Source organism: Shewanella sp. SR44-3, from assembly GCF_014163735.1.
Taxonomy (GTDB): domain Bacteria; phylum Pseudomonadota; class Gammaproteobacteria; order Enterobacterales; family Shewanellaceae; genus Shewanella.
The window spans coordinates 1-57,671 of the sequence record NZ_JACJDV010000016.1; the positions used below are offsets into that span (position 1 = coordinate 1).

Genomic DNA, 57,671 nt, shown 5'->3' on the forward strand with positions numbered 1-57,671 from the left:
GCCTGTGAGATTTTTACCCGCTTGAAGATCTTTAAGGGCTTGTTCAAAGTTAAAAGGTTGAGTCATGTGTCATTCCTGTTTTTGTACAGTTTACTGAAATGACACAGAATTATGAACGCTACCGAATGCTCCAAATTCAACAATCCTAATTATTATCAGCTTATATTTACCTTTGAATGAAAATGAATCCTCAGTCTCTGATATTTCGATGTAACGATTTAAACGTCCAAATTGTTCAATATATTTATAAGCATTAGGTGTATTTATAAACCATTTCACTTCTTTTAAAGTTAAATTCTTTGAGGTTAAACAGCTTAGTATAACATTTATTTCGGCTAAATTATTATTCGGATGATTGACAGAAGATAGTGTCTTTAAACTTTTATAAAGTTCATAAGTTTTTACACTTCTGTTTAACCTGTGTAAAAACAATGTATTAAAAGCGATTGCTATTCCTATAATTCCGCCTAAAGCAGTAATTATTTTAATTATAATTTCCATTTTACAACCCCATTATACGTTACGCTATCAGACAAGCCTTAGCAGGTTAACACCAACTCAGATTTTTAATATCTGAAGTGCTGTGTCGAAAGTGATGATTACTTAAATAGACAACACCTTAATAAGTGATTGGCTCTAGAAGCTATCCAGACTACTTGTTTATAACCACTCTCAGCTTTATACCACTGACCTCGTCAATGTAGGCGGCAGTCGCGCCTAAAACGGCTAGTTGATCATCTGACATTTTAATTTTAGAGATAGCAGGTTGAACAATTACAATACCTAACTTAAAAGAGGAAAATCTAGCAACCTTAGCAAAATGTATTAAATCCTCATATCTACCTTTATCGATTCTTGATGCTTTTCCTTGACTTAATCTTTTCCGTTCACGCTCCATCATTCGTAAAATAAGCTTTTCTTTATCACCAAACCACTTAACACTTTTTTCAGCCTGACCAGCAACCTGATAAACATCATCTACTCGTGCACCTGGCTTTGCAACACCATCACTAGCTGATTTCGAGCAATATTTGCAATGGAAAAAGTCAATTATCAACTCTTTATCGTCCAAGTTTTTAATCGCAACTATATCAGCTACTTCGCCAGAGCCATCATCATCAAATACTACATCGTAATCATTGAGTATTTTTTGAACGGTATAATATTGAATCGAATTTTGTATTCTTTGCTCTCTTTGAGATTCAACTGATATATCTACGCCTGTCCAGTCCCAATCTTCGGTGTTATTTTTATCGTAGAGATATGTATACGATTCATTTGGGTAATACCTCAGCCCGCCATCGATTACTGATGTATCGGCCAAGAATAATGTTGGTGGATGTTCATCAAAAAAATCAGAGATAAGGAATATCTGTTCTCCGATCTTTATATCCAAACTATCTATTGAATTGAAGATTATTTCACCTTGCCTAGGTATTATTGCTGTAATTAAGCTAATACAATGCGGCGTTTTAATCTCAATGTTAAGAGTATTCTTATTATTGTCTTGAGTTTGTGAATAGAACAATTCACAATTTAATAAGCTTTCCTCCCATTTCCCCGAAGAAATAGTAATTTTTGATTCGTTTTTCCGAAGTAGTTCAACTGGCCACTCAACAGATAAAGGGGGGATTGCGGGAAACTCTACAAGTTCCTCAGTTTGCATAGCGGTTTTCATGATTTTATTAGTGTCAATAGAGCTATCAAGAACCTTTTTTCCGACTGCATTACACCAAATTACCCATTTATCCAAGGAGTCACTGTCCATAGCCCAAACTTTACCTTTGTGCGAACACCCTATACTAACGAGATCACCGTTTTCGTATCCCTTGCCAAAAATGTTAGATTTAGTTGCTCGGTTAGCCTCTATATCTGGTATTTGATCATTTATCTCAGTTCCCGTATGCATAGAATACCGAAGCCCTTTTTTGTTTTTATTAAGGCCTACGTTTTGGAGTTTCAATCGCTTTAGCCCCGAAAGCGAACGGAATATATGCTCGCCCTGAACTAATAAAGCATTCTCTGCAACTAATTTAACTAATCTTTTAACTAAACCATCTTTGGCTGAGGAGTGAATGAATAAAAGATTTTCTTTTCGATCATAATATGCAATATATAAATCCCACAACTCGTCAAAGAGCTCCTTTGAACTAGTCCAACCTACAGACAAAGATGACTTAACAGAGAAAATCAACATGTTTTTCTCGTCATTTATAATGGAGTCGATAATTTGAAACTGCTTACTTTCAAATAGCTGGAACCTTTCTGGTTTCCATATTGCAAGATCCATTCTATAAATCGTTGTACTAATACTAGGAGTGAGCCCTAAATCGAGAAGTTTACTTGGATTTAAAAACTCTGATCGGAACTCCTGATACTTCTTTTCATCTTTAATTTTACTGGAGCTTATGTCGCTAATTACGCTGTTCCAATCAGAATCTTCCTTATAAAGCTCTTCAAGGCTTACATTCACATTGGGATTAGCTATATTTGCTATGAACTTTGCATCGCCAACATTCTCAGTAGTGCGGGTAAAACGGCCAGTAAACTGAAGCATAATGTTTATACTTTTATGAGGGTCATGTATTGCTGATATTTTTAACTGAGGAAGATCAAACCCTTCGCCTAACATATCGACGCAAATGATTATTTTGTGCTTCCTTTTTTTAATGGCTTCCAAAACCTCTGATTTATTTTTTATACTGCTATTAATCAGTACTGGATTAAACTCTTTTGCTTTTGCATAGATATCAAAAATTACTTTAGCTCTAGCAATAGTATTGGCTCTTGCCATTACAATATGATCTAAACCCGCATTCAGGTCAGCTCTAAGTAGCTCAATGGCTTTCTCTGCTATTGCTTTGTCTGAGTTTTCTTCGACAAACTCTCTAACTGGGTGAAACTCAATTGCCTTAAAGTACCCATCTTGTTGTGCCTTTTTTAAAGGGTAATTAAATATAATCTTCCCGCCTATCCTTGAGCAGTCCGACCTGAATGGTGTAGCTGTGAATTGAAAAATTGGTTTATCTTTAAAATGAGACTTTACTCTAGCCCAAGTTGTCGCTGTAATATGGTGAGCTTCATCGACAATAAGATGTGAGCAACCTATTGTTAAATTAGACAAAAAGTCATTTGAAAACTTGGCAAGGGCTGAAGCAGAAGAAATAATGACGTTAGACTTTAATATACTTTGTAAGTCAGCTTCATTATCAATACCGTGTTTAATAGTAGCTACTATTGGGTTTAACACACTCCCATCTATCAATCCAAGCTTTCTAAGTAAACCAAGCTGGATGAACTTCATTTTAGTTTGTTCGCGGAGGGCATCGGAAGGAACGACTACTAAAGTTCTTTTAAACTTGCCAGCTACGACGGCGGATAGGATGGTCTCTGTCTTACCCGTTCCTGTTGGCATCACAATGGTTGCCGCACTTTTATCATCAGACCGCTCAAAGCCCAAAGCAGCAAAAATCCCACCTATTTGGGGCGATCTAAGCCCTTCAACAGTATGATTCTCTTCCTTGAAGAGAAAATTAGCGCTACACCACGAATCAAATATATCTTCATGAGATTTATGTTCTTCATCAAGTGGAAGCCAGCTTAAAGTGCTTCTACCTATTTTACTTTCAGTATGTGGTTTCATAAGCAAGTCCATCGAATATCCTTATTTCGTATTCCATTAATTCCACAAATAGCTAACGAGTTGGCCTCTAGCAGCGCACTAACTAAAAAGTGGGTATTTGTTAACTAAAATATACTAAGTGGACACAAAGACCAATGGTGTTACAGCTAAGAAATTGTATTAATCTACATTGTGAATATTTTTGTATGGATGGCACCTTATTTTTGATCTCTTTGACGCTGGATACTCTTTATTGGAAGGAAGTAATAATTTAGAGTGTCGAAAACAGCCTGCTTCTCGTTATGTACTTTCGAGATAAATTATTAGACTTATTTTTCAATAACATAAATTGTTCTCTGGATAAAACCGAGCGTTTTTACTCTTCATCAAATTTACATAACGAGAAGCAAGGCCAAGCATTAACCGAACTCATTTTTAGACATAAACGGGATTGAACTCAAGCCAAAATTTAACAATGAGTAGCTCAATTAATGCCTGTTGATAAAAACTGAAAGGCAATACTGAAGCTAATGAGCGGGTGTTGGGCTAAATGGCTCGAGTGCGTGAGCAGCAGGGATGCTGCTCCCGAGCCCACAGGGACCTTTTTTACCGTTAAACTTTTTCAGTAAGAATGGGCATCACTCGGGACGTTAATCCAATGGCCGATACTCATTTGGCGATAGATGCGCTAGTCTATTGCCTAATGTATTAAGCACCAAGGAGCATAAAGGTCATGCAAACCTATATCATCTTATTAAGAGGGATCAATGTCGGCGGCAATAATCTGGTGCCCATGAAGGCCCTGACCCAAGTGTTAACGGACGCGGGCTTTAGCCAAATAAAGACCTACATACAGACAGGTAATATTTTGCTGCAAAGCCCGCATTCATCCCATGGATCCGATGGCGCTCAACTTGAACAGGATATTGCCAAACTTATTGACACTCACTTTGGTTTTATCCCCGATATCATGCAACTAAGTTTGAGTGAATTTAGCACTGCGGCGGCCAACAACCCCTATAAAGATAAACCCGGCAACACAGTGCATTGCTATTTTTGTCAGCAGCTGCCAAGCCCAGATGAAGCGCGCCTTAAAGAACTTACCACCAGCACAGAGGAATATCACATCCAAGGCAGAGTCTTATACTTACACGCCCCCGATGGCATAGGTCGCTCTAAGCTGGCTGCCAATATAGAAAAGTGCTTAAAGGTTTCAGCTACTGCCAGAAACCTAAATACAGTCAATAAATTACTTGGGATGGTGAGTGCCAGCGTTTGAGTATAAACACTGCTACGAACGCACTCTTTCACTCTTTCACTGCTGCATTAGCTTGTGGCCACAGCCTTGTCATGATGGGCTTTTAATTGCTGGAATAAGACATCTTTTAAGTTTGCTCGCTGCACTTTTAACTGGTGCATATGCTCATCATCCGTTGGACTACCGGCAACTTCTAACTGACGGATATCGTAATCCAATACGTGATATTGCTTGGACAGTGTCTGAAACGCTTCATCTTTGTAATTCAAATAAACGATGTCTTGTTTAAATTCTGGGAAGTCGAAAATAAGTGCATGATTCTCATTTAACATAGATAACCCCTGAATGGTGATTTGAAATGCTTGAATGGTAAAAACTATAGCATTAGTCAGTTTTATAAAGGATTACTTTGTCCATTTCAGCGATCGAGTTAACACTAAATCCTAGATCTCAGCTAGATCACACGCTAATTCAACGAAAGTCACTTTAATCCCTCAAAACAGCAGCCAGTACGAACCCCAATTACCAAAAAACAATTACCCAAAAAAATAGCCGACGTCAGCCGGCTATTTGAAAACGAAGATTATTCAAAACTCTGCTTTAACTGTGGCGCTTACCTTGATACAAAAAGCGGTACAGAGTGGGCAATACCAGCAAAGTTAAGGCGGTAGAGCTAAACAGCCCGCCTATGATAACTACGGCCAAGGGCTGTTGAATTTCACTGCCCACCCCAGATGACATTAAAATCGGGATGAGTCCCAAAGCCGAGGTGAGCGCCGTCATTAATACGGGGCGAAGGCGTCCAACTGTGCCTTCATAGACTGATTCATACAGGCTTTCGCCGCTTTGACGGCGCTGGTTTATCGAGTCCACCAATACCACGCCGTTAAGCACCGCCACCCCAAATAAGGTGATAAACCCTATGGAGCTGGGCACAGACAAGTAAGTGCCGCTGGCATAAAGGGCGATAACCCCGCCAAACAGGGCCAAGGGGACGTTTGCCATGATCAGCCCCACTTGCTTAAGCGAGCCAAAGGAGAAATACAGCAACAAGGCAATCAAACCAATAGACACTGGCACCACTAACATCAGCTTTTGCTGAGCGCGCTGCTGGTTCTCGTACTGACCGCCAATCACTACGGTATAACCCGCAGGCAACTGCGCCTGCGGAATAACCTTATAAATGTCGGCTACTACTGATCCCATATCACGACCTGCTACATTGGCCTGTACCACAACGCGGCGCTGCACATCGTCGCGGCGAATATTAGGCGGCGCCATTTCGACCTCGACGCTTGCCACATCCCCAAGACGTACTGTGGCGCCATTAGCCCCCACTAGCAGCAAGTCTTGCACCGCATCGGGCGTTTGCCTAAATGATTTAGCTAGGCGCACATTGATATCGTATCTGGCATTACCATCAATAACTTGTCCGGCACTCACCCCGCCGATTCCTTGGCTTACCAGGCTCATCACCTGATCGACACTGATACCATAACGGGCCAAACTGTCCCGCTTAGGGCGAATAACCAGCTGAGCTTCACCGCTGACTTGCTCTAAGGACACATCCACAGCACCTGGTATTTTAGCCACTAAGTCACTGAGTACCTGACCTTTAGTGGCCAGCACATCCAAAGAATCACCGAAGATTTTAATCGCCAGCTGCGCTTTTACGCCCGACAATAATTCATCCACTCGGGTGGCTATGGGTTGTGAGAAGGTGAACAACAAGCCTGGGAACACTTTGAGTTTGTCTTCCATCTCCCGTTGCAATGCCAGGCGTGAATCTGCCGTGGTCCAAGACTCGATGGGGTTTAAGCCTATGTAAATCTCGATATTACTCACAGGTTCTGGATCGCCGCCAAGCTCTGGCGCACCAATGCGGCTTAGGGCGTAGCTCACCTCAGGAAACTCAAGCAGCATGGCTTCAATCTTAGGCGCTACGGCAAGGGAAGTCTCAAGGCTTGCCGTGGGCGCTAAGGTTATTCTGAGGTTGATAGTGCCCTCTTCAAGCTCGGGCACAAATTCAGTGCCTAATTTTGGCACTAACAATAAGCTGCCAACAAATAGCCCCGCAGCGGCCAATATCACAAGCTTTGGCCGCGCTAGGGTAGCGGTTAATAGCTTTCGATAACCTGATTCCAGCGGCACTAATAGCGGGCTTTGGCGCAATACCACGCCTTTTTTAAATAGGAATACTGCTAAGGCCGGCACCACAATTAACGCCACCAACAAGGCCGCGAGCATCGCTAGAATAATACTCACCGCCATGGGCTGAAACAGCTTACCTTCCACCCCTTCTAGGGCAAATAAGGGCGCAAATACCACGATAATAATCGCAGTAGCAAAGAAGATGGGGCTACAGACTTCTTTAGCCGCCAGCATAATCCGCAGCGCCATAGTGGGCTCATGATTTTGGTTTTGATCCCTTTCTAGGCTTTGATCGTTTTCATCGAATCCGAACTCATGCTTACTGGCAGGCAAAGCGCCATCCTCATCACCATGATAAGGGTCAGTTTCGCCATCGGCCCTCATTTGCGCCACGTTAAGATGGCGCCTATCTGGCTGAGTTAAATGCTTAAAGATGTTTTCAACCATCACCACAGAGCCATCCACCAGCATGCCTATGGCGACGGCAAGGCCGCCTAATGACATCAAATTAGCCGACAGGCCAAAATAGGACATTACCATCAGAGCTAAACCAATCGAGACTGGAATAGATAATAAAACCAATAAGGTAGCGCGAAGGTTAACTAAAAACAGCGCCAAGATAATAATGATAAACACAAAGGCCATCAGCAGCGCATCACGCACTGTGGTGACGGCTTGGTCGACCAAATCGGCTTGATCGTAAAACACCTCAAATGACACCCCCTTAGGCAGGGCTTGCTCGATGAGTTTTACCCTCGCATTGATGTCATCTATGGTGGATTTAGTGTTGGCCCCCATGCGCTTAAGCACTACGCCGGCCACCACTTCACCGAGTTTTTCCGCGTCGCCATTAGCATCGCGGCGAGTCATGGTCACGGCGCCAACGCGGATTTCACTGCCAAAGGCCACCTTGGCAATGTCAGCCACCCGCACGGGTGTGCCTTTGACTTCCGTTAGCGGAATTTGCCCTATGGCCAATAAGCCTTCGTTTCCTGCTGGCAACATGCCGTAACCACGCACCACCAGTTGCTCTTGGCCTTGGTCCATAAACCAGCCGCCAGCATTGCGGTTATTACTCTCAAGGGCCGTGGTGACTTGGGTCATGGACAGGCCATAACTGATAAGCTTATTGGGGTCGAGTTGCACCTGGTATTGGCGCACATCGCCGCCAAAAGATAACACCTCAGTAACCCCAGAAACTGGCATTAAAATCAGCTTTATCAGGTAATCATTTAAGCTTCTAAGCTCAAAGGCACTAATGCCAGAATCAGGCTCCGCCTTAAGAATGTACTGATAAATTTGCCCAAGCCCTGAAGTATTAGGGCCAATTTCTGGCACGCCCACCCCCGCTGGGATAGCTTCTTTAGCCGCTTGCAACTGCTCGAACACTTGCTGGCGAGCAAAGTAAATATTTGTGCCCTCGGCAAACACCACGGTCACAATAGAAAGCCCAGTGCGGGACAAAGAGCGCACATCCGTCACCGAAGGCAGGGCATACATAGCCGACTCAACCGGATAACTGATGAGTTTTTCCACTTCTTCTGCCGCTAAGCCTTCGGCAGCGGTATTAATGGTCACCTGCACATTGGTCACATCGGGGAAAGCATCGAGATTTAACTTAGGCAAAGCCGCAAAGCTTGCCAATAGGGCGCACACTAGGGCAATCACCACTAACAGGCGATTGGCGACAGCGGCCTGAATTAATTGTTGTAACATAGACGTTCCTTAACGCAGCGCGTCGCTAATTAGTGGTTGTGGATATCAAAACCTGACTTTGCCAGCTCAGAGGCCAAGAAAAAGGCCCCTGACACCACCACTTTCGCATTCGCGCCAAGACCTGAAATCAGGCTTAAGCCGCGCTGACGCTCTAGCACTTGCACTTCTACCGCTTCAAAACCGTCTTCATCTTCCACAAATACTTGCCAATCCCCGTCACCACTGCGGGTTAGCGCCGCATCGGGCACGACTATGCCCATGGGGTTTGCGTTAGCGCCCGCGTTTGATGTGAGGTATAACTCGGCAAACTGACCCGCATGCAATTGATGCTCAGTATTGGCGATACGCAGCAAGACTTGCTCGGTGCGAGTGATGCTGTCTATTTCATGGGAGCGACCGATGATCTCCCCTTGCAGGGTGTTATCTTCCACTCGCACTAACGCTTGGCTGCCAATATCCACAGTGTCTGCTTGCGCGGGACTTAACTGAGCCTCAACCCAGAGTGAGGATTCATCGGTGAGCTGCATTAACGCCGTGCCCGCTGGCAATACTTGACCTAACATGGCGATATCTTGCTGCACTCGTCCTGCAAAAGGGGCCTGTAATTGATAACTTCCGATGGATGAGGGCGAAGAAGCCAAGGCACTGATCTGCCCCTTGCTCATTTTTAAGGATTGAAGAATCGCCCGCTTAAGCTCGGCGTTCACTTCGGCCTGCATGCGCTGGCTGTCACTAATGGCCCCATTGGATAGGCGCTTAACTCGGTTCCACTCGGACGCCGCATTAATATAATCAGCCTGAGCCTGAGCCACAGCTGCGCCGCCAAGCGTCAGTAAGGTCTGACCCGCTTCGACCCTTTGCCCTGGCACCACATGGCGAGCTAATATTTTCACTTCAAGTTGCGCCCCAAGGCTGGCGGTTTTATCTCTGTCTACCAGCAAGGTGGCGGTGGCAAAGGAGGCTAAATTAAAGTGCTGCGCCTGTAACTCGCTGACTTCTATGCCTGCAAGATTGCGCTGAACTTGAGTCAATTTAAGGGCTTCGTCGCCATGCTCCTCTTCCCCATGCGCTTGAGCCTCTTGTGATCCAGCCAAGGTATTGGCAACTAGCGGCTTTGCATTCACGCTCGCCTTAGGTGTTGCATCATGGCCATGACCTTCTCCAGCTTGGGCTTGAAACCCAAGGCCTGCTAAAGCGAGCAGGCTGAACGATAGCAGGCTAGAAAATAGCAGGCTAACGCCCACTGAGGATGTGGCTAAAAAAGCATTGTTCGTTTGATTTTTCATGTTAAATCCTAACATTGGTATTCACGCCAAAGCCTTGATTTCCCATCATAATAAATGGTTTCAAAGCATTGGCTTAGCCATGGGATACAATAACCCCATGAAAATAAATAAATTTAATGAATAAACGCAGGATTAAACGATTGGAGGGCGGTAACTGGGTAAACTTTCTGGGGGGAAATAAGCAAAAGCCAATAACACAGGGCTATCTGTGAATAATATGGGGGCTAAGGGGGTCAAACCACCAATCAAGCTTGCATGGCCGCCATGACACTGACAATCAAGGCAAATATCCACATCTTGAGTTTCAGTGCTAACAACTTGATGCTTGTCAGTATGTGACAGCTCCCCATGGTGAGCTGCACTAACATTAGCCGCACCATAATTAGCCACACCATGATAGTCAGCCAAGTCGTGTTCAGTACCACTTTCATTACTATGACCATGAGCATCACGATGCGCCTTGATGTCGCATTGGCTTAAAGTCGTCACTTGGGCGGTCAATTGCAGATGCGAGTGTTGTCCACCCTCTTCAATTTTAGTATCAGGATGCAATTGATGGGCACCGACATTGGCCCCAACAAGCTGCAACAACACTATGGCAATCAATAGCTTGACCGTTAACAGCTTGGTTTTAACAAAGGCGCTGAACCCTTTATGTGAAAGCCATGCATTTGACACATGAGCCTTTGAAACATGAGCTTTTGAAATGCGAGCCAAAGCAAAACCATCGGCAAAACGGCCGATTAAGTTTCTCAACGCTGGTGACGCAAATCTTAGCAAACGACATCCTTAAAGATAAATGGACAACACACTCTAGTGCACACTAGACCGACAGAGTAGCCGAAAGTTTCCCCAATGGCGAAATATTTACACTAGCGCATAAAAAAGTCGAACATCCCGTCTGATATGAAGGGACTCACCAATGCAGCGATGGCATGGTCAATGATGTTCCAGGCATCATAAAGACATTTCCCACTTCCATGCGGGTCAGATGCCAGAGAGCGGCCATGGAATGGACGCTCGTCTCGCAACATTCGTGGTGAACCTGCATGGTTCACCTTTTCAGCATTGGTGTAACCTAGCGGTTAAAGAATGGGGGCTTTATATGGCATTGCACCTAGGTAGTCTTTCTTACCCACTTCAACGCCATTGTGACGCAATATGGCGTAAGCAGTGGTGATGTGGAAATAAATGTTAGGGATAGCGTGCTGCACCGCAAACTCATAACCAGTTAAGTATTTACCTTCCCAGCGGGGCTGAGAAATATGAATCGTCGCCGCATTAGCAAAGTCTGCTTCGCTAAAACCTTCAAGGTAAGTCAGTACTGAGGCAATACGTTCGCGCAGCTCAGCTAACGTCGTTTCGCTGTCATCATGCTTTGGCATAGTCTCTAACTGGCCGGTTAAACGTGCAACCCCTACTTTGGCGGTATCACAGGCAATTTGCACCTGACGGATGAAATTAAATTGATCTGCGGCTAAGCGTGAGTTCAACAATACACTGGTATCGACTCGTTTAAGCGCTGCAAAGGCTTCTGCCTTATCAAAAATGGCATTCAAATTATTTAGCATCTTACTAAATTGCACAACGGTCAGATCAAAAAGCATGGCAGAGCCCTCTGTTATGGCGGTAAATCGCAGCACTCATTGCTGAGATTAAGGCTGATGTGAATGGGTGATAGCACCCTTTAAAAAACACTAAGGAGTGTAACCTAAATTAGCCCTCACACCCCGATAATCTCTCATCGGATGTGATTTCAGCGCATCAAGGTTCAAGATCTTTTTTGAGTTGCTCAATCTGCCTATCAATAGACTGCACCATAGTGTCAGCCTCTTGAGCGACCGCCAGTTGTTCTTGAGCTAGGCTTTGCTGCCAAGTCGCGCCGGCTAAATTGTTATTGGCATACTGGCGGCTATCACGCAGATTGCGCAAACGCTGATCTCGCTTTGCTATTATCCGTTTGCGATCGCTTTCAAGCTGGCTTATCTCGCGGCCAATGCGGCGCTTTTCAATGTAGCTAGTGATTTCTTTTTGCTTGTCAGAGGCCGCATTTGACACCGCGCTTGATTGAGATGTTCTTTCACTCCGTTGAATAACGCTGCCTACGCCGCTTAAGTCAACGGGTTGGCTATTTTCATCACAGGGATCGGCCTGATATTGACCATCTGCACACTTATAGACTTCGGCTGAAGTCGAAAATGACAAGGCTATGGCGAGTAGTATTAAAGCGTTTCTTTCCATAGAACACCTCATGCTTTAAGCATTAATACAATTACAATAACAAACCGAAATATAGCATCAATCCCGCATTCAGTTTCTCAATATCTGCGACCTATTCCATAACGGCGGACACCAAGCGTCAAATCGCACATTTAAAGTCAGTGTTTATTACTCTGGCATGCATGGGGGTCATTACACAAGCTTCATTGCTGAGTCTGCACGGCTGTCGGCTAGCCAATCACAGCCACAGGTTACAATTGGATACAGAGTCCGAATTACAACTGCAATATAGTGACCCCACTAACTACTCCACAGACGTAATAAGGATCCAAACAATGAAAACTCTTTGCATCGCGATTTCAGCAATTTTAATGTCAACTCACGCTATGGCTGATGACAACTCTTATATCCGTAACGGTAATATCTACAACAATCAAGGTCAGTATTTCGTTGGCGCAGGCGTTGCCACTGGCAGTAAGTTTTTTAAAGACCAAGAGGATCAGACTGGAGCCTATTTCAATGGGGGTTACCACGGTGAAGACTTTAACGCCGATTTAAACGGCATCAACTACCGTTTTTTCGGTAACAATGAAAGTGCTATTAATTTCAGTGCCTATGTGGTTGCAAACCCTGGGTTTGATAGCGACAGCGAAGATGTACTAAAAGGCATGAAAGAGCGTGATTACAGTGCTGACTTAGGCTTAAACGCCGATGTCCATTTAGGCCAAGGTACGCTTTCGGCTAAATTTCAGCACGATATCACAGGAGCTTATGATGGCTACCAAGCAGACATCACCTATTACCACCCGATGGATTTAGGCTTTGCAAGCTTAGTGCCTTATGCCGGCGCCCATTACTTCAGTAAAGAATTCGTTAACTATTACACCGGAGTTGCATCCTTTGAGGCTACATCAACGCGCCCAGCTTACCAAAGTAACGGTGCCTTAGCCTTCAAAGTGGGCTACGTCTTAGACATCCCAATTACTGAAAACCTAAGCCTTACCCAAGCCACAGCTTACACCCACCTTGGTTCTAACATGGCTGACTCACCCATTATCGACGCCAAGAACCAATGGTTAACCACCTTTGGCGTTAACTATAGTTTTTAATCAATAGCGAGATAACACCATGAATTCAGCACTTAAATCAGCATTCAAATCAAACATTAAATCATGCTTATGCGTTGGCATAGCACTGGCGTTAACCGCTTGCGCGACCTCTTATGATACTCAAAAGCAGTTCTGGTCTTTTGGTAAAGGCTTTGAAACCGTGCAAATTGCGCCTAATAGCTGGCAAATCAGCTTTGTGGGCAATACCAATACCGACAGAAGCCTAGCGCGCAAATACGTATTACGAAAATCGGCAGAACTTAGTCAGCAGGCAGGCTTCCCTTATTTCACCTTTACCAATGAGCACATGGATCGCGACGCGGTAGGTCAGTTCGGCGTCGGCTTTGAAGGCGGCCATGACACCTTATGGGGCAGCTCAAGTACCACTCAAGAAACCTCAGTATTGGTGGAGGTCACTGGCCTTAAAACCAAAGAGGAGCACCAAGGTTCTCGGGTGTATGACGCCAAATTCATCATGAATAATGTCGCTGTAGAAGACTAACCCTAGCATCTTATTCACTTTTAGTTCGCGCCTTGCCTAGCCAGTGCATGGGTACAGCTACTCATGCTAGGCACGAGCCCGCTTAACGCCAATATTTATATGTATTTATGAGGTTTTTATGAAAATAGCCGTCGTCTCATTGCTTGCCACCCTAGTTGTTTTACAAGCTTGTGGCAGCTCAGATAATAAAAAAGTCGCCGTTCAACCTAAGATCAATGAAGTTCACATGCTCCAACCTGATAACATTCCAAGCTATATTGAAAACTTTAAGCTGCAATATGAACAGCTAGATCTTCAAATTGACGGAGTACAATACACGCTTTCATTTGTCGATCGAGATGAAGCTGAAAAAGTACTCATAGCAAAATATGATAAGGGGCTGATTTACCTTGGTTTTGACTTTGAAAAAGAGCAACCCATCAACAACATAATGCTGCTCGAGGGCGACACCTCCGATCTTGAAAACTTCAAGGCTAGCGCAATCCTTAAAGGTATTAATATTGAGCTGAGCGAGCAAGAAGGCAATATGGTTTACCAAGGTTCAATTGAGGATGCTAATACAAAACAGCTCTACTCTATTAGGACTGTCATCAATGAATCACTGTTAGACGCTGGCGACTCTACATTAACCCTTGAAGCTAATGTTGCCACATTAAATGGCACCTTAGGCACCTCGACGTATATTCAAATGGATGAGTTAATCAAAACTAAATCCTTCGACACCCTTAAATTCGGCAGTGTGAATGGCTCAATCAATGATGCGATTAATATGCACACGGGCCGCCTTATTCGCGCCGCTAAGTTAACCACCTTAATGCCAACAGACGGCTTAGCCCACTCAGGTGGCGTGGATTTATTTGCTGCGGGCACTCAGAGAATTTTTCAAGATGGTGGTGAGTTAGGGGTTCATTCTTGGTGCTGCCTTGCTGGCAAAGATGCCGGTCAATTAAGTAAAACCGATCCCGCCCATGGCGCGCAGCTCACTTACTTTAGAGAAATGCTAGGTCTCGATAAAGGTCCAGAGTTTTATTTCTTTACCATTAATGCAGCGCCTGCCGCCAGTGTGCATAAGATGAACAGAGCCGAGATGGTAAAATACAGCCTAGTCACTGAATAGCTAGCGCTCAGTTAAAGTTGCAGTTGCACTAACTCACCTCAGGGCAAGGCCTGAAATTATACTCGCTCATCTCGCCGCTCAGCCTGAAATCGAGTGCGAGTCAAAACTCAGTGACTCAAAACTCAGTGGCTCAAAACTCAGTGATAGCCGGGCGCCGCCTAATTGCGGTGCTCGGCTAATATGAAGCTTAGATCCCATCCATAAACCAATGCGATCTACGATCGCAAGCCCCATACCGTGGCCCATATTGCCGCGGCTGTGCTTACCGCGCACGAAAGGCTTGACCACTTGCAGCGCTTCTAGCTCGTCTATGCCTTGGCCGTCATCATCCACATGTAGCCACAGCACTTCATCTTGAATAGTTAGGCTTACTTGCACTTTTGAGCGGCTAAAACGCAGCGCATTGCTGAGTAAGTTATTCATCTGCATAGACAAGTATTTGGGGTCAACATTTACCGTGACTTGGTGAGGCAAAGGCAAGAACTCAAGCTGATGTTCGCCGTCTTCACTATCTAATAATTTATCCTGCAACCAAGCATTTAACTCTATGTTCTGCCTGTCTAAGGGGATATCACCTTGGCCTAAGCGGGCATAACTTAGCAAGGTCATTACCAAGTCTTCCATGGTGTCTAAGTCACGATTCACGCGCTGGAAATACTTGATTTTAAGCTCGGGGTTTTGAGTTTCTTCCAAGGCTTCAATGCCAAATCTTAACCGTGCGATGGGGGTTTTTAAATCGTGAGACACGGCGCGGCTCAATAATTTATTGTCATCGAGTAACTGCTGAATGCGGTCTGCCATGCGATTAAACTCAGCTTCAATCGCGCCAATATAGGAGGTTTTACTCACAGCTATCCGCTGCTGTAACTCTCCCATGCCAAAAGCTTGGGTGACTTGGCTTAAATTGATCAAACGGCGAATTAAGGGTGACACCCACAGCAGTAGAATCAGCACCACACCAAGGTAAAACAGCATGGTATACAGCCTGTTGAGGTTCAAACCGCTATCGGCTTCTGTCACTAAAGGGGTATTAATATTGAGCACTTGGCCGGTAGCAGGCAATAAATAATGCAGCGATATGCCTTCGTCGGACTCTAGCATCAAAAACTTATCGGCATTAAATTGCGCTTTTAGTGGCAGCGGCAAGATAAATTCAGCACTGGCGATTAAAGACAGCTGCTCTATGTTGTGTTGATTCCAGTTGGCTAAAAAAGTTTGGCGTTGCAGCGGGTGATTATCTAAGGTTTTGGCTAAGCCGGTGCCCATTAAGGTCAGCGCGGCAAGTTGATTGGTCGGATTAACTTGCTTATCGTCTTTATCATGAAAACTGGCAAACTCACTGATAGACCAGCCAAGGCCAGCAATACTCACCAGCACCACAAGCACTAAAGAGACGATAAGTTTTTTCATGATGCGGGCGCTGCGTCATCGCGGCAAAACAAGTAGCCTTTGCCGCGAATGGTTTTAACTTTATAGGGCTGGTCTTGGGCTTCTTGAAGCTTTTTACGTAGCCGCGACACGCGAATATCCACAGAGCGGTCAAGGCCATCATATTCTATGCCCCTAAGCTGTGACACTAAATCGATGCGGCTCACCACAGTGCCCGCCTGCAATGCCAGTAGCCATAACACATCAAATTCATTGTCATTAAGCCCTACCGCTTGCTGATGAACCGTGACGGTTTTAGCGGTCGCATTAAGCACTAGCGCGCCAAATACCAGCTGCTGTTTAGGCTCTTCATCACTGGCGCGGCGCAGCAGTGCTTTAATCCTAGCCAGTAAGACTTGCGGGCGAATGGGTTTAGTGAGGTAATCATCGGCGCCCATTTCCAGCCCCTGAATTTCATCGCCATCTTCAACGCAGGCCGTCATAAATAAGATGGGCCCAGAATAGAACGCCCGCGCCTCTTTACAGACATCAAAACCATTTTTCACTGGGATCATCACATCAAGCAGCACTAAGTCTGGCAGCTCATCGGCGATCATTTCTAAGGCATAATCACCTTGGCTTGCCACCGTCACTTCATAGCCGTGATCCAGTAAATAATCGCTTATCCACTCAGCCAAAGAGATATCGTCTTCCACCACTAATATGTGTTTTTTGGCCACCATAGTTAGAACAATCTCCAGCCGGATTGGCTCTGTTTAGGCGCCTTATAAACCCAGGTCACCACCACTTTAACTCTGGCTAAAGGATCTGCCTTATCATCGGCAACCAAACTGAAAGAAGTGGTTTTATCCCCTTCAAAACTATAATGATATTCTTGTTGACTGGCACCATCCCAACAAGTTATCCGCCGGCCACTTTTACTCATCACCAGGCAATACTCGCCATAGCTCGGCGTTTGCCAGCGAAATAGCACCTCTTGATAGCATATTTGCCCTTTATGCAGAGCAACGCAGCGCTCAGGGGTGGCGGTGAAAGCGATAGCTTTATCCTGACCCCAAGCTGAAGTCGTAGTAAAAGTCATGGCAAATATAACAGTGTGAAACAAGGCTGTTAGCCAAGAAAATGCCAAGGAGAAATTAGATTTATTCATCGTATCCCCTAAAACACATAGCTGATAGAGGCGTTAAAAAACGACCCGTAATCGGCTTGATTAAAGGGACTTGCGGTGATTTCTTTAGAAAGCACATTGAGGCGATACACGGCGCGAAACACTAACTTTTCGCTCAGGGGGTAAGCCACGCCAAGCTCCATTCCATAAGTCACCGCGCTACTTGGGCGATACTCGGGGAAAAACTCAGTGGCTTCTTCACGACTTACGCCAAACAAGTTGCGGCTGAGCTTAGCCGATGCGTACTCGATACTGGCGAGGGCGTGAAAATTCCAATTGCGAACCTGCCAAGATTTGCCCAAGCGCGCTGAACTGGCAATACCTTGATCATCAAAGTAATCGCTCACTATGCGATACTGAAACACGTAATGATCGTCCCAATAGCGGGTCGCCCTAAAGCCTGCGCCAATGAAGACAGAATCCATCTCCATTAGGTATTCGTTACGCTCATCTTCATCTAGCTGACTGAGATCTGGGTGTTCACTGCGGCCGGTGGAGCTTTGCAGATTGGCCGCCAAAAAATCTAACGACCAATTCGGTGAACTCCACAGATTGAGACCTAAATTAACCCCATCTTGAGATTGGTGGATCATCTCCGCAAATAAGCCCTTGTACTGATACACAGCGCTGATAAGCAAAGCAGGCTGTATTGACTCATGCTCAGTTTGGCGGATATCCAATTGATTGGTGCCATAAACACTGGCCCCAAGCTCAAAGTAGCCGCCATCAGCAAGACGCTGCTCGCCGCCCTGAGTCACGCTAGCCGCTATGTCTGAAGCCATAGTTAAACTAGGCGTTAACAGCAGCCCTAATAACCAGCTTCTAAGTAAAATCACATTCATTTTATTCATATTTTTATCATGATATTAGTTTCATAATGCTAAGGAGTAATACGGTTTCTATCAGCTAAAACATCTGTTATTAATTTATCTGATCTAAGTTCAGCCTAACAAACTAGCGCTGCCACTAGTTTACCCTATTACACCCCGAAGCCAAATCAGCGACTTAGCATAGCGGCTTATTCACTAATTTCACGAATGCTTGGCTCAAAGAGAACCAAAATGTCGGCTGTTTAACAATAAAAAAGCAGTAGTGAATGAGTTCACTACTGCTTGATGGCTAGCTCGCTGTTAGATCTGTTAGCCACTAGCCTAAAGCTACGCTCGCCGCCCCTGAGCATGAGGTCAAACCAGCTCTTGGCATTAGCCTTTAGCGGACAGCAGCTTGGCGATTCGCTGGCCGTAATCTATATCTGCTTGGCTAAAGTGGGCCAACATTCTTTGCTGTACATCCTGGCTTGCTTGAGCCAATGAGCCAGCTATGGTCGCTACTAAGCGGGCTTTTTCATCTTCACTGAAGATGCGGTATAAATTGCCCGCTTGAGTGTAATCGTCTTGACCGTAACGGCTGTATCTTGCAGCTTCTCCTTCAAGCCTTAATGGCGGCTCTGCAAAAATGACATTTTCAACTAAAGGCGCTGAACTGTTAGGGCCATAATTAGCACTAGCATCACCACCGGTTTGTGAGCCTGAGAAGGGACAAGTTGTTCCTGCCATAGCGCCGCCCCGTTGATGATGATTTGCCGTGGTGCCGTGGGGGCAATTTACCGGTAATTGATTGTAATTGGCGCCAATGCGATAACGCTGGGCATCGGCATAGGCAAATAATCTCGCTTGAAGCATTTTGTCTGGCGATGCGCCAACCCCTGGCACTAAATTACTGGGCGATAATGCCACTTGCTCAACTTCGGCAAAATAGTTTTGTGGTAAACGATTAAGCTCTAAGGTGCCAATTTCCATTAGTGGATAATCTTTATGTGGCCACACTTTAGTTAAATCAAACGGGTTGATTTCATAGGTATTTGCATCAGCCTCTGGCATTAGTTGTACTTTAACGGCCCAGCGAGGGAAGTTACCATCAGCAATTGCCACCATCATGTCGCGTTGAGACGAGTCAGGGTCTATGCCTTTAAGCTTATCGGCTTGCTCGTTAGTGAGATTCACCACGCCTTGCAGCGATTTAAAATGAAACTTCACCCAAAAACGCTCACCTTTGGCATTCCACAATGAAAAAGTGTGGGAGCCATAACCGTGCATTTGACGATAATTAGCAGGAATACCGCGATCTGACATCAAGATAGTCACCTGATGCATGGCCTCTGGATTAAGCGACCAAAAATCCCACATGGCCTCTGGATCTTTTAAGTTGGTTTGTGGGTTGCGCTTTTGGGTATGAATAAAGTCAGGAAATTTAATCCCATCACGCAGGAAAAAGGTCGGGGTATTATTACCAACAATATCGTGATTACCACGGGCAGTATAAAAACGCAGTCCAAAACCGCGAGGATCGCGCTCGGCGTCCGCAGAACCCATTTCACCGCCTACGGTTGAGAAGCGCACAAAGGTTTCTGTCTGCTTGCCTACGCCATTAAAATGATCGGCTAAAGTAAAATCACTTAAATCTTTAGTTAAGGTAAAGGTGCCATAAACCCCAGTGCCTTTAGCGTGAACGATACGCTCAGGAATACGCTCGCGGTTAAAATGGGCTAATTTTTCAATTAGATGCCAATCTTGTAGTAATAGTGGCCCACGCTCACCTGCCGACAGTGAGTTTTGGTCATCGCTAATCGGTGCGCCACTTTGGCTGGTTAAATATGCATTTTTTGATTGATTACTCATTGGTTTTACCCTCTTGTTATATTGATTAATAATCGTTTTTTTCTAACCACTGCTCGATAATATCTACTATCGTTGCCATAACGACCTCGCGCCTCGTTTGAATGCAATAAGGATAGATCAAAACACAACCAAGGATAAAACGATTAAAAACGATTAATCTAATCTGAATTACAGGGTAAGCTAGAGTAAATTAGGTATAAAAAAGCTGAAGACAGGCTCCAGCTTTAATAGGCTTATACATGGTGTCCAACGACGTAGTTATTCCGTTGGCGGACTCTGTTCTGGTTCTTTATAAAGCTTGATTAGATAATAGATATCAATCAATACGATGAAGAAGTTGACTAATGCCACTGGGATAGCGTCAATGGCTAAGCCATAGGCGACAAACAGCGCGGCGCCAACAAGGTTCCACCAGCGTAGCTTCTTGATATTAGCCATCATCAGCGAAATTGCCACCACCACTGAGGCTAAATAGCCCACCCACTCCCAAATTACTGCGTTATCCATCATTATTCCTATTGCTCACTAAAGATATATACGCTGCAGTTTAGACTAAAAACAGCCTTTGCTCGACAATAGAAACAGGCCTGTGGGAGATACACCGCAATAATTCATAAATTGCGCTGTAATTACCAATTAATAACCAGTATATCCGAGCTATTAAATAAGAATTATGTTTCATATTAACGCTCAACGACTGCCGCCGTCATCCGAGAAATGCAGCACAATTCACCTGCACTATTATGAATAAGCACCTCCCATACTGAGCTACGTTTGCCTAAATGCACCGGCTTAGTGGTGGCGGTTAATACACCGTTACGGGAAGCTTTCAGGTGGTTGGCATTGATTTCTTGCCCAACACAGTAAAAGCGCTCAAAATCCACTGCAAAATTGGCGGCGTAACTGGCAACGGTTTCAGCAAGAGCGACATTGGCACCGCCATGGACAATCCCCAGAGGATTATGCACTGACGGAGTCGCGGGCATGGTGGCCTTCATGTAATCATCACCAATTTCGATAATCTTAATGCCCAGAGTCTGCATCAAGGTACCTTTACCATGCATACCTATATCTAAGCGCTCACAATCAGCTAGTGTCACAGTTCTAAACCAAATGCTCATTTCAGTATCCCTATAAAAAATGTCAGCTCAGTCTACTTAAGATCGCAGCTAAGGAGATAGTGAAAATGCAAAAAATATAAAAAAGAAGGGGCAGTTTCCCGCCCCTCCTTTAGTCTATAGCTTTGAATTTATTGTTAGTTCAAATTAGAACTGCGCAACAAATGGTTCAGAGCATAGGTTACCTGATGCTTCACACACTTGATAAGTCACTGATGTGCTTGTCGCTGTGAAACGATCACGGTAGTTACCATCGTTATCAGTGGTTGCCACCATCTCACCATCGCGCATTATGTTCACAGTTTCACCCATGGCGTCATCCCAGTTAAGGTCAACCATTGCACTACCACGGCGTGATAAACGGGTACGTGTTACACCTGCGCTAATGCTGCGCTCGAAGACTTCAACATCCATTGAAGAAGTGTCCATCAAGCCTTCGCTATCGGTTACCATTAACGATACTGTATACACACCAGCGGCTGCATAAGCGTGTGTTGGGCTCATTTCGGTTGACGTTGCATCATCACCAAAGCTCCAGCTGTAGCTGACAATATCATCGTTAATATCTGAGCTTGTGTTAGTAAAGCTTGCCATTAAGCCTTCGACTGCATAGTCAAACCCAGCAACAGGTGCTACAGGTGATACATCACCAAGGCCGCTAATAACGATACCCCAGTTATTAAGCGTACCCGCGTCTGAGGCAACGTTATCATCAATAGATAATGTCCAAGTGCCGGTCGCCATTTCACCGTTAAAGGCGCTTAAATCCCAAGATTTAACTATGTTATCTGCACCGCCGCCATCACGGTTATGCAATACAGCCGCTGTGCCCGACGGAGAGGTAAGCGTCACTTTAAGATCGCCAATCCAAGTGTGGCTAATATCCACATCGGCAGTTAAACCAAACACCTGCAAGGTATCACTCACTTCAATAGTGCTAGTGATCCCCGCTGGATTGTTATCAGGAATCGCCACTTGAGTGTCGTTACCATAAGGGAAATCGTTTAGCCCCGCAGGATACACAGACAATGAAACCACTTTAGATTTAACCGTTGCGCCGTCATCACCCGTTACTGTAATGGCATAATCACCCCAAGCGGCGCCAGATTCTGTAGCGACATTTAAAGTAAAGCTATCACCAGCACCTGCTGTTGCCGTTGATAAGCTAACGCCGTTAAGCGCAGGCTGAACATCTACGCTTAATGCAACATTACCGTTCCAACCAGCCACACTGCCAACACCAAAGTCATAGCTTACAGCGCTGCCCGCTTCAACACTTTGTGATGTAGGAGTCGCGGTGAAACGGTAACCTGGCGATGGATTAGCTTGCTCAAGAGCCGTTAGCACGTTTAAGCGCTTAGCCGACACCATTTTCCCGACTAATGCTGCATTATCATCGCCAGATGCCATTAATAGCTCTTTCATTTCAACTGGCGTTAAGTCTGGATTCAAAGACCACACTAGAGCTGCCGCGCCTGCAACATGGGGCGTTGCCATCGAAGTGCCTGAATAGGTGCTGTAGTTATTACCCGGTGTAGTAGACAAAATCGCCGAGCCTGGCGCCGCCATATCTACCGTTGTCAAACCATAACTTGAAGCGCCTGAAGTAAAGATAGACAGGGCGTCATTTCTATCGGTTGATGCGATAGAAAACACCACATCAGAATCATAATTTGATGGGTAATGCGGGCTTACATCATTATCCACACCATCATTACCGGCTGCAGCCACGAATAAAATTCCAGCTTCACCAGCTGTATCGATTGAATCTTTAAGCGCTTGGCTAAAACCACCGCCACCCCAAGAGTTGTTGGTGGCTTTAATATCAACCCCATGGTTAGTCTTAAGGTTGGTCATGTAATCAATACATGAAATCGCGCCAGCGGTTGAACCTGTGCCATCTGGGCCTAAGAATTGACAACCTATAATACTCACATCCCAGTTAACACCAGCAACACCAACACCATTATTACCTTTAGCGCCTATGGTACCCGACACATGGCTACCATGACCTTGGCCATCCATAGGATCGCCATTATTGTTAAAGGAACTGAAACCATGAATATCATCAATAACGCCGTTACCATCGTTATCTATGCCATCGCCAGCAATTTCACCAGGGTTAGTCCACATGTTCGCTTGTAGATCTGGGTGATTATAGTCAACACCCGTATCTATGACGCCGATAATAACGTCACTGCTACCTGTGGTGATATCCCATGCTTCAATCGCATCGATATCAGCATCAACAGTGCCGCCATTTTGGCCTGTGTTGTTCATGCCCCAAAGGCTAACAAAGTTAGTGTCATCAGGCACACCAATGGCTCTAACTATGTAGTTTGGTTCAGCATATTTTACTGCTGGATGCTTGCTTATCATCTTGATCGCAGCCTGAATGTCTGCGCCTTTTCTTAGGGAGATTTGCGCAAGCTTGCCCCCCATAAGATGCTTAAATTGATCATCGACACCGTCACGGTTTACGTCCCGTAAAGTACCGCCAACAATGCGCTGCGCTGATGAGCGCTCATAATTGGTCACATTATCTTTGTAGACAACTAAAATGCTGTCTTTTGCATAAGTTACAGCAGGTTTCGCCATAACTGGCGACACTGTTAATGCCATAGCACCGGCTATGGCCATTGCTACTGGAGTCTTTTTATTCAACATATACTGGCTTCCTATCGTCCTTTTTATTTCCAGAACCGGCACTACAACAGTCACTTCGCGAGCCTATTGCTATCGGCGAAATCATCATAAATCCGGCATTTTTTTACCTTTGAATTGTTGTCACAATGTTAAAGACAAAGGAAGCCTGCTTAGTTCAATTACAACTTAACTACTAGTCCCATTAGTCTATTAAAATCATAATCCATCAATAGCATGAAAATAAAACACCTTTAATAACAGATGATTACCATTGTTTTAAATAAAGTTTAAAACAATATCTTTATATCGACAAATAGCCATAGGTGTAATTGCGTCATCAGTCGACAACACGTAACTTGAGCGCTGAACTTGATTCATAAAAATAACCATTGGTTATTTAAACCAATGCAAAGGAGTGTTCAGTGCCAAGACAGATAATATGCTTTTTGGTCACTTGTCTCTTGCTGTGTAGCTTCACGCTTACTGCTGATGAATCAACAATTACAACCAGCGTTAATGAATTACCTATTACTTTGCAAGGACTGCTTGAAAGCAATGGAAGAGATAATGTCGTTAATCTCTTCCAGCAAGGCAGCTTCAATCAGGCCTCAATAAGTCAAATAGGCATAGCTAACAATGCTTATTTAATTCAGCAAGGTGAAGATAACCAAGCAAGCGTTAACCAAGTTGGCAGTAATAATGAACTGGAGCTGTTACAGCAAGGTAATTACAACCGCGCAGATGTTACTCAAATTGGTAATGATAATTTAATTCAAATCAATCAATTGGGCCGCGCAAATTTCGCTATTGAGCAAATTGCTGATAATGCAGCAATCACAATAACTCAGTATTAAAAACTATACACAGGGAGCGTCAAATGAATTCGCATACTAAAAAAACCTTAATCGCATTAGCTATCGCAACGACTTTTAGTGCACAAGCCTATGCAGAAGGCACTCGCCATAAAGCGACAGTATCTCAAGATGGTGTTGAGCAAGTGGCAACTATCACTCAAACTGATGATCGCAACATCACTCGCGTAACCCAAGCTGGTAATAATCAAGACGCTACAGTAACTCAAAATGGTTACTGGAATGAGTCTTATGTGACCTCTACAGGTGATGACAACACAGTCAACACCAACCAAACTGAAGATTGGCAGGTATCAACTATTACTATCGAAGGTGATAGTAATACTGTGACATCTACTCAAGCTGGTTATTGGAATAAAAGCGTGAATGACATTACAGGTGATAACAATACTGTTGACATCACTCAAGCTGGCGACACTAATGAATCAAATGTTGAGCTAATTGGCGGCACTAACAGCACTAGCGTTGATCAAACGGGTAATGACAACTTCAGTGTGTTCCGCGTTCAAGGTAACGGCAATGATGGGATTATTTCTCAAGAAGGTAACAATAACCAAGCTGGTATGATTTCCCTTGATTTAACCCCAAATGTTGGTAACAACAATGACGTGGTGTTAGGTCAAGTCGGTGATAGCAACCTAGCAGGTGTGCGTGGCGTTGCTGGAGATGACAACACAATCGAAATCATGCAGGAAGGTAATAACAATACAGGTTTTGTTTACGCCTTAACGGGTAATGATAACGAGTTGAGCATAGATCAAGACGGCAACGATAACAATGTTGTGCTGCAGTTTGCATCTGGCGATGATAACAATGTCGATATTATGCAAAATGGCAATGGAAACATGGTCGGTGATACTAAAGTTGCTGTCATCAATGGTAACAATAACTCTATTGATATCGATCAAAAGGGTGATACTAACCTTGCCGAGTTTGAAGTGACAAGCAACGATAACGATGTCGATTTAGAGCAAGATGGCAATAACAACTACGCCGTCTTTGGTGCTTATACTGGTAACGATAACGACTTTGATTTGTCTTCTGATGGTGACGACAACAAAATCTCTGCCTTTGCTGTTGGTGAGGATAACGACATTGAAATCAGCCAAGAAGGCGATGTTAACTTTGCCTACGTGGAAACTGTGGGTAATGACAATGAAATCGATGTCACACAAGACGGTGCTGGTGAAAATGAAGCAACTGTTTCAGTAATAGGTAACAACAACACTGACCTAGTCGTTGCTCAAGATGGCGATTTGAACTTAGTGGATTTAATCATCACAGGTGACGAAAACTTTGCAGATATCGCGCAAACTGGTTCTGGTAACTGGGTTGGCGGCATAAGTGGCGCAACATCATTCACTGTAACAGGTAATGAAAATAGCCTAACAGTAGTGCAAAATGGCAGTGATAACTTAGTTGAAGGTATGCAGATGGGTAGCAACAACACCATAGCGGCAACTCAAGTGGGTGACTTTAACACAGCGACAATCGTACAAAACTAATATAACTGAAACTAAATATCACTCTTAGTTCATCGTTTATTCGTTCATTGGCCTCATAAAGGTCACAAAAAAGGAGCCGAAAGGCTCCTTTTTTATTCTATATTAATCACATTAATTATCTGGACAATGAAAGCAAAAAATTAATGTAATTAGCGTTAATCTACCTTAGATTGAAACTCAAAGTGAGCATGGTAAGTTTGTGCCCAGCGTAATAACTCCACTCGGTTACGGGATTGTGTTTTACGGAATACTGAAGATAAGTGAGCTTTTACTGTATGCTCACTAATACATAATCGATGAGCAATCTCTTTATTTCTTGCACCGCTAGAAACTAATTGAATAATCGTCCTTTCACGATTGGTGAGCATTTGCAGCATAGCGATTGTGTCAGCAGGAATATCATTATTAGCATCAAGCTTTTGTACTAGACGACGAAAAATTCTACTAATCAAAGGTCTGTCATACCAAAGTTCATTAGCGACCATTTTTCTTAAGCCCGTTAGCATTAAATCCATACGCTGATCGGCATATAACAGCCCACGAACCCCTAGAAGCAGGGCTGATTCTTGATCCAGTGAACCACGCTCAACTTGATACAAAGCCACAGGTACATGATTCACCAAACGTGAGACCAATAAAGGAATCCCCTTATTATCTAACGCCGCTCCTTTTTGGGCTATCATATAGAAACTATTAGTTTTTTTCTCTTGTTCTAACTCTGAAGCCTGCCTGACTATACGGGTTTTAATCCCGATAGATTCAGCTAGTATAGCCAAATGACAAGGCGCTGCCACTTGATGTAAAAACACTAATTCATCGATATTTGAACTCATGCATCACTCCCTAAACGCGTCCATTTTTAGCGGGTATTACTTAGGCATGGCCACCATAACACAGCTAAATCAAATACTGTAGTTAACATCCTAGTAACTTTGGTAGTGGATTCTGACTAGTTAATTAGGCAAATTAATCATCCAAAAGTATTAAAAACTGAGGTGGCAGTGTAAATAACCCAATTTCAATCGTAAATTGCGATTGAAAACTGAGTTGATAACCAACAAATCACGCTTCGAATTACATATCTTCGATTGTTCTAAAATTAGAATATTAACTTTAGACGTCCAGCGCTCTACAACTGCTAAAAAAAGTGCTACTTTGGTTCAAATTCAACATTTCATCTACAACAGAGCAAAAGAGGCAGACACACCATGGCGAAACACTCGCTTGACAAGGATAAAATCAAAATCCTGCTGTTGGAAGGCGTTCATCAAACAGCAATAGAAGTACTGACACGAGCGGGTTATACCAATATTGAATATCACAAAGCCTCATTAAGCGATCAAGCGTTAAAAGAAGCCATCAAAGATGCTCATTTTGTTGGTCTGCGTTCTCGCACTCAGATCACCGAATCCGTACTGCAACAGGCTGAAAAACTGGTGGCTATTGGCTGCTTCTGTATTGGTACTAATCAAGTCGATATCGATGCCGCAGAGAAACTCGGCATACCTGTCTTCAACGCTCCTTTCTCCAACACTCGCTCGGTTGCTGAACTGGTACTGGGTGAAATCATCATGCTGATGCGTGGCATTCCTCAACGCAATGCCCATGCCCACCGCGGCGGCTGGCTTAAAAGTGCCAATGGCAGTTTTGAAGTCAGAGGCAAGACCTTAGGCGTGATTGGTTATGGTCATATCGGTACTCAACTGGGTATTTTGGCTGAAACCTTAGGCATGCGAGTGGTATTTTTTGACATTGAGGACAAACTGCCACTGGGCAATGCTTCACAAATTCACTCGCTGGAAAACTTGTTGGCCCAAGCCGATGTCGTCACCTTGCATGTGCCTGAGACCCCGCAAACCAAAGACATGTTCGGCGCTCTAGAATTTGCCATGATGAAAGCGGGCTCCATCTTTATTAATGCATCAAGAGGAACAGTTGTCGATATCGACAGCCTAGCCCATGCCCTCACCTCAGAGCACCTTGCAGGGGCTGCCATAGACGTATTTCCTGTTGAGCCACAATCTAATGATGATGAATTCCAAAGCCCACTGCGCGGCCTAGATAATGTCATCCTCACGCCTCATATTGGCGGTAGCACGGCAGAAGCACAGGAAAACATTGGTATTGAAGTGGCCGGTAAGTTAGCCAAATATTCAGATAATGGCTCAACTGTGTCTGCGGTGAACTTCCCTGAAGTTTCTCTGCCACAGCACAAAGGCACCTCGCGACTACTGCATATTCACCATAACCGTCCAGGGGTGTTAATTAAGATTAACCAAGCATTCTCTGAAAAGGGCATCAACATTGCGGCTCAATATCTGCAAACAACCGCAGCCATTGGCTATGTGGTGATGGAAGTTGACTCAGATCAAGCAGAAGAAGCTTTAGTTGAGCTTAAGACAATTGAAGGCACCATTCGCACTCGCGTATTGTTCTAGTCTTTAGGGAAAAATGCTTAAGCGCGTCTACAAAAACGCCCTCATCAGTTGCTGATGAGGGCGTTTTTTTATTGATTAAACAAACTATCTGCTAGTCGCAAATAGGTTCTGGACGCTGCAAGTAAGGCGATAAAATCGGTAGCATGCCCTTAAATACTTGCAGAGGCAGCGCCGAGGTAAAACTAAAATCATCCGCTTGAGTCCCTGGCACAAACGCCGTTAAGGTACCAAAATAGTCATCACCAAGATAAAACACAAATGTTGCGGTTCGGTTCATCGCTGTAGTCGCCACTTTTTTACCAAAACGCATTTCGGTGACAATACGATTGTCCCCCGTGCCAGTCTTGCCTCCTATGGCTAAATCTAGACCTTGACCATCTTTAAAGCTGCCCTTTAATCGCCTTGCTGTACCCTGCTGCACCACATTAGCAAGCGCCGCTTTTAGGGTCTGTGCCACTTCTGGGCGCATAACATACTCAGCCTCTTTATTCTGATGGGCCAGCACCACTTCATAGGGCGTGGATTCAGCAAAATGCAGTTCATCAAGTTTCACTGTGGGTAAGCGGTAACCATTATTTTGAATAATCCCCATCAGCTCTGCCAAAGCCGCAGGCCTATCACCAGAGCTACCCAAAGCAGAACCTAATGAAGGCACTAAGTGAGCAAACGGATAGCCTAAGCGTACCCAGCGAGCGTGAATATTCAAAAAAGCTTCCACTTCCAGCATCACCTTAAGACGCACATCACGCGCATTTTTATGCCGAGTTCTAAATAACCAGCGATACACTTCTTGGCGCTTTGGCCGGCTGGCTTCTCGAACTTGAGCTTGAGTCGCTTCTGGATGCTCAATCAAATAGCTCAACACCCACATTTCTAATGGGTGCACTCGCGCAATATAGCCTTGATCTGAAAGGTTAAATTTATCTGGGCCGTATTTGTAATATAAACGTTCGATTTGACGATTATCCGCATGAAAATCCGGTAATCGTCGTTCTAAGAAACGCTTAAAACTCGCCACACTTTCATCTGGTAATAAGTAGCGGTAACTGGCAGCCAGCTTGTGATCAGCTTGACCTATTGAATTGAAAAATAACTCAAGACGCTGCGCCGTAGTCATGTTCTGGTACTTTTGATAAGAGCGAGACACAAAAATAGCCCCTTCACGATCGGCAAAGGCACGCAAATATTCTTCACGGCGCGGATCTTTATCATTGCGTAATAACTGGGCCAAACTGCCGTCATTATTATAACTACTGCTGTAATTCACTAAATCACGCATTAAACGCACAAAAGGTAAATTGACTGAATCTTGCAAGGCTTGGAACAGTGTTGGGTTACGTTTGTCTTCTTCTTTTCTAAAATTATTAAATACATGCAAACCACCGCCAGTAAAAAAGCGTTCATGTGGAGAGGCTGAGTATTTGCGTTGCAGCGCGGCATCTAACATCTGTTTTAAATTAGTATTGCGTGTCTGGATAAGGTAATCCACCACCCAGCGAGTGATATGATCTTTGGCTTCGATATCCACTCGATACAACTCAGACACTGATTTAGGTGCAAACTTTTGATGCAGCTCAGCCACGATTTCTAAGTAGGTCGCTAGCACCCGTAATTTAGCGGTTGAACCTAGCTCTAACTTACTGCCTTCGTTGATATCGAAAGGCTGATCTGTACTGTCAGTCTGGATCCTAACTTTGTTGGCGGTCGCGGTTTTTTGATACAAGGTAAAACTGTACAACACTTCTTCTAACTTATCGGCTTGCAGTAAACGCGCGCCCAATAAGCCGACGTCTCTTGCGGACTCGACCTGAGACAAGCTGCGTAAATACTCGCTAATCTGTCGCTGTAATTCCCCATGTAAACTGGTGCTGGCTTTTAAATCTAATCTGTCCAATTCATAGAGGTTCATTCCCAATAAACCCGCAGTGCGAATACGTACAGAATTAATGCCTTTATCGACATTGCTTTGGCCAAAGTCATGACTTTTAGTGGTATTAAATTCAAGCTTTTGCGCTAAGGTGGCGCTCATTAACGCTGGTTCAATTAAGTTAAACTTCTCCAATAAACGTAAATGACTGTCCACTAAGACTTCAAGATCGCCATGACCTTTGAGTAAATAATAAGAAGGTCGGCGCTGAGCTATCATCAGCGCCACAATTTGCCTGAACACTTGGCCACGTCTCACTGCATTTTCTGCCGTGTGTGGGCTTTTTAATAAAGTGTTAGCAAAATCAAAATCGGTTTTAAACCAAGCCCATAAGCCATCACCTATGCCATGAACTTCGCCATAATTTGGCGCAGAAGATAACGGCACTGTATTTAAATAGTCTTGCACTATGCGCTTTCTGGCAGGCTCGGTTTGCTCGCCTTGTTGATAAACTCGAATACTGGCAGAGCCTATCTGCAACAGCTTATCTTTAATGCTTAAGGTCAAACCATGGGCCGAATGCCTAAACTTTTCGATTTGAGTCGCCAGCGTACTGCCACCTGCGGTAGAAACATTAGCCCCTAACATCTCTGCAATTTGGCTAAAACCTGCCACCACAAAGCGCGGCCAATCCACCACAGGGTTAAGCTTGGCCTCTGTGGTCCACATTTCTCTATTTTCAATAAATAACAGCGTATTCACTATCTCTTTAGGAATAATGTCTCTGTCTTGGTAGGCTCGTTTTGGGTAGGCGAAGGAAAATAAATCCCGCCTGCCACAATCAAGTAAGCTTAAACCCGATTGGGCTTTTTCATGATACGGCGGAAAAAAACCTAAATTAGCGTATTGCTGCAGCCGCGGAGAAAAGGCGACTTGCTGAGTAATTTGAAAGTTACGCTCCGCTAAGCGAGCTAATTTTTCAGGCAACTGACTGTAGCCATGACGTTCATCGAAAGGGCCATAACTTGGGTAAACCACCGCAGTGGTTGCTTCTGGTAACAACTGATACGTTAAGGTCTTAGCGTATTGATGCAGAAACTTGGCTTGGTAATAAGAAGTTTTGACCTCAAACACTACAAGCCCAGCAATGGCGAGACACAAAATAAACAAGAGTAACCCAGTCTTACTTTTTCGTGGTTTGCGCTCTGCGGCCACTTTTTCCCCGCGGGGGCGATAATTATCGAACTGCATTTCAGGGCTTGACACAATCACTCCATCGAACAATCAAAAAATAGCGTAAGTTCATCGGATCTCAATGCACAATGCCGGATCCAAGATGCTAATTTTATCAGATGCTTGAATTAGTTAGATATAGCCCAAACAATTAAATCTTTCTTTTTACTTTGCCGATACAAATAAAGATTAAACAATATTATTTTCATGCACTTAGTCTCACATTGCCATGATAAAATAGCGTAGAATGCTCCTTAAGCACTGTAAAATGCGACTAACATGCGTTAACTCACTTTTGTCTATGCCCCAAAAGTGGCTAAACATTCATTTTTGTACAGTTCAGTTCGCTCGCCGAGAAAATAAAAAATATGTCTATCAATTAGTATGATCGATGAATTTGTCTACACTTAAGTCTCACAGCTTGTAGTGCACTCATTTTTATAAAAAACTTACGTACCAGTAAATGCGTTATTTAATAATTTCAACCACTCAGGTTCTACAAACCTTAACAATTTGTTCCTTACTTTAGCCTTACAGGATGTCCTGCTATGAAACGACTTATTCCATTGTTACTTTTACCTACTATGGCTGTCGCTGCCGATATCGATGTTGAACAGCGCATCAATAGGCTAGAACAAGAATTAATTGATCTTAAACAAGAACTAGCAAGCTCTAAAGCCAAACAAGCTGAAGAGAAGAAGCTCGAACAGCAAGTCAAAGCCGCTGAGCTAGAGGCTGAGCAAGACAGCAACGATGGCATTCGTGTTGGCGGTGCAGTGCGATTTCAGTATTCCTATGAGGACTACAACGAAGGCAATAGAGACAGAAACGGCGATGTTGATTTCGATGTGTTTCGTCTCGATCTCAACGGTGAAATCGGCGATGTCGTACTTTCAGCCCAATATCGTTGGTATCAATATATGAATGTAGTTCACCATGCTTGGGTGGGGTACAACTTAACCCCGACATGGCAAGTACAAGCCGGTGTAACTCAAGTGCCTTTTGGCAATCTCGACTATAACTCCCACAGCTTTTTCTTTTCCTCTAATTATTATGTTGGCTTAGAAGATGACTATGACGCTGGAGTGAGTTTTATTGGCAAATGGGATAATCACGATCTTCGCCTCGCTTATTTCATTACCGATGAAATGGGTAGTATCGACGGTTATGTGAGTAATCGCAGCGATCGTTACTCCTATGATGTGGTAGGAATTCGCCCAACAGGGGAAGGCATTTATGATGATATCAGTCAAGCCATTGCCGAGCACAATAGCCTTGCCGCTCGCTACAGCTATCAATGGGGCAATACTGAGCTTGGTGGCTCACTGCAATACGGTGACTTACGTGATGCCAGTAGCTCAGTCGGTACACGCCAGGCTTGGGCACTACACAGCAAAACCCAAATAGACAGATGGAACTTGCAACTGCAATACACAGGCTATGAATATGAGATGGACAATGCTGCGACAAGGCTTGCTGTTGGCGCTTATCATTTCTTCGATACAATCCCAAGTGAAGCTGAGTTAGTCAGTGCTAACCTTGCTTATCAATTACCGGTTAAATGGGGGCCAGTCACCAGCTTGACCTTCTATAACGATTACAGCCAGATGTTTAATAAATCAGGTGATTTAACGGAAGATACCGTAATGAATGTGCTAGGCGTCGCGGTTTCAGCTGGTGGGCTTTACACTTATATCGATTTAGTCAGCGCTAAAAACCACCCCTTTATTGGTGGCACCATGGCTGGCAATACAGATGATTGGAACTCTCGAGTTAACATTAACTTAGGCTATTATTTCTAACCCCACGGAAAATATATATTTATCGTGGGACACCATCTGGCAGGCTGCTGGCGACACGGCGACAAAGGATTAATCGTCATAACTTTTAAACTCTATCCTGGCGAGATATTTTCGCCCTGTAGTTATCAGCTTAGTCAGAGGGCAAAGCAATGAAAATAAGAAGTAAAATCCAGCTCAGTATATTATCTGCGTTAGTGATCCCTGCGCTGATTATTTCTATTGTGCTAAGTAGCAAACTTAAAGAGGAAGCCCACAAACAATTTGTGGATGTCTCAAGTCGTGAAATTCGCCAAATAGAAAATGGCATAGCTATTTTGTTTAAAGACATAGAGGATAATGTTCGTTTTCTTGCTAATCACCCAGTAGCCACAGGCAATAGCGCGGGGATGACATCTTATGCTGATGGTGCAGGAGGGGCTATGACCCCCTCACGTAATGGCGGCAATGAAGCACAAATGTATCAGTTATTTGATATGTTCGCCAAGAGCCATGAAGGCCTAGCCTATATTTACTATGCCAATCAAGATGGCGGCTATGTGCAATGGCCTGAGGGTAGTATATCTGCAAACTATGATCCCCGTACTCGCCCCTTTTATCAACATGCCATGGACAATGATGGCATCACCCGCACCAGCGCCTATTTCTATGCCACAGACAACGCCACTATAATTAGCACTGTCACTCAGGTAAAAGATCCCAACGGTAATAAAATTGGCGTTCAGGGAATGGACATGAGTCTTAAAGGCTTAACTGAGTACATTAAGCAAATACGTCTCGGCGAGACAGGCTTCTTAATGCTGGCTGAAAGTGATGGCACCTTACTTGTCGACTCTCGTCGCCCGGACAACAATTTTAAAAAACTCAGTGATATCCAAGAAAGTGCCTACCAGCAATTAGCCAAACTCGATCAAGGCCAGACAAGCGTAGAGCTCGATGGCAAGATGTACCGCGTCAACGTGATTACCTCCAGTAAATTTGGCTGGAAGTTTATCGGACTGGTGACCATGGATGAAATACTGTCAACGGCACATTTTCTTATCTACCTTATGCTCGTCATCGAAGCCATCATGCTGGTTATCTTCATCGCCTTATCTTTTTGGGTATCAAACCTTATTACACGCCCCATAGACGATGTAAAAGATATGCTTAAAGAAGTGGCCTCCGGTGACGGTGACCTCACCTGTCACATAGTCTCCCGCAGTAAAAATGATGAAACTGCCGAACTTGCTTCTGCTTTTAATCTCTTTGTCGGGAAAATTCGTGAGTTGATAATCCAGGTCGTAGACAATGCTAAACACGTCACTATTATGGCCAACGAAGTAGCAAGTGCCAGCGATAACCTGTCAGTGGTCACAGGTGAGCAAAACTCGCAATCTCAATCTATCGCTGCAGCATTAAATGAAATATCACTCACCTCTGGGCAAATTGCGCAAACCATTAGCGGGGCCGATGAACTCTCCAAACAGTCTAAGCTAGAGGTCGATGAAGGCAGTGGTGTCATTAGTGATGTCATTAAGCGCATGAGCCGGGTAGCCACAGACATGGGTGGGCTGACAAGCACCTTGGAGGATCTCAATAAATCATCGGATGAAATCAATGAAATCATTAGTCTTATCACTGACATTGCTAATATGACCAACTTGTTAGCCCTTAACGCTGCCATTGAATCAGCCCGTGCTGGTGAAGCCGGGCGTGGCTTTGCCGTTGTTGCCGATGAAGTACGCACCCTGTCAGTACGGACCTCTAAGGCTGCCACTCAAGTGTCTGAACTCATTAAAGCATTACAGCTTCAATCTAATGCCTCTTGTGGTCAAATCGAAACCCTCAACCAAGAAATTAATGCCAGCGTCGAGCATGGCGCTCAATCATTACAGATCTTAGAAAAAATCACCTTATCCAGTGAGAAAATCTCACAAGAAACCGCCCATGTCGCTCACTCCATGGGAGAGGAAAGTAATGCTATCGAAGAAATTAATCAAAATATTCAAAATATGGCTCTGGCTATCAATGAATCCACTGAAGATATTGCTCGATTAAAATCTGTATCCCAACAACTGGGAAAACAAGCTGAAGAACTACAAAGTTCGGTCGGCAGATTCAAAACTTAATCGCCTATACAGCGAGCACTCCTCATATTCTAAGTAGGAGTGCTCCTGATTCTCCCGCCACATCATCAAACCTTCATAGCAAGTTCAGTGGGCAAGTAAAAAATAATAGAGTTAAATCTTATACCATTAATCCTGTAGACAACTTGCTTATTGGCCTCCATAGAGATATGTTTTAATTATAAATTATTTATTTTACTCGCTCACATTTGCAAGCTAATTTCCCAGTGAGCTTTGATGCTTAAGCCTAGTCAGTCAGCCTTCCAAGTGATGATTTAGGCCCTTTTGAGGTAAGCCTATGACCATAGAACGCCTAACTGCCCAACAAGTTTACGCCAACGCCAACCTGACCCATCTCGATGCTAATGTACGCACCACCAAGCAGCTTACGCCTTTAGATGAAATCGTCGGTCAAGAAAGAGCCCAGCAGGCCGTCGAGTTCGCCATGTCCATTAAAGACAAGGGCTATAACATCTATGCCGTCGGTCGCAATGGCTTAGGCAAGCGCACTATGATGCAAAGGTACCTCAACCGCCACCAGCCAATAAAAGGTCAGCAAACTTTTGATTGGTGTTACGTGGCTAATTTTGATGATGCCCGCAGTCCAAATGTGCTTAAGCTCCCCGCGGGCAGTGCCGTTGAGCTTAAAAAAGCTATTGATAAAACGTTACTTACACTGATGAAAGCCTTGCCGCAGGCATTTGACACCGAAATTTATTACACCCGCTCTGAAAAACTTAAAAATCAACTACTTAAAAAACAAGAGACCGCGTTATTAAGCCTGACCAAGGAAGCAAAAAAACAAGGCGTTATTTTAAGTATTTCCACCGAAGGTGATTATCAGCTATTTGCTCTAAATGGTGACGAACCCCATGATGAGGCTTCATTTAATCTACTTAGCGAGCAAGAAAAAAGTGCCTTTGAAACCAGTATTTCCTCACTGGATATCAAATTAAGAATGATCCTGCGTAAACTGGCGCAATGGGAAGATGAATTTAGCGATAAGCAAGACAAACACAACGAGCAAGTTGCCAATAAGGTATTAGCTAAGGCATTTGATCCTTTAAAAGAGACCTTTCGCCAACTGCCGCAAATCAAAGCTCATCTGAATGCCATGCATAAAGATATGCTTGATAACATAGATATTTTTATGGAGGAAAGTGAGGAGTTAGTTGGTCTTGCCTATGCTTCTTTAGATAAAAAATTGCCGCGCCGCTATCAAGTCAATGTTTTGGTCAGCCAAAGTGAACAGCCCTTCCCCATAGTGGTGGAAGAAAGCCCTAATTATCACACCATTTTTGGCTACATAGAAAACGCCACCTACAAAGGCACAGTGTTTACCGACTTCTCCCTTATCCGCTCTGGCAGCTTGCACAAAGCCAATGGCGGCGTGTTAATGATAGATGCCGTCAAGGTGCTCGAGCGCCCCTATGTGTGGGACGGTCTTAAACGGGCGCTGCGTTCACGCAAACTCAACCTAAGCTCATTGGAGCGTGAATTAACCCTGTCTGGCACTATCTCGCTAGAACCTGAGCCCATTCCACTGAATGTCAAAATCATCTTGTTTGGCGACTATCAGACTTACCAATTATTGCAAAACTATGATGCTGAATTTAGTGAGCTTTTCAGAGTTACCGCCGACTTTGAAGATGAAATGCCCCGCACAGATAGCTCAGAGGAAAACTATGCCAGATTCATTGCCAGCATAGTTCATGACAACCACATGTTGCCCTGCGATAAGACCGCCATCGGCAGAATTATCGAATACAGCGCTCGTCAGGCTGGGGATCAAAATAAGCTGTCACTGCATTCAGCCGATATCGCAAACTTACTGCGTGAGACCAACTATTGTGCTCGTCAAGCCAATGCTCGCAGCATTCGCAAGCAGCATGTGGAACAAGCGCTATTCAAGCAAGAGCAGCGAGTCAGCCGCCTTCGAGACAGCATGATGCAAGATTTTGCCAACGGCACCATGTTGCTGCAGACCCAAGGCGAGGCCATAGGCCAGATCAATGCGTTGTCCGTATTAAGCACCACAGATCATAGCTTTGGGATCCCAACTCGGATCACCGCCACCACAGCAAAAGGCAAAGGTGAAATTTTTGATATTGAGCACCAAGCTAAGCTTGGAGGCAAAATCCACTCCAAAGGGGTGATGATCCTAAGCGCTTATTTGAAATCCATCTTCGCCAAAGAGAACATACTGCCCTTCTGTACTCACTTAACCTTTGAGCAGTCTTACAGCGGTGTTGATGGCGATAGCGCCTCCATGGCAGAGCTATGCGCTATCGTCTCGGCATTCTCACAACAGCCACTTAGGCAAGATATCGCCATTACAGGCTCGATGAATCAATTCGGTGAAGCTCAGCCTATAGGTGGCGTGAATGAGAAAATTGAAGGCTTTTTCGATGTATGTAGCATTAAAGGCCGCAGCCAATATCAGGGCGTTATCATACCTAAAAGCAACGCCCATCATTTGATGTTAAGGCAAGATATTGTCGAGGCCATTGCTCAAGGGAATTTTCATATTTGGACCATTAGTCACGTAACCCATGCGTTACAGATTTTGACCGCTAAAGCAGGTGAAGAGGCGCTACACAGTCAAGATAACCCGGTTATAAAGCATGCCCAACAGCAACTCAGCTTGCTATTAAAGGCTGATAGCAAAAGGGGCAAAACCACTGACTAACGATATTAGCCCGAGGCAGAAGGCAAGCCAGCATTAAGAATGGCACTTGAACAAGCAGCTTAAGTGCCCTGATATCTAGACGATAAAAGATAGCTATCGGGCAAGCTTGCTAAGTAAATGACATTTTACCGCAGGCCACTCGCTAGCGATAATGGAGTACACCACAGTATCGCGATATGAGCCGTCAGGCATGATCTGGTGCTGCCTTAAAATACCGTCTTGCTTAGCCCCAAGCCGCTCTATGGCGGTACGTGATGCCTGATTAAAAAAGTGGGTTCTAAATTCTACCGCTATGGCGTGCTGAGTTTCAAAAACATACTTTAGTAATAACAACTTACACTCAGTATTAATGCCAGTTCGCCGCGCGGATGCCGCGTACCAGGTATAACCTAGCATTAAGCGACGATTAGTAGAGTCGACATTATAAAGCCGTGTGGTGCCTATAATTTGCCCCGTCTGTTTTACCCGTACCGCAAACGCTATGTCTCCTTGCTTTGCGGCTTTCATCGCTGTTTGCACGTAATCGGCCATTTTGTCAGGGCTTGGCACATTGGCAAACCAGAGCCTCCAGCCTTCACCATCCATAACGGCTTCACTCAAAGCGGGCACATGATCCAGAGAAAGCGGCTCTAATACCACCAAATTACCGATTAAGGTACAAGCTTTCATCCACATTATTTCATCCTCATTAGTTGGCGTATTGCAGGCTCTGCGTACAATTTCAATCAGCTTGGGCTGCAGTTATCGTTATCAATAACCTCAACTCGGGCTAAGAGATAGATAAACAGTAGTGAATGATCAAAAATGCAATATCTTACATTCAAACTTGAACGTTGCGCTGAAAACAAGACGAATTTGCGCGTCAATAGCGAGTCTATTGTAAGTCCTCTTGTGTAAAGGAATGACGCAACTAGCGATGCAAAACTCTGTTTTATATGTATTTATTATCAATAGCTGAGGTTATCAATACTCATAGGGAGTGAATTGGAAGCAATACTTGAACCTTTAATCCTGATGTATTGAGCCGGTTTATTAAGCTCAATACGCCCATATGGGCTTGTACCGCTTTATTGGCAATGCTTAGCCAAATAATCATCGGCGCCTATCTCTAGGCCAATAATTCTGTCGATATCATCGCCTCTGGCTGTGAGCATGATTATCGGTATGGCATATTTTTCTCTAAACCTGCGACATAAGCTGTAGCCGTCTTCTCCTGGCAGCATTACATCTAAGATAAGCAAATCTATATCACCTTGCTTTAACAAGGTCTCTAAGTTCGAACCATCTTCAATACTGTGAGTGTGATAACCATTTTTACTTAGGTACTCTTCCAGTAACTCTCTGATCTCAGGATCGTCATCAACAATCAAAATACGTTTATTCATACTGGGTATATTCACCATTTATTATCCCGAGCTGAGATTACTTAGTCATACCAAGAAAACTGCAGCATTACCGCCTGAGATTACTGCTTGAAAATTAGTACTCAAAGCTATATCGCCTTCATCCTACCTTATATTCCAGCTGGTTTTATTTCGAAATGTATCAAGCTAATACATAAGGATGCAAAACACCCAATTTTTGACATCTACCACTTACAAACCACAGGCACATTAGCTATCAAGGACGCATCAATTGCAAGCGACCATGGATTAACCTCGCGAAAGCAAAGATGTACCGATAGCAAAGCAAGCACTAACCCTAAATATTATTACTTAAGAGGATTTATCCTAATGAATATAAAAAACCCCAAAGCACAGGAAGAAACTCTAATAAAAGATCAAAAACATGACAAATGTTGATTTATTTTAGTTGCTTATGAGTGGTAATCTAAGAGCCGTTTAACAAGGAAGAAGGCTAATAGTTTGAAAGGAAAGACATTAGTAGCAACGGCAGTGTTTTTACTGCTACTTTATTTAATGCTGTTTTTCGATCTGACTGGCACGGCGCACCCTGTGGTTCCTGGCAGCTACCAGGCGCAATTTACCTCACTGAAGCAGCAATTAAAAAATAACCACCATGACAATGCCATGGTGAAAATCAAGCAGCTACTTGCCCAAGGGTCACTTATTGGTAAACCTGGAAACTTATGGTTACTCGAACAAAAAGCAAGCATAGAAGAAAAGCGGCTGCATTTTCATTCTGCTAGAGAGTCTTATTATCAGGCATTAGCATTAAAACCAAAGCATAAAGTTAGACGCGATTACCAAAATAGAATCATCGGTTTAAATAATCATATCAATGCATCCCAACAAGAACGGGATCTTCGTAGCCACTACCGCGACTCCCGTGACAGTGGCATAGCTAAGCAATTGAAAAATAATATTACTATTGCTTATATTTATCTTGATGATGGCCGCTGGAGCCAGTGGTCTGGCAAGGCGAGAATGCAAAATCATACTAACTTAAAGCATGTCGTCAATTGGTACCAACAACAGGCATCAAATTACCAAATCACCGATCTTAATTTCGATATTCGCTACTTCTATATCAATAGCCCCAAAGGCTTGAGCCGCCAATGGCTATTAAGTAAAGACTTCTCTCGCTATGCTGACGACATGCTCGCTCAGCAATTAGGTTTTGCCAGTATTAAAGATTTTGTCACTAACCTGAGCCAAGGCCGTGCTGACTCACAAGTTGCGTTAGTCTTTCATACCAATGCCGAAGCACGATCTTTTGCCAGAACTTGCCCCGCTGGAAAACAATACCAGAGCTGCCAAATAGAATATGCGATGTTGACTAAAAAGATTGGCCCAACAAACCGGATTGATACCACGACTCAAACTCAATCCCATGAGATATTGCATCTGTTTGGCGCAGCTGATCTTTATAATATTCAAAATGCTAAGGACTTTGCGGTCACAGATATCATGAATTATTACAGCGCAGATCTTAAATATGCCAGTTTAGATCCCATCACAGCTTGGGCCATAGGCTGGAGTAAATTACCCACCACGCCTTTTGCAGTAGAAGACAAGATTACCCCCAAAATTGCCGTTAAATAGGAATAACATCAATGGAAATTACCTCTCTAGAACAAAACATAATCTTCATGCTGATAAATTTAGGTTATGCCGTTATTAGCTTATTTGTCAGTGTTGTGGCGCTGCTTATCATAGACAGATATATCTTTAGGAAGATTAATTTTATTGAAGAAATAAAAGCCGGCAATATCGCCGCCGCCATATTCCAATCCACGATTTTACTCTTCATCGGCATTGTCGTATCCGCCGCCATGACTTAGAAAAATAAGGGGCACGGCAATCGCCTTGCCCCTTAAGCACTGGCGTTTAAATACTGTTATTTAACTTGCTTAACATGCGTTAGCACTCTGGATTAACCACTAAAAGTGATAGCTCAATGCAAGCTTTACGTTGCGCCCAGGCAGGCTAGTATCTTCATCATCTGGCCACATGGAATAGGTCTCATCCAATAGGTTTTCAACCCCTGCTCTAAGCTCAAGGCTCGCGAGCCAAGGGGCTTGATATGTCAGATAAAGATTGTGAATTTGATAGCCTTTAGCGTCCATATCATTTTCAAGATACAGCTCAGGTAAGCGCTGCATGTCTTTGCCAAGGCTTGCCGTCCAAGACAAACGCAGCTCGTCGAACATTTGCCAGCTAACGCCTAAGTTTATCTTATCTTGAGGCGCGCGAGTGTATGGCTGACGCTCAGCTTCTATGGTGCCTAAGTAAAAGTTGGGGACACCCTCAACATCCATACGCACGCGGCTGTAGTTGGCAAATACATCCCAAGATGCATATTGATAAGTCATTTCAAACTCTATGCCTTTTGAGTAAAGCATGCCGATATTTTTGCTGGAATAATCCCTGTGGGTCGCTTCTGCAGGAGACGCTGCCACTTTTTGGCCATCAACCAATTTGTACATATAAGGCGCTGTATCTATGTAGTTTTCAACTTCAGTATCAAACCAGTTAAGCTTGACCAGCACTTGATCTGCAAAGGCTAAATCATTAAACACTAGCCCCATACCCACTTCAATATTACGGCTATTTTCAGGCTTTAGATCTGGCTGTGGTTCGCTGTAACAAGCCTTACTCGGTCGATGGCACACCCACTCATCTTTTTTGTATAACTCCCTTAGGTTCGCACCGCGAAAACTTTCGTTATAACGACTGTAAAGCCTTAACCAATCTGTCGGCCTAAGCGTCATACCTAAGTTTACCGACCATTGTTGATCACTGTTTTCACCAAATTCAGGGTAGTTGTCTGAACTATTGCTAAAGGCATCGAAACGCATACCAGCTTCAGTGCTTAACCAAGTGCTGTAATCAGCTTCATGGCTTAGGCCAGCTGCCAATGTGTCGCCTTGGCTAGTGCCATAATAAGTACTGCTGCGATCTGTTAAGCGATCCATTGCTTTATCATCAAACTCACTGCGTTCAATATTGGTAAACATCAAAGCTTGGCCACGAAAATCACCGCTGTCATGCGCAATACTATTGGTCAAAGAGAGACCAAAGCTGGTGTCTTTAAAGGTTGCTAAGCTACTAAACGGATATTCGCTGGGGCCTAAAACGATTTTACCTAGCTGATCGCGCTCTTTTTCGTAAGCTTGGTAATAAGCCTTGGCATTCAGATTAAGCCAAGGCGTGTCTCCTTGATATTGATAGCCAAAAGACTGGCTCAGGCGAGTCGCGGTTTCTGTTTCAGTTAACGCTTGCCCAAGCCAACGAGGATTATTACCAAAGGGTAATTCGCCGATTTCTGACTCAGTGTAAAACGTGTCTGAATCGAAGCGGCCTAAGCGGCTTTCCAAGTTAACTTTAAGACGTAAATCATCGCTTTGACCTTGGTTTGCTAACTTGTCTGCTTGACCTCGTAATGAGCCTTCAGCGTCCCTTGGGTTAACCTCTACATCTCCAAAGGTGCGTCTATTTGCATGCAAGACCACTGCTAAGGCTTCACTGGCATGATAAGCGCTCACACCTCCCCTGCGCATATCATCAGCATCTCCCATGCCAGCTCGCAGTAAAACACCAGAACCTGCATTGCCTGAGGTGTAATCCCACGCCCCTTTGGTGACCACTTTAATTTGCCCACCTATAGCGCCGCTACCGGTTGCCACGCCATCTGCACCTCGGGTTATTTCAACAGCCTTAACTATGCTTGGGTCTAGATCTAGCGGGCTGATATAACTGCTATTATTGCTGCCATCACTGTATTGCTTGTAGGTCACGCCATCCACTTGCAGGTTAATTCTTTCGTTGCCAAAACCACGAATGCTAATGTCGCCCATCAAGGGTCTGTCATTATCACTGACGCTGATACTCGGGGTTTGGATCAATACATCCGATAACTGGCTAGCTTGAGTATCTTGGATATATTTATCTGTCACTATGGTCATAGAACGGGGAACTTCTAAGGCTTTTTGCTGTAAGTTCAGCCTTGTGCCTATCACTTGAATGACTTCTAGATCGCTTGCATCTGCGGCTGTTTTAGGGCTATCTTGGCTAACATCAGTCGCAGCTTGTGCCACCTTGGGTGATGATTGCGCCGCAGATACCGGCAGAGCAACCCAAGGGATTAACGCCATAAAAGCTAAATAACCAGGTGAAACACTCATAATACTAAATCCTTTTAAGAGCTTGCTTGAAAAATCAGCGGCATTCTAATACCATGAAAACACCAAATGCAAATGATTCTCATTTAATTTACATTGTTTACTCAAGGAAAGATAATGAACAAATACACGCTGTTATTACTGGCAGGTTTACTGGCTCCCTTAGCCCAAGCAGCTACAGATAAGTTTGGTGAAGCGGTTGATTTAAAAAAATTAATCCCTGTTGCTGAATTAATGGCCAGCCCAAGTGAACATCTACAACAAGCGGTTACCATTGAAGGCACTGTAGTGTCTGTGTGCACTAAACGGGGATGTTGGATGGAGATTGCTGCGCAAGAAAGCAGCGAGCGTTTACGGGTAAAAGTCCGTGATGGCGACATGGTATTTCCCATCAGCGCAAGAGGCAAACACGCCTATGCCACAGGGATGTTAACCGAGATTGTGCTCAGCCCCGAGCAAAGCCGTAGCTACCTTGAAAATCAGGCGAAAAAAAACCAACAAGTGTTTGATGCCAGCGCCGCCATTGAAGCAGTCACCTTGTACCAACTACAGCCCATCGGCGTTGAAATTCGTGAAACCCACTAAATGCTAACTAACCAAGGACGTAAATGGTTAAGGCTGTTACACCGTGACATTGGCTATCTCTGCATTGGCATGACCTTGGTATACGCCATTTCAGGGATAGCGGTAAACCATATTGAAGATTGGAACCCCAATTATCACGTCTCTGTCAGCCACAAACAGCTCCCTGAGCTGAAAGGCAGTGCCAGTGAGAGTGAAATCCAAGCCCATTTACTGGCTCACTTTGCTATCGAAGGCAAGCTCAGAACCGGTTACTGGGCCAGCCAAAGCCACTATAAACTCTTTTTAAAAGACGGCAGTCAGCTCAGCGTCGCATTGGATTCTGGCATGGTCGCCAGTGAAATGATAAGCCGGCGCCCTGTGCTACCAGAGCTGAATTATTTGCACCTTAATGAGGCTCGCAATGCTTGGGTATGGTTCGCCGACGCTTATGCTATTGCATTGATATTTTTGGCAATATCGGCACTGTTTATGTTTAAAACACTGGATATCACCCGCAGTCGAAAAACATGGTTGACCCTAACTGGCCTACTGATACCTTTGGCTTTTATCATGCTCGCGTAACTGACTGCATTCACTTACTTGTATTGATCGCTATCATCAGTGCCACAAGCCATTGAGGCCCGTTAAATTAGGGCAATTGCACCAAATTAGACCAAGATGGAAACTGACTACAAGTAAGACATAAATATAAACCAATATTAAACAATACCTTATAAAAAAATCAACGTTGGCACGCTCTTTCCATACAAAGGCATACCCCTAAAGAGGTAATTCTAATCATTACCGCGAGTGAGTAACACTACTGGGTATCGACACAGCAAGGAGATAGCGATGACAAAAAACCATTCTAGCCAGACATCTAATGACAAAAGGCTAGCCTCATTAGATAACATTATCGAGCTTTGGCAAAACACTGTATTTTTCTTTGCCCATATCGGCTTCAGTCAATGGGAAGTTGAAGCTAAGCCAACAAGAACACAGCTTCAAAATTTACCGTCAAAGCCTGCTGCAAACACAAAGGAGTCACAATATGAATCGATTACCTGATTGCCCTAAGCGGCAACAACAGATGATAAAACAAGTGAAACTCCATAAGCGCTTATTATCCGATGTGGCTAAAGAGTATGGTGTTTCAAGTAAATTCTTATACCTGTTACTCCAAAACAGTGATAGGCAGCAAACCTTCACCCCACAAACAGCAATACTGGCCAAAATAGCGCAGTTAAAGCAGCAGATTAACCAACTAAACCAACAGCTTGGTTAAGTTTACTTGTGGTGATTTCCCCGCGCTATTATTGCCTGTTAAATTTGGAAATAAAAAACCAGCCTTTAGGCTGGTTTTTTTATTCACTTAGCTTCTTAGCGCTACAACTGAGCCTGTAGCAGCAATTACGCTTGTGGGCGCATCGCTGGGAATAAAATCACGTCACGGATAGTGTGAGTGTTAGTGAATAGCATCACTAAACGATCGATACCAATACCTTGACCTGCCGTTGGCGGTAAACCGTGCTCTAGCGCCGTAATGTAATCAGCATCATAGAACATGGCTTCATCATCGCCGGCATCTTTAGCATCAACTTGCGCCTTAAAGCGGTTGTCTTGATCCTCTGCATCATTAAGCTCGCTGAAACCGTTAGCCACTTCACGGCCGCCGATGAAGAACTCGAATCTGTCAGTGATAAAATCATTGTGATCGTTACGGCGCGCAAGCGGTGAAATGTCCGCTGGGTAGCCAGTAATGAAAGTTGGCTGCATCAACTTAGGCTCTGCGGTTTCCCCGAAGATTTCTTCCAATAACTGACCACAAGTCCAGAATTTTTCAAGCTTGATGCCTAGGCTTTTAGCTAAGTCACGCATAAATTCAACGTCTTTGACTTGCTCGTAAGTCATGGCTTGAATAGTCGCATTGTCAGGATTGTACTTTTGAATCGCTTCTAACATGCTCAAACGGGCATAAGGGCCGCCAAAGTCAACCGTGTGCTCGCCGTAAGGCATTTGCGCACTGCCTAATAAATCGATGGCGATTGAACTTAGCATCTCTTCGGTGAGATCCATGAGATCTTGGTAATCCGCATAGGCCATATAGAATTCCATCATAGTGAATTCTGGGTTATGGCGCGGCGATAGCCCTTCGTTACGGAAGTTTCGGTTGATTTCAAACACCCGCTCAAAACCGCCCACAACTAAACGCTTAAGATAAAGCTCTGGTGCGATACGCAAGTACATGGCCATGTCTAACGCATTGTGGTGAGTCACGAAAGGACGCGCAGAAGCGCCGCCTGGAATAACGTGCATCATCGGGGTTTCAACTTCCATGAACTCTTTTTTGATCATGAAGTTACGAATAGCTGAAACCACTTTAGAGCGCATAATAAAGGCGTTGCGTGACTCTTCGTTAACGATCAAGTCAACGTAACGCTGACGGTAACGGGTTTCTTGATCCGTTAAACCGTGGAATTTTTCTGGTAATGGACGCAGGGCTTTAGTCAGCAGCTGGTATTCTTCCATATTGACGTACAAGTCGCCTTTACCAGACAAATGCAGTTGACCTTTTACGCCGATAATGTCACCGATATCAAGACCTTGATAACGCTCTTTCAGATCGCCCTGCACTGGCTTGCCCGCATAAGCTTGAATACGACCAGACACATCTTGGATCACCAAGAAAGGACCACGCTTTGCCATCACACGGCCAGCTATGCTGGTCTGAAAACCTAAGGCTTCTAACTCTTCCTTAGTGTTTTCACCGTACTGCGCCTGCAGTTCCGCGGCTTTATGGCTACGCTCCCACGTATTTGGATGGGCGTTAGCAGGGCATTGAGTGCGAATGTGATCTAACTTGGCACGGCGCTCGGCAATCAGTTTGTTTTCGTCTTGTACTAGTTCAGTCATGATATTTTCTCGTGTTGCCCTAAATTATTCAATTTAAGGAAAATTAGTTAAAGTCCTGATTTTAAGCTGGCTTCAATAAACTTATCTAAATCACCATCTAGCACAGTCTGGGTGTTGCGGTTTTCAACCCCTGTGCGTAGGTCTTTAATGCGGGCGTCATCCAGTACGTAAGAGCGAATTTGACTGCCCCAGCCTATGTCTGATTTAGCGTCTTCGGCGGCCTGTTTGTCCACGTTTTGCTTCATCATTTCAAGCTCATACAGCTTAGCCTTAAGCTGCTTCATCGCTGAATCTTTATTCTTGTGCTGCGAGCGACCACTCTGGCACTGCACCACGGTATTTGTGGGTAAGTGAGTAATACGAATAGCAGATTCAGTCTTGTTGACGTGCTGACCACCGGCGCCAGATGCGCGGTACGTGTCGATACGCAGCTCTGATGGGTTGATATCGATTTCAATATCATCATCAATTTCTGGGTAGACAAACACTGAGCAGAACGAGGTATGGCGACGACCGCTAGAATCAAATGGCGATTTTCGCACTAAACGATGCACCCCAGTCTCTGTGCGCAGCCAACCGAAAGCATATTCACCGGTGAATTTAATGGTTGCGCCTTTTATGCCGGCCACGTCACCATCGGTCACTTCCATGAGCTCTGGGCTAAAACCGTGGGCTTCACCCCAGCGCAGGTACATGCGCAATACCATGTTGGCCCAATCTTGAGCCTCAGTACCACCCGAACCCGATTGAATATCCAGATAGCAATCCGCGCTATCATTAGGGCCTGAAAACATGCGGCGAAACTCAAGATCTTCCAAACGACGCTCTAGCTCATCCAACTCAGCACTGGCTTCGTTAAAGGTGTCTTCATCGTCTTCTTCGATGGCAAGCTCAACCAAGCCTTCAATATCTTCAAGGCCAGAATCCAAATCATCGATGGTTTTCACCACAGCCTCTAACGCTGAACGCTCTTTGCCTAGGGCTTGGGCCCGCTCTGGTTCATTCCACACTGCAGAGCTTTCAAGCTCAAGGCTAACTTCTTCTAAACGCTCTTTCTTATTAGCGTAGTCAAAGATACCCCCTAAGAAGCACTGTGCGCTCAGCAAGGTCCTTAGCTTTAAATTTTACCGGATTGACTTCAAACATGAATACTCAACTTTCTTCAATTAAAAATAGAATTTATCGGCGGCCATTCTACCTTAAGCCCAGCCTGAAACCTAGCCCTTAGCCCGCCTCAAAAGCCCCACAAAGCAGAGTTTTTTTAATGTTAATTCAGTACAAAAACCTAACCAAACAACTAAACTTTATTCTTGTCTCAGGTCATCCTATTTTAATTTTCGAAGCTCAAGCACGACGAAAGCACAGCCAAGGAATGTAGGCTATTTAGCTAGGACTCCACCTATCACAGTTATCACTATCAACAATTGGTGATAGCCACTAACTTTTTCTATCTAAAAAAGTCCTGATAATGGCCTAAATTTCCCAAGGAGTTTAGCCGATGAAAAAATATCCCTTCAGCGCCGCCCTGCTAGTTTTAACCGCTTTATTTACAAGTTTTGCTTTAAGCTCGTTAAGTGCCTGCGCCACAGAAGAGTTAGCCGATACCTTGCTCACTAATGGACAGATTTATGGCTATCCGTTAGCAAGTAGCTTAGCCATAAGTGACGGTAAAATTGTCCATATCGGCAATAGCAATGACACCACGGTCTTTATGACAGAACATGTGGGCAGCCAGACCCGAATTATCGACCTTGAAGGCGCTTATGTGATGCCAGGTTTTATCGATAATCATAACCACGTGTTTGAAGCCGCCGGCGACATAGGCAGCGATTGCCTGCTAGATGAAGCTCATTTATTAGTGGGTTATATCGCCGAGCTAAAAGCCTGTGGCAATCAAGACACTGACAGCGAATGGCTATTAGGTTACGGCCATGAGCTGGACATTTTATTAGACTATCAATCAGTTGATGGTGGTGAGCAAACGCCGCTGGAAATTCTCGACACACTTTACCCAGATAGACCCGTTGCCATCATGGAGCAAACCTCTCATTCCATGTGGGTTAACTCCATCGCCTTGGCAAGAGCCGGAATAACGGCTAAAAGCACTGCGCCTCAAGGGGGCAAGTACCTTAAAGACTCACAAACGGGCAAGCTTTTAGGGGTATTACTCGATACCGCAGGCGATGAACTGATGGAGCTTGCCTGGAACGCCCAGCCCAATAGAGCCAAGGCCAACTATCAGAGCCTAATTAATGGCTTAGATGAAGCGGCCAAACACGGCATCACAAGCATCGGTGATGGCCGCCTTTATTGGCAGCGCGGCTGGTATGAAACTTGGCAGCAAGTGGCAAAAGATAATGCCTTAACCGCCAGAGTCAGCCTGCGTCCTTGGGTGTATCCAGGCCAAGATGCGCAAAAGCAGCTCGCCTTTTTTAAACGCATTCAAACTGATGATACCCATGAGTTATTACTGGTCAATCAAGTGAAAATCTATACTGACGGCATCATCAATAACGGCACCGCCAGAGTATTAAGCCCCTATGTTTACAGCCCATTGACTGATAGCCCTTTGGGAGTGGATTACATTCCTGCTGGCGAGCTAAGCACTTGGCTGGTGAAACTGAATAATCTAGGCTTTGGCGCTCATATTCACGCCATAGGGGATGCAGGAGTGCGTAATGGTTTGGATGCAATCGAGCTGATGCGAAAGCAAGGCGTCACTCGCCCCTACGGCATGACTCATCTTGAGATGGTGGCAGACACTGATATCCCGCGTTTTGCAGCGCTTAAGGTCGATGCCGATTTTCAGGTAGGCAATCATGACATAGCCACAGGAGATCACGATTGGGCCATCCCTTACCTAGGCAAGCAGCGCGCCAAAGCCTTGTTACCAGTACAGGCCATTTGGCAAACTGGCGCTAACACCACCCTAAGCAGTGATTGGAATGTAAATGATATCAATCCATTAGTTGGCATATCCAGCGCCATCACCATGCCAAGGCCGCTTGATATCAATAGCGCCATCGACGCTTACACCATCAATGCTGCCAAAGCCTTAGGGTTAGAGAAAGTCACCGGCTCCATCACCCTAGGTAAATTTGCCGATCTCGCTATCTTAGATGGCGACATCACCAAAATGACCCCAACGGAAATCGCAAACACTCAACTGTTAATGACATTACTGGAAGGAGAAGTGGTATTTGAGGCGCAGGAGTAAATATCAGCCTCAGCATAAATAAGTGATACCGCAGTCACCTTATATTAACCGCCTGATGTGAACCACCTTAAGTTAGCCGATAGGGGTTCGCTTAAGGCGGTTAATGGATAGATATGTTCAAGGATGTTTGCACTAAATGTATTATTCACCAATCAACCTGCTGACTAGCTATTGAGGATAACTATTTTGGCCGCTACTTTGAAGCACCAATTAGGCTGATATTCCGGCATACAGGCTTGCCATGACTCATCTCTTTATAAACCAACTAACACACTGATTTAAAATGTGTTGTTAAAATTTAACAGTGGATAGCCCATTATAAATTGTCTGAACTCACCCTGTGCTGAATTGGAATTTGACGCTATCGCAGCTATCAATCCACTTCTAAGGCCGCTTGGACGGATATATCGTTCTGTGAAATTAACTTGACACTGAATGATGAACACGCTCGTATATGGCTATGGCTTATTCATCGTGTCAATAAAGCCATATTTCATGCCTTTTGACTTCACCATGGTTTCTATTTCCTTTGAGTGCTCGACATCACCAGCGTAAATCACTAACAAGGTTGGAATTACTTCGTTCAGCTGACTCAAAGCTCCTCGAATATGTGCCTTAGGTAAGTCTGGATTTACACTAGTAATTACTAGCGCGGCATTTTCTGACTTCCCTAGATTTTGCATTGCAGCTCTAAGTTGATTAGCAGCCCCACCACCATTTACGGCTATCGAGCCCACATCACTAATTGCTCCTCGGCTAGGGATTTCCAAAAAGTGCACATTCGACTCTGGTGAAAGTTTCGTCGCTTCGGTAGCAAGGTATCCCATGTTTACAGGTTGAGTTGAAGCACAACCAGAAATTATTAATGCCAATAAAAATAGGCCACATAGTGCTTTCATATTACTTTCCTTTTAAAAATACATTTGACAATGAATGCCACAGTTAAATCCTTCACTCGAAAGGTTAGCCAAATAGCCGAAATTACAAAGTTAGCTCGTTTAAGAACAATCGGATGTAAAACTACACATCCGTACAATACTGTCTATATTCAAAGTCGCTAATGATCTCTTGTCCTTTGCAATGAGGCCAAGGTGCAATGCAGCTGAAGTAGTCAGCTATCACTTCACTACCCAGTTTTTTGCTATCTATGACTTTTGGCAAAGGACTGGGTAGTTTGCTTTTACATTTAGGAAATTTTTCCGTTATATATGTGGGGCATAATCTTATATCTATATTGTAATCTTTAGCACTAACTTCGCACATCTGAATCGCTTTACGTTCCCACAATCCGATATATTCATCTGTAGACATAGGGTTATTTGCAACATCGAACACGCGTTCATGTTGAGACTTCGAGTGCTGCTCATAATAGTAATAACCACCAATCGCTAAAATTAGAATTAAAATCTTATTCATTAACCTTCCCGATTAAAATACGACATGCTCAAGTAGCCATAATACTGTATGTGCATCCGATGCAAAAACGGTGCTTATACTGCTTGTTATTGCTCAACATTGCAATTCTAGTCAATAAAAATGCAGCCTATTAGGCTGCATTTTAGTACTTAAGCTATGTTCACATACCAAACTTATATCATGAGCCTAATCATCAAGATCACAAGGATTTTCTTGCAAGCTGTTGGGTTAGCTCTAACAAACTCACGTCCCCTATTTGGCCATGCCCTGGAATAACCATATCTATGTTTGGATATTTAGCCATGACATTTTGCAATGATTTCGGCCAATCTCTAATTGAGGCATCTTCTATATTAAGTAGCTTTCTACTATTAAAACTTTGCACCAAACAACCACCAAAAAGTAAGTTAGATTTGGCTAACCACACCACGACATTATCCCGAGTGTGCCCAGGTCCTGGATAATATACCTGTACAGCACCAGATACTAAATCAAAAATGTCGGAGGTTATTTCATTGTTTGCCGGCTCGCGGTTATTGGCCTTTAATAATTGATTTGTCAGTGTTGTAGCATACGTTTTTATTTTTAATTTATTGAATACCGCAAGCCCACCACTGGAATCTAGATGGAAATGGGTGATGATAACCCCGCCAATAGTGAGGCCTTTAGCGGTAACCCATTGGATTAAGGTCTTGGTATCCGCGGCACTCCAAGGCGTGTCAATTAAGTAAACCTGCTTCCCCTCAATAACGATTAAGCCATTACCAGCCATCAAGCCGTACGTGTCAACATCTGATAGTGATGTATGCTGGAAAACAGTAGCGGATAACTGAGCAATTTTTAGTTTTGACGCCCCTTGAGCATCAAAAGCCAAGTTCGACATCATTAACAATAAGCACAGAATAAAGCGCATAGACCGCCTCTCTTGAATTAAATACATAAAAACCAAGTATTAAGCACTATTCCATTAAATGCCAACAAGATAGCGCTTTTATGTACGCAATAAAAATGCAGCCTAGATGGCTGCATTTTTGAATTAACACGTATCACTTAATCTAATTTACCACACGCGGGCGACAAGTCCTTTAAGGTAATAACCTTCAGGGAAAGCACTGCTAATAGGATGGTCGCTGGCTTGATGCATGCGCTCAATAAACTGCACTTCACGCTTAGCATCAAGGGCTGCATCGGCAACCACTTTTTGGAATAAATCTGACTCCATCAAACCTGAACAAGAGAAGGTCAACAATATACCGCCAGGATTAAGCAACTGCATGGCAATCATATTGATGTCTTTGTAGCCACGACAGGCACCATTGAGCTGGGATTTATTATCAGCAAATTTAGGCGGGTCAAGCACGATAACATCGAAGGTTTTAGCTTCATCACGATATTGACGCAGTAACTTGAATACATCGGCTTCATGATAATTAACATGGCTGTCATCGAGGCCATTGATGGCCATATTATCCCGCGCGGTTTGCAGTGCTAATGCCGACACATCGACATTTTCGATACTAGCAGCACCCGCTTTGGCGGCATACAAACCAAAGGTGCCGGTGTAACAGAAGCAATTAAGCACGGATTTACCTTTCACAAAACGTGCCGCGATGGCGCGATTATCACGCTGATCCAGATAAAAACCCGTTTTATGGCCTTTTACTACATCGACCGCTATCTTGATGCCGTTCTCTTCTATGATAACGGGCATAGCTGGCAACTCACCGTGCAATAAACCTTGTACTGGTTCTAGACCTTCCTTCTTCCTTGAATCCACATCGGAGCGCTCATAGATGGCGCAATCTGGGAATTGCAGCGCCAATTGCTCAACAATTGTGTCGCGCCATTTTTCTGCCCCTGTGTTAAGTAGCTGGCACACCAGCACGTTGGCATAGCGATCGATTGTGATCCCTGGCAGTCCATCAGATTCTGCGGCGATCAAACGGTAACCCGTTAAGCCTTGCTCACGAATAAGATCTTCACGGCCCGCTTGGGCTCGTTGAATACGGCGCGCAAAAAAATCAGCGTCTATGGTCTCTTCTTTATCGAAGGTCCAAATACGCACTTGAATTTGTGATTCAGCTGACCAAGCACCGCGGCCAAGCCAGCGACCATCATGAGCTACCACATCAACAGTGTCACCCGCTTGAGGCTTACTGCCATTAACGTTATGTATGCCGTTAGAAAACACCCAAGGGTGACGACGCTCTAATGAACGCTCTCGGCCAGGTTTAAGTTTGATTCTGGTAGCCATGATACTGCCTAATATAATTGGGGGACGGATAATAACAACTCATGCATGCTAGAGTGCCATCAATAAGCAGCGATGAGTTTAATGGCGCGATCATAGCGTGTTTTACGCAAAAATGCTGTAACGGCATCCATCCCATCGATAACCAATACCAAGCACGCTCAAAAGCATCCCAACTTCATTGGGATTCTAGACAGGAAAAGTTGCAGTCCACAATGCAGGCTTAATGTTCGGCTCAGCATTAAATTTACTCGTCGACACACGTAACTTTTTATAACATTAACTGGCTCCCTATAGCTCTCTTCAACGTCCAACTATCTAAAATAAGAAGCAGAAGGTCGTCTCTCAAACTATCATGATGCGCCTATTAAATTAAGTGTGGCCGTTTAGTGGTCAAAGCGTACTTTGATATGCTTATCGATGGATGAGAAATAGTGTTCCGATTAGATCACACTTCAATGCTAACAGGTTTAACTTAATGCTTTAAATGCAGCCATCATCAAAACTTAAGTCATCTGACTCAGTGCCGCTTTCAATTCTGCTAGCAAGGGTTTGCCTAGGGGGCTGAGTTCAAAACCATGATGCCAAAACATCTGGGTAAAGCGCGCCATGGGAGCCAGTTCATTGGCGAGGTTTAGTATAGCTAATTCGCCTGAGTCCAACTTGTGTTGCACTAACACTTTAGGTAGCAGGCTGTAAGCAGGTAATTGACCCAGCAAGGTCAGCAACTGGGATAGATCTGGGCTGATGCAATAGTGGCTGCTAAAGCCGACATCAAGCATACCGGCTTTCATTTCACCCCTGCCCCATACCAACTCACGGTATTGTGCTAATTCGCGGCCATCACAAATTTGACCTGCCAACGGATGCTCTGGGTTCACCACGAACACGTCTTGATAATTGCCTACTCGGCAATACCCCCATTGTAACTGTGCCAAATTTAAATCTTCATTGACGACAACAATATCGATATATTTGTCTTTGAAATCAATGAGCAAGGCATCACGACTATCACTAACAATCTCTAAGTTGACCTTAGGAAAGGCTTGACAAAATGCCACAACGGCCTGATTAAGACAGCTTATGGGGATATAGTTTTCTACGCCTATCACTAAGGTGCTCTTGCCTTGCAGCGCTAACACCTCGGCCGCGCCTTGAAAACTATCCCATTGAGACAGCGCCATAATGGCACTTGGCAATAGCGCCACCCCTGCAGCATTAAGCTTAATCTGGTTTTGAGTGCGCTCAAACAATGTCAACCCAAGATCTAATTCAAGGTTACTCAGCCATTGGCTTACCTGAGACTGGCGCTTACCCATGCGCCTTGCTGCAGCCGATACTGAGCCAAGTTCGGCCGTTAGCACTAAGGCGCGCATTCCTTGGACGTTCATAGACAACCCTGGGAGTTACTCAATTTATGTCTCACGCTTATCCATCAAAAAAAAGTTATCAAGGCGCCAACTAGGCTAAAACCCAGCACCAATAATACTATATTGGGTTTAAATATTTTAAGCATACCAAAGCCGAGTAATACTAATGCCATATCCAAAGGCGTGAGCACAGCAGTGGTAAACACAGGCTGATAGAGTGCGGCTAAAAGCAAACCTACTACAGCGGCATTAACCCCCGCAATGGCACCAGCTATGGCTGGACGCTCACTGATAGCATGCCAGCTTTTAAGCCCGACTAGCATAAGTAGAAAGCCTGGAATAAATATTGCGGACGTTGCCACTAACGCCCCTAGAATAGGCGATTCATGCCAAAGATCTGCGCCAAGGAAAGTTGCCAAGGTGAACATGGGCCCTGGAATAGCTTGTGCTAACGCATACCCAGTTAAAAATCTGTCAGGGGAAACAAGTTCGCCCACATTGGCCTGCAATAGTGGCAGTACCACATGGCCGCCACCGAAGACTAAACTGCCTACCTGATAAAACTGGGCAAACACTTGGGCTAAGCTATCGTGATGATTAATAAAATAAAATGAGCTTAACAGCCCGATAAAAAATAACAGCAGCCAAAAATAATTCAGCACTATGGGCGACTGTTCGACTTGGGTATCTGCGCCCCGCGTTAGCAACACTGTGCCTATCATGGCTGCAATGATGAGCACCACCAACTGAGTTAACATCGCTGGGGCGCTCAATATTATCGCAGCGGTCGCCAACATGAGAAGTTGTGCTGTTTTACGCTGGCAAAACTGGCTAAACATTCCTAAAGTTGCATGAGCGACCACCACAAGTGCTAACAGCTTTAAGCCGTGAATTGCTCCAGCCACCTGAGCATTATCAAGCCAATGGGAGCTAGTCACCGCCAGTAAAAACATCAGCATAAAGGAGGGTAAAGTAAAGGCGATAAAAGCGGTCAAAGCACCAAGAATACCACCTTTGTGATAGCCAATTGCAAAGCCAACCTGACTGGAACCTGGTCCTGGCATAAATTGGCTTAAGGCCACAAAACTTGCGTAGCGCTTATCATCAAGCCAATTAAGCTCATTAACAAATAGTTGTCTAAAATAGCCAATATGCGCCGCGGGACCACCAAAACTGATTAAGCCTAAGGTGAGAAAACGGATAAAAATTTGCCACATAATGAATGCCTTGTCTAAAGGTTAAAAGGGACGAACACTCAAAATACTATACCCCCAATATGCCCCTCATTAGCTACATATTAATGAAATTTGGATAATTTGGCATAATCTGTTGTAATTTTCGTTCCATTTTCCATTTTTGAAATTATTGCTTTATCAATTAAAATAACTGAACCTGCTAAATAGATCTTAACGCTACCACTGGCAACAGATGGAGTATCAGTTTCCCATTGAGAATCAATTAGCACTTCATAAGTCACATCTTTTGGCAAAAATATTTCAACACCCTGACTGAAAACTCGGTAATCATTATTAATAGATGACTCTATTTTCTGTGATTTTATACTAATATCTGACGCCACAGATGAGGGTGATAGAAATAAAACATTACTAAATATAGCGATAACTAAGGATGATAAAACAGCCACTTTAGTTCTATAATGGGCTTTTCTCGGGATAATATCAGGCACAAACAGCGAGCTCACCTCTAATTCCAAACAAGATGCCAGTGCCTTTACTGTCTCCAGCGAACTAGTCCCATTATTTTCGACTCTTTGTATTGTTCTTAAACTTACGCCACTAGCATCAGCTAAGTGCTGCTGGCTCCAAGCTCTCAATCTACGCTCGGCGATAACTTTTTCAGTGTTT

At 44.2% G+C, this 57,671-nt stretch carries 48 protein-coding genes (1 of these 48 running past the window's edge); 18 read left to right on the top strand and 30 right to left on the bottom strand.

All coding sequences use genetic code 11. The features are described from left to right. Positions 1-90: 90 nt before the first annotated feature. Both H5073_RS09950 and H5073_RS09955 read right to left on the bottom strand, forming a co-directional pair. Positions 91-501, bottom strand: a complete 411-nt coding sequence (locus tag H5073_RS09950) for a hypothetical protein (protein ID WP_182679394.1) — start codon at positions 499-501, stop codon at positions 91-93. Positions 502-652: 151 nt separating this feature from the next. Next, complete coding sequence (locus H5073_RS09955; RefSeq protein WP_182679396.1) at positions 653-3,643, bottom strand: DEAD/DEAH box helicase; 2,991 nt, start codon at positions 3,641-3,643, stop codon at positions 653-655. Positions 3,644-4,355: 712 nt separating this feature from the next. On the opposite strand from H5073_RS09955, the gene H5073_RS09960 reads away from it, so the two are divergent. Beyond that, positions 4,356-4,901: a DUF1697 domain-containing protein gene (locus H5073_RS09960; RefSeq protein WP_182679398.1), complete on the top strand. Its 546-nt coding sequence runs from the start codon at positions 4,356-4,358 to the stop codon at positions 4,899-4,901. Positions 4,902-4,948: 47 nt separating this feature from the next. Here the strand turns inward: H5073_RS09960 and H5073_RS09965 are convergent, their stop codons facing one another. The 3 genes from H5073_RS09965 to H5073_RS09975 all read right to left on the bottom strand — a co-directional run bounded on the left by H5073_RS09965 (position 4,949) and on the right by H5073_RS09975 (position 10,033). Beyond that, positions 4,949-5,212 carry a YdcH family protein gene (locus tag H5073_RS09965; protein ID WP_182679400.1) on the bottom strand — a complete coding sequence of 88 codons (264 nt, stop codon included), beginning with the start codon at positions 5,210-5,212 and terminating at the stop codon, positions 4,949-4,951. A gap of 268 nt (positions 5,213-5,480) precedes the next feature. Further along, positions 5,481-8,747 (bottom strand): efflux RND transporter permease subunit, encoded by a 3,267-nt coding sequence (locus H5073_RS09970; RefSeq protein WP_182679402.1) that lies wholly within the window; start codon positions 8,745-8,747, stop codon positions 5,481-5,483. A 29-nt stretch (positions 8,748-8,776) separates the two neighbouring features. Next, positions 8,777-10,033, bottom strand: a complete 1,257-nt coding sequence (locus tag H5073_RS09975; RefSeq protein ID WP_182679404.1) for an efflux RND transporter periplasmic adaptor subunit — start codon at positions 10,031-10,033, stop codon at positions 8,777-8,779. Here H5073_RS09975 and H5073_RS18375 point away from each other — a divergent pair. Then, on the top strand, positions 10,032-10,157 hold the full coding sequence (locus H5073_RS18375) for a hypothetical protein (RefSeq protein ID WP_259394873.1): 126 nt from the start codon (positions 10,032-10,034) through the stop codon (positions 10,155-10,157). The genes H5073_RS09975 and H5073_RS18375 overlap by 2 nt on opposite strands. Positions 10,158-10,165: 8 nt before the next feature. On the opposite strand, the gene H5073_RS09980 is transcribed toward H5073_RS18375, so the two are convergent. From H5073_RS09980 to H5073_RS09990, 3 genes are all read right to left on the bottom strand, one after another. After that, positions 10,166-10,813 carry a hypothetical protein gene (locus H5073_RS09980; RefSeq protein WP_259394874.1) on the bottom strand — a complete coding sequence of 216 codons (648 nt, stop codon included), beginning with the start codon at positions 10,811-10,813 and terminating at the stop codon, positions 10,166-10,168. A gap of 305 nt (positions 10,814-11,118) precedes the next feature. Then, positions 11,119-11,640, bottom strand: a complete 522-nt coding sequence (locus H5073_RS09985) for a DUF1993 family protein (protein ID WP_182679406.1) — start codon at positions 11,638-11,640, stop codon at positions 11,119-11,121. Positions 11,641-11,797: 157 nt separating this feature from the next. After that, the gene (locus H5073_RS09990; protein ID WP_182679407.1) at positions 11,798-12,274 is read right to left on the bottom strand and encodes a hypothetical protein; all 477 of its coding nucleotides are present in this window, start codon (positions 12,272-12,274) and stop codon (positions 11,798-11,800) included. A gap of 314 nt (positions 12,275-12,588) precedes the next feature. Here H5073_RS09990 and ompV point away from each other — a divergent pair, with 314 nt between their 5' ends. From ompV to H5073_RS10005, 3 genes are all read left to right on the top strand, one after another. Then, positions 12,589-13,362, top strand: coding sequence for an outer membrane protein OmpV (gene ompV, locus H5073_RS09995; protein ID WP_182679408.1), 774 nt, complete (start codon positions 12,589-12,591; stop codon positions 13,360-13,362). Positions 13,363-13,381: 19 nt separating this feature from the next. After that, the gene (locus H5073_RS10000) at positions 13,382-13,864 is read left to right on the top strand and encodes a CC0125/CC1285 family lipoprotein (protein WP_182679409.1); all 483 of its coding nucleotides are present in this window, start codon (positions 13,382-13,384) and stop codon (positions 13,862-13,864) included. Between the two features lie 118 nt (positions 13,865-13,982). Next, entirely contained in the window at positions 13,983-14,981 is a 999-nt protein-coding gene (locus tag H5073_RS10005) for a hypothetical protein (RefSeq protein ID WP_182679410.1), read from the top strand. 78 nt (positions 14,982-15,059) lie between these two features. On the opposite strand, the gene H5073_RS10010 is transcribed toward H5073_RS10005, so the two are convergent. From H5073_RS10010 to H5073_RS10045, 8 genes are all read right to left on the bottom strand, one after another. After that, entirely contained in the window at positions 15,060-16,391 is a 1,332-nt protein-coding gene (locus H5073_RS10010; RefSeq protein WP_182679411.1) for an ATP-binding protein, read from the bottom strand. Then, complete coding sequence (locus H5073_RS10015) at positions 16,388-17,092, bottom strand: response regulator transcription factor (protein WP_182679412.1); 705 nt, start codon at positions 17,090-17,092, stop codon at positions 16,388-16,390. Before H5073_RS10015 ends, H5073_RS10010 begins: the two co-directional genes overlap by 4 nt. A gap of 2 nt (positions 17,093-17,094) precedes the next feature. Next, positions 17,095-17,451 carry a DUF3019 domain-containing protein gene (locus tag H5073_RS10020; protein ID WP_310734245.1) on the bottom strand — a complete coding sequence of 119 codons (357 nt, stop codon included), beginning with the start codon at positions 17,449-17,451 and terminating at the stop codon, positions 17,095-17,097. 77 nt (positions 17,452-17,528) lie between these two features. Next, positions 17,529-18,380 carry a MipA/OmpV family protein gene (locus H5073_RS10025; RefSeq protein WP_404948390.1) on the bottom strand — a complete coding sequence of 284 codons (852 nt, stop codon included), beginning with the start codon at positions 18,378-18,380 and terminating at the stop codon, positions 17,529-17,531. 360 nt (positions 18,381-18,740) lie between these two features. Next, positions 18,741-20,216, bottom strand: coding sequence for a catalase KatB (gene katB, locus H5073_RS10030; protein WP_182679415.1), 1,476 nt, complete (start codon positions 20,214-20,216; stop codon positions 18,741-18,743). A gap of 258 nt (positions 20,217-20,474) precedes the next feature. Beyond that, positions 20,475-20,723, bottom strand: coding sequence for a YgjV family protein (locus tag H5073_RS10035; RefSeq protein ID WP_182679416.1), 249 nt, complete (start codon positions 20,721-20,723; stop codon positions 20,475-20,477). 176 nt (positions 20,724-20,899) lie between these two features. After that, a complete protein-coding gene (locus tag H5073_RS10040) occupies positions 20,900-21,337 on the bottom strand; it encodes a PaaI family thioesterase (RefSeq protein ID WP_182679417.1) in 438 nt (145 codons plus the stop codon). 144 nt (positions 21,338-21,481) lie between these two features. Beyond that, the gene (locus tag H5073_RS10045; protein ID WP_182679418.1) at positions 21,482-24,001 is read right to left on the bottom strand and encodes a S8 family serine peptidase; all 2,520 of its coding nucleotides are present in this window, start codon (positions 23,999-24,001) and stop codon (positions 21,482-21,484) included. A gap of 401 nt (positions 24,002-24,402) precedes the next feature. Here H5073_RS10045 and H5073_RS10050 point away from each other — a divergent pair, with 401 nt between their 5' ends. Further along, complete coding sequence (locus H5073_RS10050; protein ID WP_182679419.1) at positions 24,403-24,834, top strand: curlin; 432 nt, start codon at positions 24,403-24,405, stop codon at positions 24,832-24,834. Between the two features lie 23 nt (positions 24,835-24,857). Further along, the gene (locus tag H5073_RS10055; RefSeq protein WP_182679420.1) at positions 24,858-26,357 is read left to right on the top strand and encodes a curlin; all 1,500 of its coding nucleotides are present in this window, start codon (positions 24,858-24,860) and stop codon (positions 26,355-26,357) included. Positions 26,358-26,512: 155 nt separating this feature from the next. Here H5073_RS10055 and H5073_RS10060 read toward each other — a convergent pair whose 3' ends face one another. Then, positions 26,513-27,190 carry a LuxR C-terminal-related transcriptional regulator gene (locus H5073_RS10060; protein ID WP_182679421.1) on the bottom strand — a complete coding sequence of 226 codons (678 nt, stop codon included), beginning with the start codon at positions 27,188-27,190 and terminating at the stop codon, positions 26,513-26,515. Positions 27,191-27,565: 375 nt separating this feature from the next. Between H5073_RS10060 and serA the strand changes: the two genes are divergently transcribed. After that, a complete protein-coding gene (gene serA, locus H5073_RS10065) occupies positions 27,566-28,795 on the top strand; it encodes a phosphoglycerate dehydrogenase (protein WP_182679422.1) in 1,230 nt (409 codons plus the stop codon). A gap of 91 nt (positions 28,796-28,886) precedes the next feature. Here serA and H5073_RS10070 read toward each other — a convergent pair whose 3' ends face one another. Next, the gene (locus tag H5073_RS10070; protein ID WP_182679476.1) at positions 28,887-31,931 is read right to left on the bottom strand and encodes a transglycosylase domain-containing protein; all 3,045 of its coding nucleotides are present in this window, start codon (positions 31,929-31,931) and stop codon (positions 28,887-28,889) included. A gap of 512 nt (positions 31,932-32,443) precedes the next feature. Here H5073_RS10070 and H5073_RS10075 point away from each other — a divergent pair. From H5073_RS10075 to H5073_RS10085, 3 genes are all read left to right on the top strand, one after another. Continuing rightward, positions 32,444-33,697 (top strand): carbohydrate porin, encoded by a 1,254-nt coding sequence (locus H5073_RS10075; protein ID WP_182679423.1) that lies wholly within the window; start codon positions 32,444-32,446, stop codon positions 33,695-33,697. Positions 33,698-33,846: 149 nt separating this feature from the next. Further along, positions 33,847-35,805, top strand: coding sequence for a methyl-accepting chemotaxis protein (locus H5073_RS10080; protein ID WP_182679424.1), 1,959 nt, complete (start codon positions 33,847-33,849; stop codon positions 35,803-35,805). 295 nt (positions 35,806-36,100) lie between these two features. Beyond that, positions 36,101-38,491 carry a Lon protease family protein gene (locus tag H5073_RS10085; protein ID WP_182679425.1) on the top strand — a complete coding sequence of 797 codons (2,391 nt, stop codon included), beginning with the start codon at positions 36,101-36,103 and terminating at the stop codon, positions 38,489-38,491. Between the two features lie 93 nt (positions 38,492-38,584). Here the strand turns inward: H5073_RS10085 and H5073_RS10090 are convergent, their stop codons facing one another. Next, complete coding sequence (locus tag H5073_RS10090; protein ID WP_182679426.1) at positions 38,585-39,166, bottom strand: GNAT family N-acetyltransferase; 582 nt, start codon at positions 39,164-39,166, stop codon at positions 38,585-38,587. A gap of 392 nt (positions 39,167-39,558) precedes the next feature. Further along, entirely contained in the window at positions 39,559-39,876 is a 318-nt protein-coding gene (locus H5073_RS10095) for a response regulator (RefSeq protein WP_220488029.1), read from the bottom strand. A 480-nt stretch (positions 39,877-40,356) separates the two neighbouring features. Between H5073_RS10095 and H5073_RS10100 the strand changes: the two genes are divergently transcribed. Further along, on the top strand, positions 40,357-41,496 hold the full coding sequence (locus H5073_RS10100; RefSeq protein WP_182679427.1) for a hypothetical protein: 1,140 nt from the start codon (positions 40,357-40,359) through the stop codon (positions 41,494-41,496). Between the two features lie 11 nt (positions 41,497-41,507). Beyond that, on the top strand, positions 41,508-41,735 hold the full coding sequence (locus tag H5073_RS10105) for a DUF350 domain-containing protein (RefSeq protein WP_041405858.1): 228 nt from the start codon (positions 41,508-41,510) through the stop codon (positions 41,733-41,735). 99 nt (positions 41,736-41,834) lie between these two features. On the opposite strand, the gene H5073_RS10110 is transcribed toward H5073_RS10105, so the two are convergent. Beyond that, a complete protein-coding gene (locus H5073_RS10110) occupies positions 41,835-44,078 on the bottom strand; it encodes a TonB-dependent receptor domain-containing protein (RefSeq protein ID WP_182679428.1) in 2,244 nt (747 codons plus the stop codon). Between the two features lie 114 nt (positions 44,079-44,192). Here H5073_RS10110 and H5073_RS10115 point away from each other — a divergent pair, with 114 nt between their 5' ends. The 4 genes from H5073_RS10115 to H5073_RS10130 all read left to right on the top strand — a co-directional run bounded on the left by H5073_RS10115 (position 44,193) and on the right by H5073_RS10130 (position 45,924). Further along, a complete protein-coding gene (locus H5073_RS10115) occupies positions 44,193-44,660 on the top strand; it encodes a DUF4920 domain-containing protein (protein WP_182679429.1) in 468 nt (155 codons plus the stop codon). After that, positions 44,661-45,221 carry a PepSY-associated TM helix domain-containing protein gene (locus tag H5073_RS10120; protein ID WP_182679430.1) on the top strand — a complete coding sequence of 187 codons (561 nt, stop codon included), beginning with the start codon at positions 44,661-44,663 and terminating at the stop codon, positions 45,219-45,221. A gap of 270 nt (positions 45,222-45,491) precedes the next feature. Continuing rightward, a complete protein-coding gene (locus tag H5073_RS10125) occupies positions 45,492-45,707 on the top strand; it encodes a hypothetical protein (protein WP_182679431.1) in 216 nt (71 codons plus the stop codon). Then, positions 45,691-45,924, top strand: a complete 234-nt coding sequence (locus tag H5073_RS10130; RefSeq protein WP_182679432.1) for a transposase — start codon at positions 45,691-45,693, stop codon at positions 45,922-45,924. Before H5073_RS10125 ends, H5073_RS10130 begins: the two co-directional genes overlap by 17 nt. Before the next feature lie 125 nt (positions 45,925-46,049). Here the strand turns inward: H5073_RS10130 and lysS are convergent, their stop codons facing one another. Further along, positions 46,050-47,552, bottom strand: coding sequence for a lysine--tRNA ligase (lysS, locus tag H5073_RS10135; RefSeq protein WP_182679434.1), 1,503 nt, complete (start codon positions 47,550-47,552; stop codon positions 46,050-46,052). A gap of 47 nt (positions 47,553-47,599) precedes the next feature. Then, positions 47,600-48,698 (bottom strand): peptide chain release factor 2 gene (prfB, locus tag H5073_RS10140; RefSeq protein ID WP_182679436.1). Its coding sequence is split into 2 segments (ribosomal slippage): positions 47,600-48,622 and positions 48,624-48,698, totalling 1,098 coding nucleotides; the frame shifts between segments, so codons are not numbered across the junction. 352 nt (positions 48,699-49,050) lie between these two features. On the opposite strand from prfB, the gene H5073_RS10145 reads away from it, so the two are divergent. Further along, complete coding sequence (locus tag H5073_RS10145) at positions 49,051-50,769, top strand: amidohydrolase (RefSeq protein ID WP_182679438.1); 1,719 nt, start codon at positions 49,051-49,053, stop codon at positions 50,767-50,769. A gap of 458 nt (positions 50,770-51,227) precedes the next feature. On the opposite strand, the gene H5073_RS10150 is transcribed toward H5073_RS10145, so the two are convergent. From H5073_RS10150 to H5073_RS10180, 7 genes are all read right to left on the bottom strand, one after another. Then, on the bottom strand, positions 51,228-51,668 hold the full coding sequence (locus H5073_RS10150) for a hypothetical protein (protein WP_182679439.1): 441 nt from the start codon (positions 51,666-51,668) through the stop codon (positions 51,228-51,230). 121 nt (positions 51,669-51,789) lie between these two features. Next, the gene (locus H5073_RS10155) at positions 51,790-52,185 is read right to left on the bottom strand and encodes a hypothetical protein (RefSeq protein WP_182679441.1); all 396 of its coding nucleotides are present in this window, start codon (positions 52,183-52,185) and stop codon (positions 51,790-51,792) included. Positions 52,186-52,384: 199 nt separating this feature from the next. Continuing rightward, positions 52,385-53,098 carry a subclass B1 metallo-beta-lactamase gene (gene bla / locus H5073_RS10160; protein ID WP_182679442.1) on the bottom strand — a complete coding sequence of 238 codons (714 nt, stop codon included), beginning with the start codon at positions 53,096-53,098 and terminating at the stop codon, positions 52,385-52,387. A 147-nt stretch (positions 53,099-53,245) separates the two neighbouring features. After that, positions 53,246-54,439: a class I SAM-dependent rRNA methyltransferase gene (locus tag H5073_RS10165; protein WP_182679444.1), complete on the bottom strand. Its 1,194-nt coding sequence runs from the start codon at positions 54,437-54,439 to the stop codon at positions 53,246-53,248. Positions 54,440-54,942: 503 nt separating this feature from the next. Then, entirely contained in the window at positions 54,943-55,827 is an 885-nt protein-coding gene (locus H5073_RS10170; RefSeq protein WP_182679446.1) for a LysR family transcriptional regulator, read from the bottom strand. A 44-nt stretch (positions 55,828-55,871) separates the two neighbouring features. Beyond that, a complete protein-coding gene (gene chrA, locus H5073_RS10175) occupies positions 55,872-57,023 on the bottom strand; it encodes a chromate efflux transporter (protein WP_182679448.1) in 1,152 nt (383 codons plus the stop codon). 80 nt (positions 57,024-57,103) lie between these two features. Then, positions 57,104-57,671: the 3' portion of a helix-turn-helix transcriptional regulator gene (locus H5073_RS10180; protein WP_182679449.1), read on the bottom strand. Its footprint extends 14 nt past the window's final position; the window shows 568 of its 582 coding nt (coding positions 15-582); the start codon falls outside the window, past its right edge; it ends in the stop codon at positions 57,104-57,106.

What these genes read in the sequence shown, in the direction of transcription:
- H5073_RS09950 (WP_182679394.1), bottom strand. Translation starts at nt 501, where the DNA reads ATGGAAATTATAATTAAAATAATTACTGCTTTAGGCGGAATTATAGGA.
- H5073_RS09955 (WP_182679396.1), bottom strand. Translation starts at nt 3,643, where the DNA reads ATGAAACCACATACTGAAAGTAAAATAGGTAGAAGCACTTTAAGCTGG.
- H5073_RS09960 (WP_182679398.1), top strand. Translation starts at nt 4,356, where the DNA reads ATGCAAACCTATATCATCTTATTAAGAGGGATCAATGTCGGCGGCAAT.
- H5073_RS09965 (WP_182679400.1), bottom strand. Translation starts at nt 5,212, where the DNA reads ATGTTAAATGAGAATCATGCACTTATTTTCGACTTCCCAGAATTTAAA.
- H5073_RS09970 (WP_182679402.1), bottom strand. Translation starts at nt 8,747, where the DNA reads ATGTTACAACAATTAATTCAGGCCGCTGTCGCCAATCGCCTGTTAGTG.
- H5073_RS18375 (WP_259394873.1), top strand. Translation starts at nt 10,032, where the DNA reads ATGTTAAATCCTAACATTGGTATTCACGCCAAAGCCTTGATTTCCCAT.
- H5073_RS09975 (WP_182679404.1), bottom strand. Translation starts at nt 10,033, where the DNA reads ATGAAAAATCAAACGAACAATGCTTTTTTAGCCACATCCTCAGTGGGC.
- H5073_RS09985 (WP_182679406.1), bottom strand. Translation starts at nt 11,640, where the DNA reads ATGCTTTTTGATCTGACCGTTGTGCAATTTAGTAAGATGCTAAATAAT.
- H5073_RS09990 (WP_182679407.1), bottom strand. Translation starts at nt 12,274, where the DNA reads ATGGAAAGAAACGCTTTAATACTACTCGCCATAGCCTTGTCATTTTCG.
- ompV (WP_182679408.1), top strand. Translation starts at nt 12,589, where the DNA reads ATGAAAACTCTTTGCATCGCGATTTCAGCAATTTTAATGTCAACTCAC.
- H5073_RS10000 (WP_182679409.1), top strand. Translation starts at nt 13,382, where the DNA reads ATGAATTCAGCACTTAAATCAGCATTCAAATCAAACATTAAATCATGC.
- H5073_RS10005 (WP_182679410.1), top strand. Translation starts at nt 13,983, where the DNA reads ATGAAAATAGCCGTCGTCTCATTGCTTGCCACCCTAGTTGTTTTACAA.
- H5073_RS10010 (WP_182679411.1), bottom strand. Translation starts at nt 16,391, where the DNA reads ATGAAAAAACTTATCGTCTCTTTAGTGCTTGTGGTGCTGGTGAGTATT.
- H5073_RS10015 (WP_182679412.1), bottom strand. Translation starts at nt 17,092, where the DNA reads ATGGTGGCCAAAAAACACATATTAGTGGTGGAAGACGATATCTCTTTG.
- H5073_RS10020 (WP_310734245.1), bottom strand. Translation starts at nt 17,451, where the DNA reads ATGACTTTTACTACGACTTCAGCTTGGGGTCAGGATAAAGCTATCGCT.
- H5073_RS10025 (WP_404948390.1), bottom strand. Translation starts at nt 18,380, where the DNA reads ATGAATGTGATTTTACTTAGAAGCTGGTTATTAGGGCTGCTGTTAACG.
- katB (WP_182679415.1), bottom strand. Translation starts at nt 20,216, where the DNA reads ATGAGTAATCAATCAAAAAATGCATATTTAACCAGCCAAAGTGGCGCA.
- H5073_RS10035 (WP_182679416.1), bottom strand. Translation starts at nt 20,723, where the DNA reads ATGGATAACGCAGTAATTTGGGAGTGGGTGGGCTATTTAGCCTCAGTG.
- H5073_RS10040 (WP_182679417.1), bottom strand. Translation starts at nt 21,337, where the DNA reads ATGAGCATTTGGTTTAGAACTGTGACACTAGCTGATTGTGAGCGCTTA.
- H5073_RS10045 (WP_182679418.1), bottom strand. Translation starts at nt 24,001, where the DNA reads ATGTTGAATAAAAAGACTCCAGTAGCAATGGCCATAGCCGGTGCTATG.
- H5073_RS10055 (WP_182679420.1), top strand. Translation starts at nt 24,858, where the DNA reads ATGAATTCGCATACTAAAAAAACCTTAATCGCATTAGCTATCGCAACG.
- H5073_RS10060 (WP_182679421.1), bottom strand. Translation starts at nt 27,190, where the DNA reads ATGAGTTCAAATATCGATGAATTAGTGTTTTTACATCAAGTGGCAGCG.
- serA (WP_182679422.1), top strand. Translation starts at nt 27,566, where the DNA reads ATGGCGAAACACTCGCTTGACAAGGATAAAATCAAAATCCTGCTGTTG.
- H5073_RS10075 (WP_182679423.1), top strand. Translation starts at nt 32,444, where the DNA reads ATGAAACGACTTATTCCATTGTTACTTTTACCTACTATGGCTGTCGCT.
- H5073_RS10080 (WP_182679424.1), top strand. Translation starts at nt 33,847, where the DNA reads ATGAAAATAAGAAGTAAAATCCAGCTCAGTATATTATCTGCGTTAGTG.
- H5073_RS10085 (WP_182679425.1), top strand. Translation starts at nt 36,101, where the DNA reads ATGACCATAGAACGCCTAACTGCCCAACAAGTTTACGCCAACGCCAAC.
- H5073_RS10090 (WP_182679426.1), bottom strand. Translation starts at nt 39,166, where the DNA reads ATGTGGATGAAAGCTTGTACCTTAATCGGTAATTTGGTGGTATTAGAG.
- H5073_RS10095 (WP_220488029.1), bottom strand. Translation starts at nt 39,876, where the DNA reads ATGAATAAACGTATTTTGATTGTTGATGACGATCCTGAGATCAGAGAG.
- H5073_RS10105 (WP_041405858.1), top strand. Translation starts at nt 41,508, where the DNA reads ATGGAAATTACCTCTCTAGAACAAAACATAATCTTCATGCTGATAAAT.
- H5073_RS10110 (WP_182679428.1), bottom strand. Translation starts at nt 44,078, where the DNA reads ATGAGTGTTTCACCTGGTTATTTAGCTTTTATGGCGTTAATCCCTTGG.
- H5073_RS10115 (WP_182679429.1), top strand. Translation starts at nt 44,193, where the DNA reads ATGAACAAATACACGCTGTTATTACTGGCAGGTTTACTGGCTCCCTTA.
- H5073_RS10120 (WP_182679430.1), top strand. Translation starts at nt 44,661, where the DNA reads ATGCTAACTAACCAAGGACGTAAATGGTTAAGGCTGTTACACCGTGAC.
- H5073_RS10125 (WP_182679431.1), top strand. Translation starts at nt 45,492, where the DNA reads ATGACAAAAAACCATTCTAGCCAGACATCTAATGACAAAAGGCTAGCC.
- H5073_RS10130 (WP_182679432.1), top strand. Translation starts at nt 45,691, where the DNA reads ATGAATCGATTACCTGATTGCCCTAAGCGGCAACAACAGATGATAAAA.
- lysS (WP_182679434.1), bottom strand. Translation starts at nt 47,552, where the DNA reads ATGACTGAACTAGTACAAGACGAAAACAAACTGATTGCCGAGCGCCGT.
- H5073_RS10145 (WP_182679438.1), top strand. Translation starts at nt 49,051, where the DNA reads ATGAAAAAATATCCCTTCAGCGCCGCCCTGCTAGTTTTAACCGCTTTA.
- H5073_RS10150 (WP_182679439.1), bottom strand. Translation starts at nt 51,668, where the DNA reads ATGAAAGCACTATGTGGCCTATTTTTATTGGCATTAATAATTTCTGGT.
- H5073_RS10155 (WP_182679441.1), bottom strand. Translation starts at nt 52,185, where the DNA reads ATGAATAAGATTTTAATTCTAATTTTAGCGATTGGTGGTTATTACTAT.
- bla (WP_182679442.1), bottom strand. Translation starts at nt 53,098, where the DNA reads ATGCGCTTTATTCTGTGCTTATTGTTAATGATGTCGAACTTGGCTTTT.
- H5073_RS10165 (WP_182679444.1), bottom strand. Translation starts at nt 54,439, where the DNA reads ATGGCTACCAGAATCAAACTTAAACCTGGCCGAGAGCGTTCATTAGAG.
- H5073_RS10170 (WP_182679446.1), bottom strand. Translation starts at nt 55,827, where the DNA reads ATGAACGTCCAAGGAATGCGCGCCTTAGTGCTAACGGCCGAACTTGGC.
- chrA (WP_182679448.1), bottom strand. Translation starts at nt 57,023, where the DNA reads ATGTGGCAAATTTTTATCCGTTTTCTCACCTTAGGCTTAATCAGTTTT.